Here is a 41,816-nt window from a genome sequence, read left to right as displayed (position 1 = left end):
GCCCACCAGTTGTTGCCGCCGTCCTTCGGTTGGCATGCCCACGTCAAAGCTTGTTGCGTGGTAATTGCCGGTGCTCCTGTGGCCGAGAAGAAAACAATGAATTGATGCAGCAGCTTCTCCGGCCGCCGCAACTTGTAGCCCAGCGAGCGGCGCAAGCTCAGATACTCAGCCAGCGCACCATGTAATTCGCTCATGACGCACCTCCTGGCCACGCGCGGGCGAGCAGGCGCAACCCCTCCCGGTCGACCTTGGCATAGATTGCCGTGGTCATCAGGCGACGATGGCGCAGCACCTGGGCGACCTCGGGAAGCGATACACCCGCACACACCATCTGGGTTGCAAGTGTGTGACGCAGTCGATGGGCACTCACGTCAGCGAGGCCCGCGCGTGACGCCGCGGCGCCCACCGCTTCTGTGACACCGGCGGATGAAAGCGCACGGTGAGGGGCTCGCGTACGCACGAACACGGTACGGCCCTGTGCGGTATCGGGTCGGCCACGTTGCAGATACGCTGCCAATGCCTGGCCGACATCCGCAGGCAACGGAAGGCGTTCGATGTAATGGCCTTTGCCTCTCACCATGAGTTCGCCCGCGCGCCAGTCGATGTCGTCAAGATTGAGCATACGCACCTCTCCGGCACGCAAGCCCAGACGCGCGAGCAACATCAGCATCGCGTAATCGCGACGGCCGCTACCGGTCCGCCGATCGCAGGCCGCCAGCAAGCTTTGCACATCGCCCGCCTCCAGTGCGCGCGGCAACCCCGCCTGGCGCCAGCCAGCAACGGAGGGGACTACCTTGTCCAGCGGCTGCGCGATGAGACCTTCGATATGCAAGTATGTCAACAACGAGCGCAGTGCCGTTACAGAGAGCTTCGCTGAACCGATAGACCGGCCGTGGCCGGCGGCAAGCACAAATTCAAACACGTGCTTCGGCCGCAAGTTCGTCCAATCGAGTTCGCCATCGACGACTCTCTTCGCGACAAACGGACGCACCATGTCGACATATCCACGAGCGCTAGTCGGCACAAGCCCGCGCACATCGAGCAGGTATTGGCGATAGCGCGAGAGCAGTACTTCGCTGGGACTCAGCGCCGCTTGAACGCTCGCCACCTCGATCCCAATGCTTCTGAGGTAGCTGACCAGCGGGGCCAATGCCTTGGTTGATAGCCACAACGTGTAGCCTTGCGCGCGTCGCGCATCCAGGAATTCGTCGAGGACCGAGGCGGTGAGAGTCGTTGCATCCAGTCGTCTGCAAGCAAGCCACCGGCTCAGATGTGCAAGAACCTGCAGCTGATTCGCCGCGGCATTGGGACGGTAGCCTTGCTTGCTTAACTCGGCGGCGAAGCCATCTGCAAATGAGGTGAGCGGTCCGGCAATACGGACCCGAGATGGATGTGACATGAGTTGCCTCCTTCTCCCAGTGGGGAGAAGAAAGCATCGCTCAACTGACCAGGATTATGCCGATGCCTACAGCGGGTTCGCGACCAGCAGCGCCGCATCGCAGGCGACTGTCGGAATAATCCGGAGATCGGCGTAATGGAACCAGCACCGCTGGTTGTGACGTGTTTAGCGCGACAGAGCCCGGCAAGACGCCCACGCTGGATGGGCTTTCCTAAAGATATCGAATGCTATTTGCCTGTGCAACATTGCACCAATGGCGTGCTGTGACGCGAAATGGTGCGCAGCCGGTGCATCCGCAGGTCGTTCACATTGCTCCTTTTGCTCTGCGTGAAATGTGAGTGATCCCACTTCGATTTGGGGGGTCCGCAAGGATCGAGGAACCCGCACGTATTGTCCGGCGCAAACTGGCATAGCCGTTGCTTAATAAGCCACGCTGGGTTCGCCGTACGCGACGAGCATCAAACAGCACTCCCGTTGTCCGAGACAAAGGCGTCTTGGATAACACCGGCCAAAAAGGTCCGACATCAGCGCGTCTGATGCCGGACCTTTTTCGTTTGCGATCCCATTATTGTCGGAGTTGGAAGCAATGAAAAGACGTACATTTTCCGCAGTCGGTTCGGGCTCTGCTATCAGTGTTGTGCCCCAGCTTGGGCGTGTTCTGCTCGCTACGCTCAGCGCGTTCGGGTTCGCTCACTCCGCTTCCGCGGCGCCGCTGCAACCCATCGAATTTTCAGAAGCCGTACATAACCTCGGTTACATCGACCTCTACGTTGCACAGCACGCGAAGCTGTTCGAGAAGCACGGGCTGACCATACACCTGAGCGCAGCCGGTGGGGACACGCAGGCTTTCGCCGCGGTGCTCGGCAAGACCGCGCAGTTTGCCGTCGGCGATCCGACCATGGTGGAGATGTCTCGCGAGCGCGGCGGACCGGGCATGGTCGTCGGGACGCTGGTGCAGCGTGCTCATTACTTTGGCGTATCGAAGACCGTGGCGCGTATCACCGATCCCAAAGCCTTCAAGGGGTTGACCTTAGTCACGTCGCCTGATCCGAATACCGAGTACAGCGTCACGAAGAAACTGCTGCAGGACAATGGCCTGAAAGTCGGCACGGACGCGAAGATCGTCGAAGTCACCCCAGGCACGGAAATCGGTGCCATGCTGGCGGGTCGTGCCGACATCGCGTTCGCGCAGCAGCCGATGGTGGCGGCTGCAATGGCGCAAGGGGCGAAAGTGGTATTCGACTTCTCAAGTTACATGGGTCCGTTCTGCAATACGGGGATCATGGTGCTGCCCGAGTATGCCAAGGCCCATCCCGAGGTCGTGCAGTCGCTCGTGGACGCGCTGGAAGAAGCCGCGCGTCTTACGTATGCCAAGCCCGACTATGCGAAGGAGGTTGCCCGTGCGGAGTTCCCGGACCTGCCGCCCGACGTGGTGAACAAGGCAATCGACATGGAGTTGCAGTACAAGATCCCGGCGCAGACGCTGCCGGTCGACCGGCAGCAGTGGGACAAGCTGATATCAATGCAGAAGTACCTGGGCAACGTACAAGGGACGCTGGCCTATAGCGACGTGATCGACAACACCTTTTCTAACAAGGCCGCCAAGACCGCTGCGGCGGGCGCGGGCGTAACGGTGGCGGTGTCCAAATGAATGTAGCGGGCGCAGGAGTGCCTGCGGCGCAGGCGGGGGGGACCGCCCCCCCGCACGCCCCGCTGGTTGCGCGCGGGGTCGGCAAATCGTATGGCGAAGATGAAGGCGAGTTGAATCAGGTCATCGGCGACATTTCCTTCAGCCTGCGCGCTGGAGAAATTGTCAGCCTGGTGGGCCCGTCCGGTTGCGGCAAGACCACGCTGCTGAACCTGATGAGCGGTCTTACGCAGCCGACGCGCGGCGCGGTGCTGTGGCACGGTCAGGCGCTGGGCGACGTCCCCAAGGGCATCGGCTACATGTTGCAGAAGGACATGCTGATGCCGTGGCGCAACGTGTTGGCCAACGTCACGCTTGGCCTCGAACTGACCGGGATGTCGCGCGCGCATCGCGAGAAAAAGGCGCATGCGATGCTCGGCAAGGTCGGACTTGCTCCGTACTACAACTACTACCCGTCGGCTTTATCGGGCGGCATGCGTGCGCGCGTTGCACTTGCGCGCACGCTGGTGACCGACCCCGAAGTGATGCTGCTCGACGAGCCGTTCGCCGCGCTCGATTTCCAGACGAAACTGGTGCTGGAAAGCGACATGGCCCGGCTAGTCAGGGGTCAGGGTCGCTCGGTTCTGCTGATCACACACGACGTCGAGGAGGCGGTCTCGTTGTCGGACCGTGTGATCGTCCTCACCCACCGTCCGTCCCGCATCAAGGCCATCCACGAGGTCCACCTGGATTGCGACCGCAACGACATGATGGCCGCCCGCGACGCTGCGGGCTTCACCGCCCACGTACGCGAGATCTGGTCTCAGCTCGACGTGCGTATGGGCGAACGTTGAAAAGGAACCCGCGTGCAAGAAACCCGCTCTCCGGCACCCCCGTATGCCCCGGCATCCCTCAAATGGCGCAGGCTGATTCGCCGCTGCCGCGGCAAGCTCGTCGTGGCTGCCTGCCAACTCGCGCTACTCGCCGCACTGCTCGCCCTGTGGCAAGTTGCGACGTCGAGTCAGGCGCTGGCCTTCCTGTTCGGTTCGCCCAGCCAGATCTGGAGTTACCTGGTAAAGATGCAGCAGGACGGCAGTCTCGTACACGACGCCGGCGTGACTGGCATGGAAACGCTGCTCGGATTTCTGCTCGGCAATGTCATCGGCACCGTGCTCGGATTGTCGCTATGGTATTCACGCTTCGTCTCGAAGGTCATGCAGCCGTTCATCGTTGCGCTGGGCTCGATTCCGATCGTCGCACTCGCGCCTATCGTGATCATCTGGTTCGGTACCGGGCTGGGGTCGAAACTCGCCATGTCGACGTTGTCCGTCGTGGTGGTGGCGCTGGTCACCGCGTACAAGGGGGCGACCAGCGTCGATGACGATCAGATCAATCAGATGCGCACGCTCGGCGCGACCAAGCCGCAGACTTTCCGCAAGCTGGTGATCCCCGCCTCGCTGCGCGACATCTTCGCGGGCTTCAGGCTCACGGTCGGCTTTGCGTTGATTGGTGCCATTGTGGGCGAATTCATGTCGTCAGACGATGGGCTCGGCCATGCGATCTTCAAGGCCGGTAGCCTCTACATCATTCCCAAGGTATTCGCCGGCGTGGTGGTGACCATCGCGCTCGCGCTCTTCCTGTCGTTTCTCGTCGGTCGGCTAGAGCGCTTCCTCATGCCCTGGCACAAGTTCGATTGATTTAAGCCATCCGCCGCGACGTTGCCGGCCGGAGGCATTTAGCAACCCCCGAAGGAGTAGGCAGCATCCTATGAGCACACTATCCACACCTCACCAGATCATCCGTAAGGATGACCTGAAGTACGCACTGACGGCTAGCGATGGTTTCATTGCCGAAGTCTCGCCGGGCGAGACCTTCGAGGTCGAAACCGAATTGAACATCGGCGGCCACCTGATTACGCAGCTCGACGAAAAGCTGGACGAGTCGAAAGTGAAGCTCCCGTTCGTCAATCCGGCCACCGGGCCTGTGCGCCTGCGCGGCGCGAAGCCTGGCGATATGGTCGTGATCGACGTCCTTGAAGTTGGCGTGCACGGCCTCGGTTATACCGCGCTGTGGCCGGGCATCGGGATTTTTCCGGATTGGGTCCGTAAGAAGGAATTCGGCATCCAGAATCGCAACGTCGTCGTCGAAAATGGCATCGTTCACTGGAGCGACTCGCTCAAGCTGGAAGCCAAGCCGATGATCGGCGTGATCGGCGTGGCCCCGGTGGCGGGCGGCACGCTCACCGTCGACAACGGTACCCACGGTGGCAACCTGGACATCCAGGAAGTCACGAACGGCAATCGCATTATGTTTCCGGTGTTCCATGAAGGCGCGTACCTGTATTTCGGCGACGTGCACGCATTGCAGGGCGACGCCGAGTGCAACGGCATGGGCGCGATCGAAATTCGTGGCCACCTGAAGCTCAAGGTCGATCTCGTCCGCGCGCCGAGCCGCATGACCTGGCCGCGCATCGAGACGCCGACGCACATCTGTACCGTCGGCTGCGCGCGGCCGCTCGACGACGCGCTGCGTATCGCGTTCGAGGAAATGGTCTATTGGCTGGAAGAAGGCTACGGCATTTCCGGTGCCGAAGCCTACATGCTGCTCGGCCAGATCGCGGAAGCGCGCTGTACCCAGATGGTGAATCCGAAATACACCTATATCTGCAAGGTCGACAAAAAGTACTTGCCCAAGCGTTGAGGGAACGGCATCGGGCCGCGGATTCTGTGCGAGGCTGACCGGCACCGTCACAAGGCATCGAGACCGGACTGCCCGGTCACGATGCTGGCACCGGTCGGTGCGGGCATGGTGAACATTCCGTGGCCGACGACGCGGTCGGTAATCGCGCAAATCATTTATTGATTTCGAAGAAAGAGGAAAGAAGGCCAATGCCGATTTATCCCTATCGTTGTGAAACCTGTGGCACGTTCTCCGTCATGCGTCCTGTCGCTGAACGCGACGCGACCTGTGCTTGCCCAACATGTAGCGCTATCGCACAGCGCATGCTGGCCATGCCTGCGCTGGCATTGATGTCGTCGTCCGGGAGTGCCGAACGCCGAGTCAACGAACGCGCGGTGTACACGCATCAGCATGGCTCGGGGTGCGGCTGCGGGTCGCGCGCACTGTCAAGCACCGAATCGTTGGTAAGCTGAATGGAGTCGCCGCGCGTGCCTTCGAGCGCCCGGCCCAAAACACGGCGCTGCCCACTGTCCGGAGCGGCGGGCAGCGGAGTGACGCGATGGACTTTAACCATTCATTTCCGACCGGATCCTCAACCCACAAAGACCAGGCGAACCTATTGAGCCATTTGAACCTCCAGTTGGCGCAGGCACTGCTCGCACGCGCCGTCGATAAAGTGCGCCAGCAATTTGGCAAGCCGGTGTGCATTTCCGTGTGTGATAGCCACGGCTTCCTCATTGCATTTTTCCGGATGGACGATGCTCCCGTGCGCAGCATTCAGTTAGCGCACCAGAAGGCTTACACGTCTACCCGTCTGGGTGTGACAACGGAGGCATTCCATGCGCGGCTGCGCCGCGAGGAAATTCCCATCAGCTATTTCTGCGATCCATTGTTGACTGCGTTGCCCGGCGGTGCGGTGCTAAGCGACGCGCAGGGCACCGTGATCGGGGCGATCGGTATCAGTGGCCTCACGCCGGCCGAAGATCAGGCTCTCGCCGACGAACTTGCCCGCTTCGGGACTCCATGCAGCTTGCAGGGCGACGCGCCATGAGGTATGCGCGGGTAATCTTTTTGCAGTGTTGTATCGTGCTTTAACAAGAGAACAATCAATGAAACGGTTTAACGTTTATGTGACACGCATGATCTCGCAAGAGACAATTGACGATCTGCGGCAGTTTCACGACGTCGAGGTCAATCCACATGATCGGGCACTCACGCGGGATGAACTGCTGAAAGCAGTACAGGGTCGGGACGCCGTGATCACCCTACTGACCGACACAATCGACGGCGAAGTGCTCGATGCCGCCGGCCCGCAATGCAAGATCTTCGCGAACTACGCGGTAGGCTTCAACAACTTCGACCTGCAGGCGGCGACCCAACGCGGCATGATCATGACCAATACGCCGGGTGTGCTTGACGACGCCACGGCAACCCATGCATGGGCGCTATTGCTTGCGACGGCACGGCGCATCTCTGAGTCCGAACGCTTCGTGCGTGCGGACAAGTGGCAGGGATGGGCGCCGATGGCATTTATCGGCCAGGACGTCGACAACAAGACTCTGGGTGTCGCAGGCATGGGTCGGATCGGATCGAAATTTCCGCGCAAGGCGGCCGCCTTCGACATGAAGGTGATCTACACCGACGCACAGCGCAATCCCGAAATCGAACGTCAGGTCGGCGCGACATTCGTCGACAAGGAAACGCTCCTGCGCGAGTCGGATTATCTGTCGTTGCACCTGCCGCTTCTGCCGGAAACGCAGCATTACATCGGCGCGGCTGAGCTTGCGAAGATGAAGCGCACAGCCATCCTGATCAATGCAGCCCGCGGTCCGCTGGTCGATGAAAAGGCACTGGTTGCCGCGCTGCGCGACCAGGTAATTTGGGGGGCCGGCCTCGACGTGTTCGAGCGCGAACCCGAACTCGAGCCAGGATTGAGCAGCCTGGATAACGTGCTTGTCGTACCGCACATCGCTTCCGCGACGATTGAGACGCGACTTGCGATGGGTAAGATCGCGACGGAAAACGTCATCAGCGTTCTGAAAGGCGAGAAGCCGCAGACCTGTATCAACCCCGAAGTATTGCGCTCCGCGGAGTAATAGCTTGTCGCCGCTGTCAACGATTCAAGAAGAACTCATTGAAGAGGAAGTTATGGCAAAAGTTGGATTCATCGGTCTGGGTGTCATGGGTGCGCCGATGGCCGCCAATCTGCAGCAAGGCGGCCATCAACTCTTTGTGCATGATCGGAACCCCGCGCCGTCGGGTTTGATCGAGAATGGCGCGACGCTCTGCGAGTCCGGCAACGCGGTGGCACAGCAAGCCGACATTGTTATCCTGATGGTGCCCGATACCCCACACGTGGAGTCAGTGCTCTTTGGGGAAAACGGCGTAGCAAGCGGACTCCGTGCGAACCAGATCGTGGTCGACATGAGTTCGATTTCGCCGATTGCGACGAAGGAGTTCGCCAGAAAGATCAACGAACTCGGATGCCAGTATCTCGATGCTCCGGTATCGGGTGGCGAAGTGGGTGCGAAGGCCGCGTCGCTGACGATCATGGTCGGCGGGTCGCAGGCGGTGTTCGACAAGGTCAAGCCTTTGTTTGAACTGATGGGCAAGAACATCACGCTCGTCGGCGGTAACGGCGATGGCCAGACCACCAAGGTGGCGAATCAGATCATCGTCGCCCTGAATATTCAGGCGGTGTCAGAAGCGTTGCTCTTTGCCTCGAAGGCTGGCGCGGATCCGGTGAAAGTGCGCCAGGCACTGATGGGCGGATTCGCAGCGTCGCGGATTCTTGAAGTGCACGGCGAGCGGATGATCAAGCGGACATTTGATCCGGGCTTCCGCATCGAGCTGCACCAGAAGGACCTCAACCTCGCCTTGCAGGGCGCCAAGGCGCTTGGCGTTTCCTTGCCTCATACTGCGTCCGCGCAGGAACTGATGAACGCTTGCGCCGCGAACGGCATGAGCAAGCTCGACCACTCGGCTCTGTGCAGGGCAATCGAATTGCTATCCAGCCACGAAATCGCCAGCAACTAATCGCTACCTATTGTTGTGAATGGACGCGACTGGGCTGGCCATACGCTGCCCAGCGTTTCCAGACAAAATAGGCTTTCTCATCCAGCTTTTCACCATTGCGATAGAACTCGCGACTACTGTATTGCGCGTGTTGATCGTATGTGCATCGTATTGATACATGGAGGTTCGTCTCATGAGTTCAGAAGTCGGCAAGATCGCATTGATCACTGGAGCAGGCAGCGGTATCGGACGCGCCACCGCTCGCAAGCTGTTTCAGCACGGCTACCGTGTGGTACTCGCTGGACGAAACAAAGCACCCCTCGAGGCGCTAGCCGACGAGGCGCAGCAACTCGGCCAAGAGGCACTTGCTGTTCCCACCGACGTCACCGACGCCGCTAGTGTCGCCGCCCTCTTCGACGCGATACGACAACGCTACAACCGCCTCGATCTTCTCTTCAACAATGCCGGCCGCGGCGCACCGGCCGTCGATATCGACGAACTCAGCCTGGACGACTGGCACGCCGTCGTGAACACGAATCTGACGGGTGCCTTCCTCTGCACGCGCGCTGCCGTCGCGCTGATGAAAACGCAACTGCCGCGCGGCGGACGTATCATCAACAACGGCTCGATCTCCGCGCACGCACCACGTCCGAACAGTATCGCCTATACGGCCACCAAGCACGCGATCACCGGCCTGACCAAATCGACATCACTTGACGGACGCAAGTACGACATCGCCTGCGGACAGATCGACATCGGCAACGCTCTCACCGACCTCGCGGCACGCATGGCAAAGGGAGTGCCACAGGCCAACGGCGAAATTGCCGTCGAACCGCTGATGGATGTCGAGCACGTCGCTGGCGCGGTCCTTTATATGGCCGATTTGCCACTCGATGCGAACGTGCAGTTCATGACCGTTATGGCTAGCAAGATGCCGTTTGTCGGGCGTGGATAGCAAAGAGACAACGGCCGCGGGCGCGTGGCGCGGGCCTGTGTCTGCGGCGTGAGCTTGCGCAGGGGAGACGATTCTTGTGGGCTAAAGAGTCAGCGTTTCGTGCGCCTTGACGATCTCGCTTGCTACCACCTCGATCTGCTCGCGCTTGAGCATCGCCTTTGAGCGTAGCAACTGATACGCGTGTTCTTCCGATACGCCGCGCCTTTCCATCACGAGTTGCGTGGCCTGCTGGATCACCCGAACGCTCGCTTGCTTCTTCTCGAGCCGTTCAATGTATCGATCGCGCATTCGCAAAGCCTGACATTGCGTCAACGCCACCGCAATCGCGGTCATCAATCCGAATGAGCGCACCGGCGACGGTATCACCGCCAGCGCGTTCAGGCGCAGCACCGCTTCGACGGTGATCGGATCTTCGGAGGTCACCACCGGAATCACAGGAGGCGACATGCTGGTTCCGAGCCACGGGAAATTGACCGAGCGGGTTTCGGCGCGCAGCGCCATCAGCACTAGCCCGGTTCCGAAGGGCAAGCTGTCGAGTGTCGGCCAGCAGACCTCCACGTCGCACCCAATGCGGTGGAGTTGCGCGAGAAGCTCGTCGCCATCCTGATCCTGTGGATGAATCACAACAACTTTCAGTGAGCGCAAATCGCGCAGGATCGCTAAGGTATCCGCGGTCCACTTCATCGTTCCGCCCTTGCATGTAAGCACGCGCGACCCGTGTCTGCGGGCCGCTCCGGCGCGCTGCACAATATGACGCCGGGATCGGTATTCAGCAGTACGCGTCGCAGAGTCAGTGAAGCAAGACTCGCAGCCTCGTCTGCGGGCCCGACCTCGACTGGGTTGAATGCATCGTCGGGGCCCGGAGGAAGCATGTGCAAATTCGCATTGTGTTCAGCGTTCAAGATCGCGCCCCTCTTCAGGAGAGAGTGAAACAGTCGTTGAACAAAGGTGGCGGTCAAACAGGTTCTGACTGTGCGGCCATTGCATACGTATTGAGGAGAAGCCGACCACCGTACGGCGATAAACGGTCCTGCCGGGCCACCGCACGATCGCGTACCCGTCGTATGAGTTGCTTTGGATAGGGATCCAGCTATGAAGAACATGTGACACGATGGTTCCTTGAAGGCGCCAACGAGGAAATCGGTCGGGCGGGCATCCAGAAGCGCCATGTCGGGGGGCCGAACCGCGAGCTTCCCGCTGATGTAACAGCGAGGGTGTAGCGATGAGAGAAGATTAGGCCGAGCCCGAGGGCGAATCTACTCTACGGTTGGATATCCCAATGCCGCATTAGGGTACCCCGCTTATACGGACGTATAAGCACCGCGAGGGGTGAACGCTGACGATTGATCGCCCGTCTCAGTAGATATCAGGACGGCGGCCCCGCAATACGTGATTGAACGCGTTCAATTATCGATGCCGAATGCGCGCCACCTATCGCCCGCAGATTCGCCATCGAGAGTGATACCGGCAGCGGGTCGCCGCGCCGGTTGAGCGGCCGGTAGTCAGAAGGGAATAAATTCTTTCATTATCGCCAAGGCCCCTTGTTTTTTTCGAATCGACCTGCGTGACGCAGCTTCTCGGCACTTAGAGCTGCACCCCGCGCGTGAGCGCGCCATCCACTACCAGATTCGCCCCACTCACGAAGCTCGCCGCCGGGCTCGCGACGAACGCGACCGCGTTCGCGATCTCCTGCGGGCGCGCCATGCGTCCGCTGGGATTCAACGCGAGTGCTTCCGCGAACAGCTTCGGATCGTTATGTTCGATGTGATCCCACACTCCACCTTCGAAATAGACGTTGCCCGGCGACACGGCGTTTGCCCGGATGCCCTTCGGCGCGAGGTGGTACGCGAGACCTTGCATGTAGTGGATCAGCGCCGCTTTGAAGGTCCCGTAAGGGCCGGCGGCAAAGTCGATTTCACGGCCGGACACACTCGATATCGCGATGATCGAGGCGGCCTTGCTCGCTTCGAGAAAAGGCATCGCGGCGTCGACCAGGTTGACCGTACCCATCAAGTCGGTTTCGAACTCCTTGCGCCACGATCCGAGATCGTTGCCGATCGACAGCGCGCTCACATTGGCGACGACGATGTCGATGCCGCCCAGTTGCGCGGCAGCGTCACGTGTCCAGGCCTGTAACGCCGGACCATCCGAAACGTCGACCGAGGCGCCGCACACCTTGACAGCGCCACCCGTGACCTGCACGATGCCGGCCACCGTCTGTTCCACGGTGGCACCATCACGGGCGCAAAGCGCGACGTCCGCGCCTTCGGCTGCCAGCGTTTGCGCAATGGCGCGGCCGATACCCTTGGTGCCACCGGTTACAAGTGCCTTCAGGCCTTTGAGTTTCAAATCCATGGCGGTGTCTCCCTAGTTAGCCGGTGCGAGATATTTCTTGCTGATCGCCGCGCCGACCGAATACTTCGGATCGACGAAATTGCCCAGCCGCACCTTGCCGCACTGGCTGAGCATCATGTAGGCATCCCAGCGGTCGAAGCCGTATTCCTTTTCCATCCACAGCACCAGTTCGTGGTACGCGATGCGCGTCGCGTCTTCAAGCGGGCGCGCGCTGCCGATCGCCATCAGCAACTCATCGGTTTCGAGGCGCGGCCATTCGATGTGCCAGCCCTTGATCAGATCGACGTGGATCGTGGTCGTGCTGGAGTATTCGACGGCGGTGCCGCACACTTCGCCGTCGCCCTGGCAGGCGTGCGCGTCACCGATAAAGAGCCGCGCACCGGCGGAGCGCACTGGCAGATAAGTGATGCTGCCCGGACCCATGTCGGGCACGTCCATATTGCCGCCGTGGTTGTCCGGTGTGAGCGAATTGATCGAGTCGATTTCCGGCGACAGGCTCAGTGTGCCGATATGCGGCTTGTACGGCAGCGTGACGCGCTTGCTCCAGTAGACGCCTTCTTCGTCCACGTCGATCTTGCGGGTGATCTCGGGCAGCGGCTCATTGAGCGTTGCGGTGTATTCCGTGCCGGTCAGCGCGCCGAAGCGCGGAATCAGGCAGCAGGTGCCGCGCGGATTGTCGCCGCGCGGCAACATCGATTCGATGTACACCGCCACCACGTCGCCCTTCTCCGCGCCTTCGATCATGACGGGTCCGCTTTGCGGATTCAGAAACGGCACCCGCAGCTTCTGACTCGGCAGATCCTGCTCCGTGAGAATCTTGCCGTCAAATGCATCGCGTGTCTGAACCACAACTCGGTCGCCCGGGGCAATGTTCATCACCGGTGTGGAGTACGGTCCGATGGTGTAGTGAAATACGCCCTGACGGGATTCGCTGAGTTCATGCGTTTCGCGGACTTGGCCGCGTGCGACGCCGCGCGTGTGCATGATCGATTGCTCAAGCCAGTTCATCCTGTGTTCCTGCTCAAATGTGGGTTATCGAAATGAATGGGCGCAATGCTGACGTCGCATCACACTGAAATTAGTGCTCTGACGTTATTGGCTTCCATCTGGTCCCCATGCCCCGCCGACACGACCTGGCCGCGTACCAACACGACATAGTCGTCGGCCACCGCCTGCGCGAAATCGAAAAATTGTTCTACCAGCAGGATCGACAGCGATCCTTTCAGCGAACGGATCACCGCCTCGATCTCCATCACGATCGACGGCTGGATGCCCTCGGTCGGTTCATCGAGAATCAGCAGCTTGGGATTGGTCAGAAGCGCCCGGCCAATCGCAAGCTGCTGCTGCTGTCCGCCGGACAGATTGCCTGCAATGCGCCGACGCATCGTCTTGAGCACTGGAAAGGTATGAAAGACATCGTCAAAGGAAAATTGCTTGCCCTTGGCGGTCTGATTGCGTTCGCCCGCGTAAGCGCCGATGCGCAGGTTTTCTTCGACGCTGAGTTGCGGAAAAATCTCGCGTCCTTGCGGTACGTAGCCGAGACCCGCGAGCACGCGTCGATGTGACGGCGTGCGCGTCAGCGGCTGGCCCGCCAGTTCGATTTCACCGCCTTTGACCGGCAGCAATCCGACGAGGCACTTCAGCAAGGTCGTCTTGCCGACGCCGTTTCGGCCGAGTACGACAGTGCAGGCGCCTTCGGCCACGTTCAGCGACACGTCGCGCAACGTGTGGCTGCTGCCGTAAAACTGATTGAGTGCGGAAATCTTCAGCATGTTCACCGTCCGAGATAAACCTGAATCACGCGTGGATCGTTGCGCACCCTCTCCATCGATCCCTCGCCGAGCAACTGCCCTTCATGCAACACGCTGACGAGGTCCGCGATCTCGCCGACAAAATCCATGTCGTGCTCGATCACCACCACCGCCCGCTCGGGCGACTTGAGCCGCGCGATCAATTCGGCGGTGCGTGCAGTTTCGTGATCGGTCATGCCGGCAACCGGTTCGTCGAGCAGAATCACTTGCGGATCGGCGACAAGCAGCATGCCGATTTCGAGCCACTGCTTCTGGCCGTGCGACAGCGTGCCGGCCATCCGCTGCCCTTCATGCGCGAGACCGATCGTCTCGAGCACTTCGTCGATGCGCCGGTTCTGTTGTGCGCCGAGGCGCGAGCGAACCATTTCCGCATAGCCGCGACCGTTGCGAATCGCCAGTTCGAGGTTTTCGCGAACCCGCAACGCTTCGAACACGCTCGGCTTCTGGAACTTGCGGCCGATGCCCAGGCGAGCGATGGACGTTTCGTCGAGCGTCGCGAGGTTCGTGACCTTGTTCAGAAAGACCTCGCCGCCGGACGGCCGGGTCTTTCCCGTGATGACGTCCATCAAGGTCGTCTTGCCCGCACCGTTCGGACCGATGATGGCGCGGATCTCGCCGTAACGGAACTCCATCGACAGATTGGTGATCGCCGCGAAGCCGGAAAACGTGACAGACAGGCCGCTGATGTAGATGGCCGTGGCCGGTTGTGGGTGGTTCATTGGCCGCCTCCCTTGCTTTCGCTGCCGGCGGCCTTGAGCGTGCCCCACACGCCGTTGCTGAAATAGACAACGATCACGAGCGTGACGGCGGCAAGAATGAACGGCCACACCGCCGGCAGTTGCGCGGTCAGCCAGAACTTGAGTCCGTTGACCACGATCGCGCCGACGATTGCGCCGATCAGGGTGCCGCGCCCACCGATGGCCACCCACACGGCAATCTCAACCGACAGTTGCGGTGAAACGATAGTCGGGTTGACGATGCCGACCTGCGGCACGTACAGCATTCCGGCAAACGCCGCGAGGACCGCCGACAGACACCATGCGAAGAGCTTCAGCGTATGCGTGCGGTAGCCGAGAAAGCGCATCCGCGCTTCGTCGTCGCGCACCGCGATTAGCGCCCGGCCAAAACTGGAGCGCGCGAGAAAGCGCACACCGACATAGGCCACCACCAGCAGCAGGCACGAACACACCGCGAGGCCGATCTGTGTGGACGTATCGGCAAGCTTGCGGCCCGCGAGGCTCGTGAAGCCGGTCATGCCGTTGTTGCCGCCGAGGCCCACGTCGTTGATGAACAACAGCAGCATCAGCGCATACGTGAGCGCCTGCGTGATGATCGACAGATACACGCCGTTGATGCGCGAGCGGAACGTGACGAAGCCGAACGCGCCGGCGACCAGCGCGGTGACGACGATCGTGGCGAGAATCGTCACATCGAGCCGCGAGAGCATCTTCCATACGGCGGGAAAGTCGCTTGCACCCATGTATTGCATGAAATCCGGCAATACGTGCGTTTCGGCGTAGGCGCCGTTCAACAGATAGATGGCCATCATATAGCCGCCTATGCCGAAGAAGATGCCGTGCCCGAGGCTCAGGATGCCCGCATAACCCCAGACCAGATCGAGCGCCAGCGCGAGCAGCGCGAAACACATGATCTGTCCGATCAGGTTGATGCCGAACAGCGACAGATGCAGCGCATTCGACTCCGGAATCACAAAATACGCAAAAGGCAGATAGAGCGCCACCAGGACCAGCACCGGGACAATGCCGACCTCCACGGTCTGGCCCACCCATTTGGTTGCGAATGCCGACAGGGTGAATCTCCTGCCGGTACGCGGATCGGGAAACGTGTTCATACGCGGGTCTTCAATGCAAAGAGTCCTTGCGGGCGCTTCTGGATGATCAGCACGATGAGCAGAAGCACGGCCACCTTGGCGGCAACTGCACCGTAGAACGGTTCGATAAACTGGTTGATTTCGCCGAGCGCGAGCGACGAGACGACTGTCCCGGCGAGACTGCCCGCACCGCCTAATACCACCACCATGAAAGAGTCGACCACGAAGCCCGTGCCCATCGACGGATTGACGCTGGCGATCTGCGTCAACACTACGCCGGCCAGTCCCGCGAGGCCCGCACCCAGACCGAACGCGATGCGATCGACACGCTCGGCGGGCACGCCGAGGCAGCGCGCCATGTCGCGCAGCTGCGTGGTGGCGCGCATCAGCAATCCGAGCTTCGTGAAGCGGACCACGGCAAAAGTCGCGGCGAAGATCAACACGGCGAGCACGATCGCAAACACGCGGTTGTAGGTCACGAAAAAGCCGGGCGCGACCTGCATGCCGCCGTTGAGAAAACCGGGCGTGATGAACTCGACGTTCTGCGAGCCGAACATCACCTGAATCAGCTTGATCAACGCGATGCTGACCGCCCACGTGGCAAGCAGGGTCTCCAGCGGCCGGCGATACAGAAACCGGATGACGAAGAATTCCAGCAACATGCCGCACGCTGAGCAGATCACGAACGCCACGGGAATCGCAACGAAAATGTAGGCGTCGAACCAGCCCGGCAGGTAGGCCTGCATGAAACGTTCGACGAGATACGTCGCGTACGCGCCGATCATGATGAATTCGCCATGCGCGAGATTGATCACGCCCATCAGGCCGAACACGATCGACAGGCCGAGCGCAGTCAGCAACAACACGCCGGCATAGCTCAAGCCGCTAAACAGAATCGACAAGCCTTTGCCGAGCGACAGCCACGTGTCCATGTGGCGAATCGCGTCTTGCACGGCAGCCAGCACGTCGGGATCCGAACGCACAGAATCCTGCGCCGCAAAGTTCGCCAGCGCGGTTCGCGCGGTTTCGCTCGGCACCTCGGCCACAGCCTTGATCGCCGCCAGGCGGTCAGCCTTCACATTGCTGCTCAGACCGCGCTTAGCCAGAGCCAGCGTGAGAATGGTCGCGATATCCGGGTCATGCTGCGCCTTGACCGCACGGGCGACGACAGCGGGATCGAGCAATGCATAGAACTTGTCGACTTGCCGCGCAGCCGTCGCGCGAGTGTCCCGCTGCGGCGAGAACAAGTCCATTTCCGCCGACGCCACCGCGAGCCTGCGCATCATCACGATGCTCGGCACATAGGGCGAATCCGCCGGCGCGTCGGCGCGCGGTTGGAGGGTTGTGGCGTCGAGCGCAGGATTTCCCTGCAGTGTCGCCTGACCGTCGGCGCGGCACATCAGCGCGCCGTTACGAATCGCATCGACGATCTGACGCGCCCACGCACGCTCACGCGTGTCGTCCGACACGCCGGTTTCGACAAGTTGCTCTAGTGCAGCGGCCTTATCGCCGTTCGTCGAGCAGAACGACGTGAGCATCGCAGCGCGGCCCGGCGCGGCGCTTGCGGTAGTGGCCCAGGCAAGCGCCAGACAAGCGATCGCGAAAAAGATCTGCCTGAAATTGATCATGGGTGTTTCCATTCGATCCCGCTACGGGACCGGCATCCTTGCGTATGCCGATCCCACAACTGCTGACTATGCGACAGGGACGGTCAAGCCTTGCCGATGAACGGGCTGAACGCTACCGGCTTCTCGATGTCTTTCGACTTCCACAAAATGTCGAAGCCCTGTGTCGCGTTGATCGATCCGATCATGTCGCCACGCCACAAGTACTGCGTGGAAGCATCCATCTTCACCGTGTAGCCTGCCGGATCGACCATCGACTGACCTGCGAGCGCCTTGCGCACCGCGTCCGTGCTGGTGGAGTGCGCTTTCGTGGCAGCCTGCGCCCACAGATTGATACCGAGGTAGGTCGACACCATCGGGTCGATCACCATGTCCGGCCGATGCTTCAGGTTATGCGCGCTGACGTAGTTCTTCCAGTCGCCCTTGAACTGGCGGTTCTGCGGTGTATCGACGTTCTGGAAGTAGCACCAGCAACTGAGGTGGCCGACCAGCGGCTTCGTATCGAGACCCTCCAGATCGCTGTCGACCACATCCAGGCCAAGAATTGGAATATCGGTTGCGCGCACGCCCTGATTGATCGCTTCCTTGAACATTGCCGGAATCGAATCGCCCACCACGGTCATCACGACGATAGCCTGGCCGCCCGGTTGCGCGGCGAAGTCCTTGATGTCGCGCACGATGGTCTGGAAGTTCGACTGTCCGAATGGAACGTAATGTTCGCGCCATGCCGAGTCCGGAACGTTCTTGGTCTTCAGATAGCCCTTGAGCATCTTGTTGATCGTGCGTGGCCAGACGTAGTCGCTGCCGATCATATAGAAGCGCTTGGCGCCGCCGCCCTGGTCACTCATCAGGTAATCGATCGCCGGGAGCACCGAGCTGCTCGGCGGCGAATTCAGATAGACAACGTTCTTCGACTGCTCTTCGCCTTCGAAGTGAAGCGGATAGAACAGCAAACTGTCCTGCGACTCGACCACGGGCAACACGGACTTGCGCGACACCGACGTCCAGCAGCCGAACAGCGCCGCGCATTGATCGCGCAGGATCAGTTGCTTCGAGAGCTGCGCATACATGGGCCAATCCGACGCCGGATCGACGACGACGCCCTGAAGCTTGCGCCCGAGCACGCCGCCCTTGGCGTTGATCTGATCGATCGTCATCAGTGCCGTATCTTTTAGCAGCGACTCGCCGTTGGCCATCGTGCCCGATTGCGAAAACAGCAAGCCGAGCTTGATCGGATCGCTGGGTCCCGCGGCAAACGCAGCTTTAGGTAGCGCAGTGCCCGCAGCGGTCACCAATCCGGAACCGACTGCCGACAGGAAGGTACGTCTTTTCATTTGCTTCACTCCGACATGGATTAGAAATCGCAAACGCAAAAAGCCCGAAACCAGACAAGCTGGTTTCGGGCTTTTTTGGCCGGTGCCGCTCAAGACGCCTTTGTCTCGAACAGCGAAAAGAATGCTGTGGGTCCCCGTTATGTACGGCGGGTCAGCATGCTTCTATAAGCAATGGCTATGCCAGATTCTTCAGCCGGCCGGGATACATGCCGCAAAAACCCTTTGGTGAAAGCGAATGCGAAATGATCAGTTGCGTTCCGGTCAAAGCCGCAGGCATCATAAATAAAAGCAGTCTGCGCGGTTCACTGGCTCAGCGCCGCACAAAGACAGTGCGCGTGCGCACCAGCCGCGTGCCACACGCACAAACAGCGTACTCCCCAAACGTAGCGACCATCGGTTTTGACGAATGACTCGTATTAATGCCGGCCGTATCTCGGACCCAATCAGAATTGGCGTCCTGTATTCACGCTCAGGCGTAACCTCGGCTGCGGAGCTCACTCAACTGCAAGCCACCATGCTTGCGACGGAGGAGATCAATCGCGCAGGCGGCGTGTCTGGCCGCGAGATCGAACTCGTCTGTCTAGATCCGCAATGCCAGCCGCGGCGTTATGCCGACCTCGCCGAACAACTGATTCTCGAACACCGGGTTCGGGTCATCGTCGGCTGTTATATGTCCAGCACGCGCAAGGCGGTCATTCCGATTGTCGAACGGCACAACGCGCTGCTCTTCTATGCGACGCCGTATGAAGGCTTCGAATACAGCCGCAATGTAATCTACACTGGCGCAGCGCCCAATCAGAACACCCTGCCGCTCGCCGGTTTCATGCTCACGCAGTTCGGCTCACGCGTGAGCATGATCGGTTCAGACTACGTGTGCCCATACGAGTCGAATCGCGTGATGAGCGATCTGATCCTCGAACGCGGCGGAGAAAAGGTGGACGAAACTTACCTGTCGCTCGATGCGCCGTGGGAAAGTTATCTGGATGCCGCAGAGCGGATCAAGCAACTCGCACCCGACTTCATTTTCTCCACGGTAGTGGGCGAAGGCATTCCCCATCTGTACCGTGCGTTTGCGCAGGTCGGGCTCGATCCGTACCGCACGCCTATCGCCAGCCACATGACCAGTGAAGCCGAAATCGCGGTAATGGGAAACGACCTCGCACAAGGACACATCACCTCAGCCGCGTACTTCCAGAGTGTGGATACAGCCGCAAACCTCGGCGCCGTCGCCCGCTATCAGGCTCGCTTCGGCGACGATCAGCCGACCAACATGTGCTGGGAAGCCTCCTATTTCCAGATGCATCTGCTCGCGGATGCGATCCGCCGCGTCGGCTCCGACGACCCGACGCTATTGCTGCGCGTGTTGCCCGGACTCGAATTCGACGCGCCGCAAGGCCGCGTGCGTATCGACGAGCACAATAACCACACATACCTGCATCCGTTGATCGGCCGGGTCGACGCGCATGGCCGTTTCGATATCATCGAGCGCGCGCCTGAACGCGTGAAGGCGGATCCCTACGTCGTCTCTCACAGCACGCCAGCGTGGACCGCGCACGCGCATCCTGAGCTCGCGCGCGCGGGAGCGGATCGATGAAGCGGACCGCGCAGACGCCGGCGATCCTGCGCGACCTGCGTTCGCTGAAAGTCGTCGTGATTCATCCGCTGGATCAGGATGGCGAAGAGTTGCTCGCGCAGCTTCAGCGCATCGGTTGCGACGTGGAGGTATGTTGGCCGCGCCTCGATAGCCTGCCTTGCGACACCGGCCTCGTCGTCATGGCGATGCGTCCTGAGACGCTGTCAGTCGATTATCCGTGGCTCGGAACCAGTACGTCACCGCCGGTAATTCCGGTTGTGACCTACGAAAATCCAATCACCATCGAAGCGGTGCTGCGGTTGAATGCGTTCGCTACGATCCCGTCGCCGGTCCGCTCGTTTGGGTTATTGACCGCCATCGCCGTCGCGCTCACGCAATTCAAGGCATCCCGCGCACGTGAGCGATACATCGAGCGGCTTGAGCAGAAGCAGGCGAAGGTTCGGGTGATCCAGCACGCCACGCGGATCGTAATGGACTCGCGCGGCATGTCTGAAGAAGATGCGTATCAGCTGCTGCGCTCACAGGCCATGCTCAAACGCGAACAGATCGAGACGGTGGCGGGCGACATCGTCAGGGCACACGAAACCCTGAGTTTCTAGCCTCGGCGCGCTGGCGTCGCGCAGGCGCAATTGAGTTTGGACGCGACGGATGGGTGATGCTTTGAGGGCTTCTATTTCGAAAATTCGTCCGTTAGGGAAACGAAATGACGGCGTTTCGGAAAGTGACGGCATGGGCGAGGTTGACATTCAACCGTGCCGCGCACGAGCCCATGACTCAGGCGTTGCTCCTACAGGCGTATGCCAGTCTGGACGGGTTTCGTCGAGGATATGGTTCACACGAGCAGCCGGAGAATCCCGGTCGACAATTGCTCGTCGCCGAGGAGCTCTGTCACCTCCGGAACCACGCTCACCTCTTGCCTGACATCGAGGCCGCATGCCCTGCTATGACACAAATCGGCAGCGGCGCATGGCTGATGAACGACATTTCGGATGCACAGCTCGGCATGCGCTTGGCATCTTCAATAATCAGCTAATTGCGGCATCACTCGGCGACATTGCGAAAGCTTACGCGCGCGGAGCAACCACGCTGATGCGGAAGGAGCAAGGCGCCGTATTCTTCATGGCAGCGGTGTGAGCACCCTTGACTAAGCGTTTCTACGGCTTTGTCAACTTGTCGTGACCCAGGCGGGGAGACGGCGGGAAAGAACATCCCTCAGAAAGCGCAGGATGGATTTGGGGTGACTTCTGTGATTTCGCACCACGCAACGAATCGCGCTGCGAGGTGTTTGCGATAGAGTGAAGCGCGCAGCAGATGCCGCTTGAGCGCGAAGTGTTGCCGGATCAGCCGAAGGACGAGAGGAATTTCTATGTGCGTTTCCGGGTCGCGAAAGCCGCGCATGCAACGCTCGCGTTCGCGTGTCAGTTGATGGCTGTTCTCTGCGCGGTTGTTGAGTCGGGCTGCAGCTTTGACGAACAGGTGCTTCAAGTTCGCAAGTTCCGGAATCTCGGCTTTTGCCGCCGGATAGCTGCGCAATTGATCGGTGACGATCTTGCACGGCACCGGGTCCGAGCGCAGCACGCGCTTGAAGAAGCGTTTGGCGGCGGCCTTATCGCGTCGCTTTTGCACCAGAATGTCAAGCTCGACGCCATGCCCGTCCACCGCACGCCACAGTAGGTAAGGTTCGCCACGCAGGGTGACGAACATCTCGTCGAGGTGCCATATGCTACCCGGCTTTCGTCGCGCTGCTTTCACTCGGTGCAAAGCCCTTGCCAAACTTATCGCACCCGCACCGGATCGTGTCATATGTCACGATTGCGCCGCGCTCGAAGAGCAGTTCCTCGATGTCGCGCAAGCTCAATTGAAAACGGAAATACCAGCGCACGGCGCAACTGATGACCGCTGCTGGAAAATGGTGACCGTGATAGAGCGATTTCGATTTCTTCATCGCGCCATCTTACGCGACCGATCCCGCAACTTGACAACGCCCTCAATACGGCAGCGGCAACGACTATCGGCAACGGTCCACGACAGATTGTCGAACAATGTGCCTTCGGCAACCCCAACCACGACGGATCGCTGTCGCCAAAGGTAGGCACCAGCCATAAGCATTCCTCAGGATAGCCCGTTCGAGCGTCCGCAACCAGACGGAACGACTCGGTCGATAGCACTATCGACCCGCAGACGACATTCGCCGCCGCGAATCTGCCGAATGGAAGGCGTCATCTGACGTTGAAGTGGCGCGTGGAGATTGGTTCACGCCGTGACGTTCGCCGCATACCCGCTTTACCTTTACCCTTTCGAAATCGACCTTGTACTCGCAGCGTAGGATGTGAGTCCTCGTCTTCGAGGTCTGTTGCTCGGGCAGCGGGCCTGGACTGCGCTCGGGCACCAGAAGGTGGTTGATCTCGTCTCGGATTGCTGATCAGGGGCCGAAACTGCTCTTCGGTGACCCGCCATATTTCGTCCGCAAACGTGGCGATATGCGCTCTCGACACTGCGTGCCAGCTTCGGGCCCGAAGCATCAGTCAAGCACTTGTGCCCCCATCGACCTTCAGACTGGTGCCCGTAATGAATGCCGCATCGGGGCTTGCCAGCCAGGCGACCAGCCCCGCAATATCGTCGCCTGATCCGTACCGGCCCAATGCAATGGAACCCCGGATCTGGTCGGCCATCGGACCGTTGGCCGGGTTCATCACCGTATCGATCCGTCCGGGCTGGACGTTATTGATCGTAATTTCCCGACTGCCAAGATCCCTTGCCAGCGCACGCGTCATGCTGGTTACCGCACCTTTCGTCGCGGCGTAGACGGACACGCCCGGAATCGGCATGTAGTCGCTGCTGATGCTGCCGATGTTGATGATCCTCCCACCTTTTTCCATGAAGCGGAGCGATTCCTGAATGGCGACAAGCAGGCTCCTGACGTTGATGGCCAGCATCCGGTCGATATCTTCCAGTGGGAAGTCGTCGATCAGGCCGCGGCGGAACATCGCGGCATTGTTCACGAGAATATCCAGTCCCCCGAAGCGTTTCGAGGTCGACCCGACCGCGGCTTTTACCGCTTCCGCGTCGGCACAATCCGCGCGAATTGCCACACCTCGTCCCCCGGCGCGTTCGATGTCCTCGATGACGCGATCCGCGTCGTCACTCGAGTTCGAATAGGTGATCGACACGGCCGCGCCATCGCTTGCGAGCCGCCTTGCGATGGCCGCGCCTATCCCGCGCGAGCCCCCGGTCACGAGCGCTACTTTGCCAGCCAGTTGCCCATTAGAAAAAGTCACGTTTGCTCCTTTCAATTGCATTCTCTGCTCGTTTCAGATCGGCGACGCTTGCCTCGTACATCAGCAAGCGGGAAGCATGGGCGAGCGGCGCAATGCCGAACCAGGCAACGCTGCGCTACTGCGCCATGACACGACATGTCATGTGAGAAATTTTAGGTAGTCTGCGCCGATCGTACGTGCCAAAATGAGCCAATGAATTAACACAGTGTGGCAACATTGGGCACATTTCCGCGTTTATTTGAGACGATGAGCCAATGAAATTAGACCGGATCGACGTTGATATCTTGCAGGGGCTGCAGCGTGACGCTCATGTCAAGGCCGCGGACCTCGCTGAATCGCTTGGCATTTCGCTTTCGCCGCTCTACCGGCGCATTCGTCTGCTCGAAGAGGCGGGCATCATTACAAAATATGTGTCACTTCTGGACCAGGAGAAGGTGGGATTCCCGGTCACCGCCTACGTATCGGTCGCAATTGAAAAATCTGCGGCCAAGCTGGCTGCCTTCGAGCGCGCCCTGCTGGGTTGCGAGGAGGTGATGGAGTGCTATCTGATGACCGGCGCGTTCGATTACATCGTGCGTGTGGTGGCCAGCGACATGGCGGGAATCGAGCGTTTCGTGATGACGCGGCTCGCGACCATCGAGGGTGTTCGCGACGTCAGCACGTCGATCACCTTGCGGCGCGTGCAGTACAAGACCGTGCTACCGGTTCGCGAGGGCGGAGAGTAAATATCTGATTGCGCCGGAAGTACCCGATCGGTCGAGCGGACTGCTCACGGTGCCAGGGCCGCTTTGCGTACCTTCAGGTCGCAGATCGCCCTTTCGTCAATTGACGAGCCACTCCAATTCGATTCGACAAGATGCCGCCGGGCGGAGCAATGCGCCGACGCCCAGCGTCCGCTTCGCCCGGGCGGAGCGGACCGTGGCCGCCGGACCGGCCGGGCTCGTTCAGCACGGCGTGGACAGCCCAGCAATCGCGAACTGCCGGTGGATCTGCGGGCGGCACCGGTGCGCGAACGCTATGCCGATTTTGGGCCGACGCTGGCGTGCGAGAAGCTACGCGAGTGTCACGGGCTGGTGCTCGCGAAGGAAACCGTGCGGCGCCGGATGCGTGAGGCCGGGCTGTGGATTCCCCGCAAACAGCGGCCACCGAAGCTGCATCAGCCAAGAAGCCGCCGCGCCTGTCTGGGTGAGCTGAATCGGACCCGCCATCGCGCACAAATCGTGGAGAGGCGGTCCAGTCTGACCAGCGCCGACCCGGCACGAAGAAGCAGCGCGAGTTCACAAAGGCCGACGTCGATGGCGAGATCGTGCAGCTGGCGCAATCATTCCGCGCTTCAGTTCAAGCCAATGTCGGCTCCCATCTTGCCCCGACATCCTTGTCGCGACAAAACCCGGTTCTCCGTGCACAGCGGCGTCGCATGGCTGCTTCCAATCAACCGGTCGGACGGAAGTTGGGCCGTCCACCACTGCGCACGCCGTCGGCTGTGTCATCCCCTCGTTCCACCAACGAAGCCACCGGCCGCATGACACCCGGCTCCGCGGCCGGCGCGTCGCCCGAACGATTTCAACTCGAGCAATACCTGCGCGGCGACGTTCCGTCCGAGCCGGCTGTCGACGAGATCGAGCATCAAATCAAGCGGTGCGGTACCGCCGGCGCACGTCAGGCGATCGCGGTCGATCACGAACAGTTCGTCTGCAAAATGCACGTGCGGAAATTCCTTGCGCAGCACGGACAGGTCTTCCCAATCCACGGTGCAGCGATAATCGTCGAGCAACCCCGCCGACATCAGCGCATACGCGCCGGTGCAGATGCCACCGAGTGGTACGCCCTGCTGTGCGACATCGACGAGCAACCCCTTGACGCGGCTATCCACCGCACTGCGGATCTGTGTGCCGCCGCAGACGATTAGCACATCCGGCTTGCCCGCTTCTTCAAGCGTGCACGCCGGCTTGAGCGTGATGCCGTTGCTGGCGCGCACTGGCACGCCATCGGGCGTAAGGATCGACCATCGATAGTGCTGCGCGCCGTCGACGTAATTCGCCATGCGCAGCACCTCGACTGCGCTCGTGAACGCGATCATCGAAAAGCCGGGCAGCGTGAGAAAGCCAAAATGCGCAAGGCTCGGCAACGGCAATTCTTTCGTGGCTGACGTCACTTCACTCTCCATGATGCTTACGGTGGGTCTGGCGGTTGCGAAAGTTGGTGGTTTTCGCGGCGGCGTGCTGCTCTGCGCCTGTTCAGCTTTGTGCGACCGGCCGCTCCCGTCGTACGCGCATCACGCTGCGCAGGCCTGCGAAGCGCGGCGCGCTGGCCGTGCCGGGTGAGCGGCCGAAGCTCTCCGTGATACGGTCCAGAATGATCGCGAGCAGCACCACCGACAAACCGCTTTCGAAGCCGAGGCCGATATCCAGACGCTGGATACTGGCCAGCACATCGTTGCCGAGACCGCCCGCGCCGACCATCGACGCGATGATCACCATCGATAGCGCCAGCATGATTGTCTGATTCACTCCCTGCATGATCGACGGCAACGCGTTGGGAAACTGCACCTTGTACAGCAGTTGCCACGGCGTGCAGCCGAACGCCTGCCCTGCTTCGACGATCTCGCGGTTCACATGGCGGATACCGAGGCTCGTCAGCCGCACCGCGGGCGGCATCGCGAAGATGACCGTCGACAGGATGCCGGGCACGCGGCCAAGGCCGAACAGCATCGCGGCCGGAATCAGGTAGACGAACGCCGGCATCGTCTGCATCAGGTCGAGAAGCGGCCGCACGATCGTCGAAACATGCCTGTTCTTCGCGGTCCAGACGCCGAGCGGAATGCCGAACACGAGGCTGAGCAACGTCGACGAAAGCGTCAGACCGAGCGTGACGACCGTTTGATCCCAAAAGCCGGTTGCATGGATAAGCAGCAGCGACAACATCGCGAAGAACGCGAAACGCCAGCCCACGCGCCACAGACCGATCCCGATGAAGAACGCCATCAGCGCCCACATCGGAATGGCCTGCAGGCCGTGCTCGATCAGCGCGGCGAAACTCTCGATCGCCTTGCCGATCGCATCGAACGTATTGGCATCGTGATCGAGCAGGTAGTGAACCGATTGATCGACCCAGCGGCCAAGTGGAATCATCTCAGACATGGGAACCCCGATTGCGCATAAGAACTTTTAGAACGACAGCCTGATCGACGGAACCGCAATAGCGGTCTTCGTCGTCGACCACCGGCAGCGCGGTCGCGCTCGCGCAGACGCGCGACACAACATGATCGAGTGTCGCGGCGCGCGACAGACATTCGACCTTGCGAATCGACGGCGACGCATTGCCGATCGCATCGCGAGTCACGAAGCCGCGAATACGCCGCTCTGCGTCCAGCACGAACGCATATTTGGCGCTGCCGTTTAGCGACGCCGCGACACTCGATGCGTCCAGGTTGCGCACAAGCGGCACGTTATCGGTCTGCATCAAGTCACCGGCGGTCATATAGCGGCTTGTGTCGACGCCTTCGAAGAACGCGCGCACGTAGTCGTCGGCCGGGTCGCTGATGATCTCCTGAGGCGTGCCGATCTGCACTACGCGGCCGCCTTTCATGATCGCGATCCGGTTGCCGATGCGCAGCGCCTCTTCGAGGTCGTGCGACACGAACATGATCGTGCGCTGCTGGTTCCTTTGTAGTTCGAGCAGCACGTTCTGCATTTCCTTGCGCTTGAGCGGATCGAGCGCGGAGAATGCCTCGTCCATGATCATCAGCGAAGGATTGACCGCCAGCGCGCGTGCGAGGCCGACACGCTGCTGCATGCCGCCGGACAATTCGGACGGCAGCTTTTGCGCGAACGTCGCAAGGCCCACCTGCTCGAGCACGTCGAGCGCGCGCTTTTCGCGCTCCTTGCGGCCCACGCCGGCCACCTCCAGCCCGAACGCGGCATTCGACAGCACCGTGCGTTGCGGCATCAGCGCGAACGACTGGAACACCATGCTCATGTCGGTACGGCGCAGCGACGTGAGTTCCGAACGTCGCACCGCGGCGATGTCGCGGCCGTCGATGATGACCTTGCCCGCCGTCGGCTCGACGAGCCGGTTGATCAAGCGGATCAGCGTGGACTTGCCTGAACCGGACAGGCCCATCAACACGAAGATCTCACCTTCCTGCACGTCGAAAGATATGTTGTGGACGCCGATCACCTGGCCGGTTCTGGCGAATATCTCGTCCTTGGTGACACCGCGCGCGAGCAAGTCCGCAGCCGCGTTGGGATTGTTTCCAAAAACCTTGCAGAGACCTTCGACCACGACTTTTGGGGAATCCATTGAATTCATGTCCTTGTGGTGCAGGCGCCGGCCTGCACATTGTTGCCTCCGTGGCTTTTCGTACTCGCCGTGCAAATCAGGGCGGTAGTCGCGCGCAGAGCGCGCTTTCAGCAAGGCTCGGCCGTTCGGCGGCTTTCGCGCAAACGGTGACTGCACAAGCGATTGATCAATAGGGATTCTTTGGACCAAATCACCATGATTTGAACGGAACGTACGTCTATCCCTATCAGCGCGAATGCGAGAAACACGCAAAGAAAGCAGGTGAATCTTTCCACCAGCATCACGTAGGAGCCACGAAACCAGCTAAAAGGTCATTGCGCCTCAGCCACCCAGCTATCCACGCGATCGGCGTGCGCCGCAATCCACGCACCGGCCGCAACCGTAGGTTTGCTGCCATTCTCAGTCGCCAGCATGACGCTATCGATCTCACCCGGTTTCCACTGGAATTTCTTAAGAAACGCAACCACAGGCGCGGCCTTCGTCTCTAGTTGCGGGTTGATCACGCTATCAACATGCTCGGCGCCGCCAAATACCTTCTTGGGATCGCTTAGAAATTTGAGCTTCCACTTGGCGAACATCCAGTGCGGCGCCCAGCCAGTCACTACAACCGGCTTGCCCCCATTCACCCGCCGAGCGAGTTCCGCCGTCATCGCGCTGCCCGAGCTCGGTATCAACGTCAGGCTGAGGTTGTAAGCCTTGATGGCGTCGTCGGCTTTCTTCATCACGCCCGCACCTGCATCGATCCCCACGATACGACCGTTGAAATCCGCTTTGTGCGCTTCGAGATCGGCAACGCTATTCTCGGGCACGCTCGCAGGCACGACCAAACCAATCTTCGCATCCCGGAAATTGATGCCAAGGTCGGTCACCTTCCCTTTGAACTGTTCCCAGTACGCGCCATGTGTCGTCGGCAGCCATGCTGACAGCGTCGCGTCAAGATCGCCCCGCGCGACGCCCTGCCACATGACACCTGCTGCCGCAGGCACGAGTTGAACCGGATAGCCCAGTCGCTTCTCTATAATGCGTGCGGCCACGTTCGACGTTGCGATGCTGTCATCCCAACCTTCGACATAGCCAATCTTGATTGGCGGTTTGGTGTCCGCTGTCGCGCTGACGGCTGTATTCACCGTCGCAACCATTGCGGTGCCCAACACACTGCACAACAACAGCTTTTTGAAATCCTTCTTCATCGAGTTCCTTTGCTTGTCGATCATAAGGAGAAAACCGCTGGCTTTGGCCGATCAGGCGGCAGCCAGCCCGATCCCGCTGCCTCTCATCTGCCCCCTGGCGATCATGCGGATGAGCTGTGCGGATCCAATGTCAATATCGATGCGAATAACGGAAAATTGCGATTCGCTAGAGGCTTGCGATGCCTCCACGCGTCAAGCCGCGCGAGCCGCATCACGACGACGCAACTCGAGGCGCGGTGACCACTTGGGAAACGCACGCTTGGAAACCGCTGGCTTACTCAGGAATGCGCTGTCATAGCGCCTTCCCGGAAGTCGGGTGAAACCTTGGATGCAAGAGCGCTGGCCTCGATAAACCGCGATTAGATGAGGCGCGGGTTGCGGCGTATCGAGCGCCAACAGCATCTCCGTTGCCGTGCGTCCGCTATCACGACGTCCGATTGTTTCGCAGCGGCGCGCGCTGCGATCGTCTCTCTCACCGGGCCGAATACGCGTGTCCGGTGATAGGGGACGCCCGAGCCGTCATGGATTGCGCACGTCTGTTTCAACGCGCACCGCATCGCGCGCTTCTGCGGCAGGCGCAAGGCTCCAGGGCGCGCGGCCTTCGGCGCACCTTCACAATGGACGACCGGAATCAGCAAACGTAACATGTCACTGCCCTTTGATATCGTTTGCACGCTTTCATTTCAACAAATGAAGCATCAAGGCGCCGAAAAAGATCTGGCCTGGCGCATAAAAATGCCGTCAATGGGGGGCTCGGAACCGGCAACGTTGAGCAGTCGGTCAGGAAATCCGTTGTGGGATCGCGTATCGCGCGTTTGTTCAGCATCCGTCGCCGCACGATCGCTAGATCGACCCGGCACGACCTCGTACGACAGCGGCACAGATGTGACGGTTGTCGAGTCCTTGCGCTGATTGAAATTCAGAAGACTCGAAAAATTCATGCGTGCTGTAATAAATATTTCGCAATTTTGACCTGGAGTTAGCCGCCTTCCCAGGAAAACGCCGACCTTTAAATACACTATTCAAATATGAACTCAATCAAATTTGGTCGAATGAATTGCACCATTATTTAAGCGGTCTATTCAAACCTGGCTGTAGTTCATATGGTTCATTGCCCCTGCCAGCCGGGCTCCCGCTGGCGTACTCATTTGCGTTATGAGCGGTACCGCGCAGCCACGTGTTACAAAGCTATTCAGCAGACAAAAAGACGAGATCAATAAAGGCATTCCACATATTGCATTCGAAAATTGAGCCGTTATGATGGCGTCTCCGTGATTCGATTTCTCGCATGATCGCTTTACGGAACCGGCAGGAATATTTTCCGGGTATACGCGCTGGAGAGGATAGCCAATACTTCCCCCACAGACAGACTAAATCGAGGAGACAATATGCTGAGTCCCCATGAATTCGCCACCTTAATGCTCATCAAGTCCGCGCCGGATCAGATTGATCTAGGCCGGGCCGAACTCGACACGCTGTTCGAGCGGCAACTCATCTCACGGGAAAACCTGACGTCAGGACGCTCACGTCCTCATGTCACAAGCGACGGCGATTCCATTCTCAAGGCCGTCGCCCGGATGCGCTAGACATCTGCGGAGCCCACCTCCCGGCGTCAAAGGGCGAGCGAAGCGATCCCGCGCCGGCTCCCATAGCGGAGGGCGCGAAGCGATAGGACTGACGTGGGCAGCGATGCCTCCCATGCGTTTTCCCTTGTATGAAGGATTCCTTATGGGCAAGGGGTTCCAGTTTTCAGCACATCCACTTCTTGATTGAAGGCCATATTGCTCAAGATGAGCATGACGCCAGCTTTTGCGAGGACGATTCGATGGCAAAGCAGAACGCGGTGGTGACGGGTGGAATGGGCGGCCTTGGCGAAGCGATCAGTATCAAGCTGCACGATGCCGGGTATGTGGTCGTGGTCACCTGTTCGCCGAGCAACACCGGTGCGAACGAGTGGCTCGCACGGATGGAAGCACAGGGTCGACGATTCCGTGCATACGCGGTCGACGTCGCCGACTACGACTCCTGCGAAAAATGCATGGCGCGAATCAGCGCTGAAGTCGGACCGGTCGACATCCTGATCAACAACGCCGGCATTACGCGCGACGCCAGCTTCAAAAAGCTCGACAAGGTCAATTGGGACGCGGTCATCCGGACCAACCTCGATTCGGTGTTCAACATGACGAAGCCGGTGTGCGACAGCATGGTAGAGCGTGGCTGGGGCCGCATCATCAACGTGTCGTCGATCATCGGCTCCAAGGGCGGGTTCGGTCAGACCAACTATGCCGCGGCGAAGGCCGGCGTGCATGGCTTCACGAAATCGCTGGCGCTTGAGGTGGCGAAGAAAGGCGTCACCGTCAACACGATCTCTCCGGGCTATATCGCGACGAAGATGGTGATGGCGGTGCCCGAGGAAATCCGCGAGGCGAAGATCATTCCGCAGATTCCGGTCGGCCGGCTTGGACAGCCCGACGAAGTCGCCGCACTCGTGCTGTACCTGTGCTCGCCCGAAGCGGGCTTCGTGACTGGAGCCAACATTGCGATCAACGGAGGCCAACACCTGCAATGAACCGCAGAGATCAGCCACGGAGACTATCGAGCAACTCCGCCAGAAATTGACCCAACGCGGTCTGATCCTCCTTGATCAGACCGAGTGGTTGCAGGGGTGCCCAACCCGATGGCAAGTAGGTCATTGGGTGGGGCTAACGGGCCTGTGCGACGAGTTGCAAGCGGAAGAGAAACGGCGCTCCCGGCAGTACGACAACGGAGTGTACACAGGCCCTACCGCATAACCCCAACAACACCCACCACACCACCGAGCATCACTAGCCAGATGGGGTTGACGCGGGTCCAACTGACAACGACAACGGTAACGAGCGTCGCCAATACGCGAATCATGTTCACATCCGTTTCGCGCGCGAACACATACGCCGCCGACGTCAACAGACCAACCGTCACGGGCGCCAACCCGCGCCGGATCGCTGTCACGATGCGCGAGTGATTGCGCTGCTCGACCCAGTCGCTGACGAAATACGCGACGAGCGCCGACGGCACGATCTTCGCCACGGTGGTCACGAGCGCGCCCGCGAGTCCCGCTGCCTGAAAGCCGATCAGCGCGACGGCCATGCCGTTCGGTCCGGGCGCGGCCTGCGTGATCGAGAAGAATGTGACGAACTGCTGGGCGGTCACCCAGTGACGCGTGTCGACCGCGTATCGTTGTATGTCCGCGAGCGTCGCGTTCATCCCGCCCACCGCAAGCAGCGACCACACGGCGTTATGCACCGCGAGGTCGGCGAGTGTCGCCCACAGTTCGTTCATTGGCCTGCTCCATCGTCCGCACGCGGCGCGCGACTCGCCGCGCGATACATCTGCCATGCGCCGACGGGACCGAGAACCGCCAGCACCAGCAGCAATGGCAGCTTGAACACGCCGATCGCGAGGAACGTCGCGAGTACCAGCGCGAGGTTGCGAACGTCGCGCGGCAGACTGACGATCAGCTTGAGCACCGTCGCGATCACGAGCCCCGTTGCGACCGGCATCAAGCCCGCGAACAGCCGTATCGTGATCGCCGCATTGCCCCAGCGGGCGTACGCATACCCGAGCGCGATCGTGACGATCGTCGGCGCCAGATAGAGACCGCCAACGGCAAGCGCCGCGCCCATTGCACCGTAGAACTGCCGCCCCAGAATCGTCGCGATGTTCGACACGTTGGGGCCGGGCAGCAACTGCGCGAGCGGCAACAGTTCCGTGAATTCGCGATCGCTCAGCCAGCCGCGCTTCTCGACGAGCATCCGTCTTGCCCACGGCAGTACGCCGCCGAAACCGGTGAGCCCGATAAGAAAGAACGCAGTGAAGAGCGCGCCGGACGTCGGCCGCATGCGCGCGGCAGGCCGCTCGATGACGGGACCGTTCATCTGGTCGACTGGTGGAGCACTCATAAATCGGTCCCGCCCGAAGCAAATCCGCTAAATGGTTGGCAAAAATCCATCACGCGGCATGCCAACGCAAGAAGCGACGGCGTGCGCCTGAACGCAACGCCGCCGCCCGCCATCTCATGCAACGCTATGGACTCGCGCTCAGATCTTCGCGGTCTCGTACGTCGCCGGATGGAAGATCTCCTCAACCGTCAACAGACGCTTCGACAGACCCTGCGAATGGTGATGCCGCAGGAAAGTCTCGAGCGTCGTGCGGTTCGGCGCAATGCCGTACGGCCAATGATCGTCGCCGAGCAGCTCACGCGCGGCCTTCAACTGTTCCTCGACGAACGGCAGCGTCACTTTCGTCGCCGACGTATCCGAAAGTTTGTCGAGCGCGATGCGCTTGGACTCCTCGAACGCCTTCAGCACGGCCACGGGCAGCCACGGATGCGCCTGCGCGAGCGTCTTGCGAATGCCGACCACGTGCATGATCGGATAGACGTTGGTGCGCCGGTAATAGTCCTTCGCGGCTTCGGTCGGATCGGGAAAGAGCCAGCCGACATGTGGATTCTTGCCCGCGCACGAAGGCGGCCGCGGCGCCATGAACGCATCGATGTCACCGCGATCCAGCATCGCGGAGATCGTGTCGCCTTCGGGCGCGGCTTCGAGGCGCACATCCGACGGCAACTGCAGCTTGATCTTCTCGGGCCGCCCCGGCTCGTCGATACCGCCGCGCACCCACGTCACGTCTTCCGGCCTCACGCCGAAATCGTCCTGCAGCACCGCGCGCGCCCAGACATTCGCCGTCAGCTGATACTCGGGAATGCCGATGCGCTTACCCTTCAGATCTTCCGGACGCTTGATGCGATCCGTGCGCACATATATCGACGTATGACGGAACGCGCGCGACAGGAACACCGGCACGGCGATATACGGACACGTGCCTTCCGCGTGCTTCACCGTATAGCTGGAGAAAGAGAGTTCGCTGATATCGAATTCCTCGTTACGGAACGCGCGAAAGAACATCTCTTCCGGCGACAGCGTCATGAAAACAGGATCGACACCGTCGATCTGCACCTGCCCTGAAATGAGAGGGCGTGTGCGGTCGTAGTCGCCGGTGGCGATCGAGAGATTGAGTTTTCCGTTCATATTCAGGTAACCTGGATGGCAGTAAAAAAATCAGCATGCAGCGAGGCTGCGTTGCACCTTGCGGCGCAGAAATTCGAAGTTCACGGAGAACTGTTCGGGGCGCGTGACCGTGTCGTGCAGGCGCTGGATATCTTCGTCGGAGAAACATTCGCCGACGCCGCCCGCGGCCTCGGTCATCAACTGGATCTTGCAGGCGTCTTCGAGCAGCAGCGCAAGCACGACCGCCTCGTCGATCGAGCGCCCCGTCACCGCCACGCCGTGATTGCGCATCAACACCGCCTTGCTGGATCCAAGCGCGCGCGCGACACCCGCGCCCATGTCCTGCGTGCGGATCAGGTTCATCGTGTCGGTGTAGTACGGCACCCCATCGGCGAAATGGCAGCTCGGCTGGCTGATCATTTTCAGCGGCTGTCCCGTCGCGGACAGCGCAACGGCGTGCGTCGGGTGCGAATGAATCACGCTCATCACATCGGGCCGCGCCTTGAAGATCTCCGAATGAATGAAGACTTCGCTATGGCGCCGGCCTGCGCCGCCCACCTTCTCGCCGTCGAGATTGCACACGACGATGTTCTCCGGCGTGATCTCGTCGAACCCATGACTATGGGGCTTCATGAAAAAGTGGTCCGGGTCGCCCGGCACGCGGACCGATACGTGTCCGCGCGTCAGGTCGCCCTGTCCTTCCGCTTCGAGAATGCGGCCGGCGTCGATCAGTTTCTGCTTGGCTTCGTCTGCGTTCATGGTGTGCTCTTGCGCCTTTCAGGAGTGACGGCGGCCACGCTCGTCGAGCGCGGCCGCCCGGTGGTCAGAAGCGGCCCCCCACGGCTGCCTTCGCCTTGGCGAGCAGCGCGGGCGGTGTTTTATAGAGTTCGTCGAGCAGCTGATCGATACGCTCGGGCGGCACGGGCCGCACTTCGAGTCCGAGCCGCTTCGCTTCGGCGAGAAACGCGGGGTCTTTCATCGTCTGCGCAAACGCGCTGCGCAATGCAGCCGCGCGCTCCGGCGGCAGTCCCGGAGGCGCCGCGAACGGGCGCGCGAACGCCTGACTCGCGACGATCACCTTGAGCACCTGACGCGTCTCGTCATCGGGTGCGAGATCGATCAGAAGCGGCACGTTCGGCAGATCAGGATGCTTTTCGAGCGCGACCTGCACGAGAATGTTGATCTTCTTGTCGCGGATCCAGTCGGGATGACGCACCTGGATCGTGCTCCACGACACGCCGCATTCGCCGTCGATCTCGCCGCGTTCCATCGCGAGCGCCGTTTCGTTGCTGCCTGGGTAGCCCGTGACGATCTTCAGCTTCGAATTGAACAGCGTCCTGATCGTCGAGGCCATTACGTCGGGATCGGAGCCCGCGCCCTGACCGCCCATGCGCGATTCCTTGTGGACGAGGTCCTGAAACGTCTTGATCTGCGACGTATTCCACGTAATGCACAGGCTCACGTCGCTCGTGATGCTGCCGAGCCACGTCAGCTTGCGGGCATCGAAATTCGCGTCGCCGAGAAGCGGCTCTTCCGGCATGGTGCGGCCGAACGTGCCGAATGTCGTACCGTCTTTCGGCGCGACGCTGTACAGATAGTTGATGGCCTTCAGGCTGCCCGCACCCGGCATGCTCTGCGGCGTGATCGTCGGCTTGCCGGGCAGATAGTTGCCGATGTATTTGCCGAGCAGGCGCGCATATGTGTCGTAGCCGCCGCCGACCGAATAGCCGATCGTCAGGTTGACGTTGCGGCCGCTGTAAAAGCTTCCGAGATTGTCCGCCGCGTAGCCGCTCGGGGGCAGATAGCATGCGGCAGCGACGAACGCGAATGCCGCCGCGCGTGCGCGGCGCAACAGTGCGGCGCGCGTGGTCTTCATGTCCGCAGCGGCCGGAGCGCGCGATGGCCGGGATCGGAGGTGCTGCCGCGAGAAGCGTTTCATCGGATTGTCTCCTTCAGTATCGGCCGGCTTCGGCGCACGCGCTTTGCAGGCACTGGTGTGTTTCTGTTGAACCGTATGCCGTCGACCCGCGAGGCCAACGAGACGTTCGCCACCTCGCGTGTCATACGAGCCCCCCCATCGCCCGCAGCTGCGGCACCAGATCGCCGAGCAGCGAGGGCGGCCACGGCGTCGAGAAGATCAGGTCGAACACGAGCCACAGTGCGACGGTCATCGAAACCGAAAGCACGATCGCAATGCGCCAGCGCTCGCCGAATTCGAAGCGTGCGAGCAGCAGCATCATCACCAGCAGCGCCGGCAGGAGACCGACCAGCGACGCCAGCGCGAGCGCGCCGCCAATCGCAAGGAAGAACCGGAAGCCGCGCGCGCGAACCGTCGCGACGGGTAACGCCGATTCGATTTCAGGCTCGCCTGCTGACGATGCGAAGCGCGCCTGCGCCGGGTCCGCCGCCGACGATCCCATCCGCGTCAATGCGGGCGCGTTCGCGGATGCAGACGGTGCAGTCGGCACGGCGTGCGCCTCGACGCCCATCGCGCCCACCGCCGCAGCCGGCACCACGTTCGGCACGAACTCCCGCCCGCCCCTCGACACATCGCGTGCGACCACCTGCTCGATCAGCACGAGGCACGAGAAGAACAGCGCGGCGCAGGCGGCCGTCATCGGCATCAGCTTCGCGCCGAAGGCCCAGTCGGACGCGGTCCAGATTGCCGCGATCACCGTGCAGATCAATACGATCGTGAACAGCGACTGATGATCGAGACGCCTGATGCGAAACCGCGCGCCCGACGCCAGCCGCCCCTGTTTTGCGGCATGGCGCAGACCCTTGATCGACGGTCCAAGCACGACCCACAGCGCGGCGAGCAACACCACGACGACGATCGGGCGCGTGAACAGATGGATGCCGTAGATCTCGTTCGAAATGAAGTAATAGCGCTCGAAGATGCTGCCGAGCACGAGGCCGAGAATCAGCGGCGGACGCGGCCAGTTCAGCCGCCGCATCACCCAGCCGATGAAACCGAACAGCACCATCGAGCACAGATCGCCCCAGCTCTGGCTGGCGTTGAACGCGCCGAGAAAGATAATGCCGAGCACGAGCGGGATCAGCACGCCGACGCGCACCGTCGCGAGCCGCGAGAACAGTCCGCTGCCCGACAGGCAGATGATTGCGCCCATCACGTGCGAGATCGTCAGCGTCCAGATGATCGCGTAGGTGACGTCGAGATGCCTGGTCAGCATTTCGGGGCCCGGCGTAAAGCCGTGCATGATGAAAGCGCTCAGCAGCAACGCCATCGATGCACCCGCCGGCATGCCGAACGCGATGGTCGGAATCAGATGGCCGCCTTCTTTCGCGTTGTTCGAACTCTCGGAAGCGATGACCCCGCGGATGTCGCCCTTGCCGAAATTTTCGGGGTTCTTCTCGGTGCGAATCGCGTGACCGTACGCCATCCAGTCGATCACCGCCGAGCCGATTCCGGGCACCGCGCCAAGCAGCGCGCCCAAACCGCTGCAACGCAGAATCAGCCACCAGTGGCGCGCCGCGTCGCGTACGCCGTCCCACTGCGTGCTCGGCTTGCCCGCGATTGCGCCGTCTGCGCGCGAAATACTCGAACGCTCGATCGCCATCTCGGCCAGTTCGGGCAACGCGAAAATACCGAGCGTGACCGGCACGAGCGGCAGGTGGTCCCACAGATACAGCGAGCCGAACGTCCAGCGCAGCGTGCCCGTCTGCGGATCGGAGCCGATCAGCGACAGCATCAGCCCGAACGACGCGACGGCCAGCCCCTTGATCGGCGCCTTGCCGCTCAGCACGGCCACCATCGACAGACCGAAGATGCACAACGCGAGCAGCTCGGCCGAGCCGATATAGAGCACGACGATACGCAGCACAGGAATCGCGACCGCCAGCAGCAACGCGCCGAAAATCCCACCCGCGAGCGACGACGCATAGCCCGCGCCGAACGCACGTTTCGCTTCGCCGCGCCTCGCGAGCGGATGACCGTCGAGCACGGTGGCCGCCGCGCCGACCGTACCCGGCACGCCGAACAGCACCGCGGGAATGAAGTCCGACACCGTCGTCACGGCGGCCATGCCGAGCAGCAGCGCGAACGCGGTATAGCCGTCGAGGTGATAGGTGAACGGAATCAGCAGCGCGAGTCCGACGATTCCGCCAAGCCCCGGCACGACACCGAGCGCCAGCCCGAGCACGACGCCGCCCAGCATGATCGCGAGCCGCAGCGGGTCGAGTACCAGCGATAGTGCATGAATCGCCGCGGCGCCCATCAGGAAGCCCTCCCGCAGAACCAACCTTGCGCCACTGAACCGCTCGTATCCATGGGGTGTCTCCGGTTCGTGTCCGGCTGTGCCGCCGGACTTCTGTTCAGGCCTGCCTGCTGCTCGTGACCGTACGCGATACGCGGCGGTCCATTGCCGCGTCACCCGCACACTGCGATGACGCGCGTTACTGCGTTGTCTCTTCCTCCGTGCGCTGCCCATCGAATAGCCGCACGACGTCCTGCGCGATCGGCGAATACTTCGCGTGCGTGCGCAGCATGAAGCTCGCGAAGCCGTCGCTGTTGTGATGTTTCTTGCGCTCGTTCGGCAGATCGATGCACACGTTGCGCGCGGGATCGCGAACGATGCCCATCGGGTCCTGGCCCTGCTCGACCTTCTTCATTTCGCGGCGCAGAACGCGCCGGTAGATCGCGATGCCCTGGTCGGTGGAGCCGAGGTTCTCGCGCGTGCGATCGGCGATCGCGCCCTGCGTGACCCACGCCATCATGTCCTGCCCGTCGACGTTATCGACGATGAATTCGCCGTGCTCGTCTTTGAACGGCACGTCATACACGTGCACCTTGTCGGTCAGATGCTTCGGCACGTCGGCGCCCAGCGGCGGCATGTACGCGTTGTACCAGAGGTGCAGCGTGTGCTCGTCGTCGACGGGCACGCGGATCTGGAACGAGTAGTAGCGCGATGCTTCGTCGCCATTGCCGACCGCCAGCATGTTCGGAAACACGATCGGATGACCGATGCGCCAATCGTCCGAATCTTCCGAATGCCCGGCGAGCAGCCGATGCTTGGTGATGCCGAACTCGAATTCGTTGAACGCGATCTTTTCGTGTTTCGCGCTGATCGCGACCTTCACGCCTTCCTGCTCTTTCAGGAACTCGTAGTGATGACCATGCAGCCACTCGGTATGAATCGGGTCGAGCGAGTTCTCCATGATCTGCAGCCAGTTCACCGGCAACAGCGCGCGGCCCATCATGCGGATCGCGCCTTGCGCGACGAAACCGTCGAAACGCGGCAACAGGGGGCGCGGCTCGGGGCCCATGTACGCGAACAGCAGGCCGCCGAGTTCCTCGACCGGATAAGCGTCCGTTGCGACCTTGTCGCGGAACGCACAGTTGTCGGGCTCGTTCGGCTGGCTCAGACACTTGCCTTGCACGTCGAACTCCCAGCCGTGATACGGGCAGCGGATGCCGTCTTCGGTCGGAATGCCGTGCGCAAACGACGCGCGGCGATGCGGACACTGCTCCGCGATCAGGCCCACCTTGCCCTGGCGATTCCTGAACAACACCAGATCCTCTCCAAGCAGACGCACGCGTCTGGTCCAGCGGTTGTCCAGCTCCGACGCGGCGCCGATCGGCTGCCAGTAGCGGCGCATCAGATTGCCCATCGGCGTTCCGGGACCTACTCGCGTGAGGCTTTCGTTCTGTTCTGCGGTCAGCATGGTCTTCACATTCCCTGGGTTGCAATGAAGCCGGTTGATCGATTCGACGCTGCACGGCGCTCCGACGTTGGCCGCGGCGCTCTTCGAAAGAAATATCATACTTAGGTACCTAAGCTTCAATAATGGAAAACACCGAGAGCTCTTCGCAGGCCCTTTCGGCACCCCATCAAGCCCTTATCCGGCGTGGCTTTTAGCGTGCGCAAAAAAATCGCGGCGAGGCGTCTGCTGACTTTGCACGCTTGACACGATAAACTTAGCCACCTAATTTATAAAACGCATGTGCACGCACATGCACCGACCCAGGTGATTGCATGAGCAAAAGTGAAAAGAATCCGCGCGAACCGATGCCGGGCACGCTGCGCCACTGGCGCGAAGCACTGCCCGAAGAACGGATGGCGCATCTCGTGAAAGACACCGCGCGCGGCTTCTCGCGTTCGTTGCAGGCGAGGCTGCGAGAACATGCGGTGCAGTACGGACATTGGACGTTCCTGCGCATCCTGTGGCAAACCGACGGTCTTACGCAGCGCCAGTTGAGTGAACAGGCGGGCGTGGCCGAACCCACGACTTTTTCCGCGCTAAAGACGATGGAATCGCTTGGATACCTGACGCGCCAGAAGCTGCCCGACAACCGCAAGCAGGTGCGCATTTTCCTGACCCCGAAAGGCGCGAGCCTGCGCGCGCTGCTCGTGCCCAAGGCCGTCGACGTGAACCGCATCGCGCTGGCCGGCATCTCCACGGAAGACATTGCCGCCACTCGCCGCACGCTGCTCGCGATGATCGAGAACCTCGCCGGCGACGACATCGCGGCAGGCCGCGGCGACGACGATACGTCCGCGAGCCGTACATCGAAAGGCAGCGCGAACTGGCCGGGCGAAGCGTTGAACGGCGACGCGTCATGAGCATCGCGGCACACGAGCGCGCCGTGCGCATCGGCATCGTCGGTTTCGGCACGGCCGGACGCGCGTTCGTGCCCGCCATTCACGCGCATCGCGGCTTCGCGCTGACGGCGATCGTCGATCCCGCCGAAACAGTGCGACGAGCCGCTGTCGACGAATTCGGTGTCGCCGCCTATGAACGTCTCGAAGCGCTGCTCGAGCATGCGGACGTCGATGCGATCTACGTCGCCTCGCCGACCGCGCTGCATCGCGCGCACGTGCTGCTCGCCTGCGGCGCGCGCAAGCATGTGCTCGTCGAAAAGCCGATGGCCGCGAATCTCGACGACGCGCGCGCGATGACCGCTGCCGCCTATGCCGCCGGCGTCGTGCTGCTCGTCGGTCATTCGCATAGCTACGATGCGCCGATCCATGCGATGCGCGAACTGATCGACCGTGGCGAGCTGGGCCGCGTGCGCATGGTCAATACGTGGTGCTTCACCGACTGGATCTACCGCCCGCGCCGCGCCGACGAACTCGACACGCAGCAAGGCGGCGGCGTGACGATGCGGCAGGGCTCGCATCAATTCGACATCATCCGGCTGTTGTGCGGCGGCCTCGCGCGCAGCGTGCGCGCCAGAACGTTCGACTGGGACCCGGAGCGCAGCGCGATTGGCGCGCATACGGTGTTCGTCGATTTCGCGGATGGCGCCGCTGCCACGGCGATCTACAACGGCTACGGCCACTTCTTCAGCACCGAGTTGTGCGAAGGCGTCGGCGAATGGGGCTTCATGAGCCCGGGACGTCCCGCCGCCGATGCGTCCACGCAAGCGGCCGGCGCGCGGCGCCCGCGCACGCCCGAAGAGGAATTGCTCGCCAAACAGGCGCGCGCGAAACATGCGATTCCCGGCGACGCGCCGCATCAGCCCCACTTCGGGCTCACGATCGTCAGTTGCGAGCGCGGCGAGCTTCGCCAGTCGCCGCAAGGCCTGATCGTCTATACGGATGCGGGCCGCACCGATCTGCCGCTGCCCGCGAGTCCCTCGCCGCGCGCGCGCGTGATGGCCGAATTTCATGACGCGATTTGCCAACGCGTGGCCGCAGTGCACGACGGTCACTGGGGTGTCGCGAATCTCGAAGTCTGCGAGGCGGCGATTGCTTCGTCGATCCGCGGACGCGATGTCGAATTGAAGCATCAGGTGGCGTTTGGGGGGGCGCG

37 protein-coding genes and 5 pseudogenes are annotated in these 41,816 nt (G+C 61.2%); 19 read left to right on the top strand and 23 right to left on the bottom strand.

The window, feature by feature from the left end:
• Positions 1–194, bottom strand: a pseudogene (locus PQR02_RS30605) (tyrosine-type recombinase/integrase); the annotation flags it as partial.
• Positions 191–1,150 carry a site-specific integrase gene (locus PQR02_RS30600; RefSeq protein WP_408240459.1) on the bottom strand — a complete coding sequence of 320 codons (960 nt, stop codon included), beginning with the start codon at positions 1,148–1,150 and terminating at the stop codon, positions 191–193. The gene PQR02_RS30600 and the pseudogene PQR02_RS30605, both read right to left, overlap by 4 nt.
• Positions 1,151–1,985: 835 nt before the next feature.
• Here PQR02_RS30600 and PQR02_RS30595 point away from each other — a divergent pair.
• The 9 genes from PQR02_RS30595 to PQR02_RS30555 all read left to right on the top strand — a co-directional run bounded on the left by PQR02_RS30595 (position 1,986) and on the right by PQR02_RS30555 (position 9,675).
• Positions 1,986–3,050 (top strand): ABC transporter substrate-binding protein, encoded by a 1,065-nt coding sequence (locus PQR02_RS30595; RefSeq protein ID WP_408240469.1) that lies wholly within the window; start codon positions 1,986–1,988, stop codon positions 3,048–3,050.
• Positions 3,047–3,880: an ABC transporter ATP-binding protein gene (locus PQR02_RS30590; protein ID WP_408240456.1), complete on the top strand. Its 834-nt coding sequence runs from the start codon at positions 3,047–3,049 to the stop codon at positions 3,878–3,880. Before PQR02_RS30595 ends, PQR02_RS30590 begins: the two co-directional genes overlap by 4 nt.
• A 12-nt stretch (positions 3,881–3,892) precedes the next feature.
• Positions 3,893–4,723, top strand: coding sequence for an ABC transporter permease (locus PQR02_RS30585; RefSeq protein ID WP_408240453.1), 831 nt, complete (start codon positions 3,893–3,895; stop codon positions 4,721–4,723).
• A 70-nt stretch (positions 4,724–4,793) separates the two neighbouring features.
• A complete protein-coding gene (locus PQR02_RS30580; protein WP_408240450.1) occupies positions 4,794–5,726 on the top strand; it encodes an acetamidase/formamidase family protein in 933 nt (310 codons plus the stop codon).
• 188 nt (positions 5,727–5,914) lie between these two features.
• Positions 5,915–6,178 (top strand): FmdB family zinc ribbon protein, encoded by a 264-nt coding sequence (locus tag PQR02_RS30575; protein ID WP_408240466.1) that lies wholly within the window; start codon positions 5,915–5,917, stop codon positions 6,176–6,178.
• A gap of 86 nt (positions 6,179–6,264) precedes the next feature.
• A complete protein-coding gene (locus PQR02_RS30570) occupies positions 6,265–6,756 on the top strand; it encodes a GlcG/HbpS family heme-binding protein (RefSeq protein ID WP_408240447.1) in 492 nt (163 codons plus the stop codon).
• Between the two features lie 25 nt (positions 6,757–6,781).
• Entirely contained in the window at positions 6,782–7,801 is a 1,020-nt protein-coding gene (locus PQR02_RS30565) for a 2-hydroxyacid dehydrogenase (RefSeq protein ID WP_408240444.1), read from the top strand.
• Between the two features lie 52 nt (positions 7,802–7,853).
• A complete protein-coding gene (gene glxR / locus PQR02_RS30560; protein WP_317015134.1) occupies positions 7,854–8,741 on the top strand; it encodes a 2-hydroxy-3-oxopropionate reductase in 888 nt (295 codons plus the stop codon).
• A 172-nt stretch (positions 8,742–8,913) separates the two neighbouring features.
• Positions 8,914–9,675: an SDR family oxidoreductase gene (locus PQR02_RS30555; protein ID WP_408240441.1), complete on the top strand. Its 762-nt coding sequence runs from the start codon at positions 8,914–8,916 to the stop codon at positions 9,673–9,675.
• A gap of 81 nt (positions 9,676–9,756) precedes the next feature.
• On the opposite strand, the gene PQR02_RS30550 is transcribed toward PQR02_RS30555, so the two are convergent.
• From PQR02_RS30550 to PQR02_RS30515, 8 genes are all read right to left on the bottom strand, one after another.
• Positions 9,757–10,359 carry an ANTAR domain-containing response regulator gene (locus PQR02_RS30550; protein ID WP_408240438.1) on the bottom strand — a complete coding sequence of 201 codons (603 nt, stop codon included), beginning with the start codon at positions 10,357–10,359 and terminating at the stop codon, positions 9,757–9,759.
• Positions 10,360–11,259: 900 nt separating this feature from the next.
• Positions 11,260–12,030: an SDR family NAD(P)-dependent oxidoreductase gene (locus PQR02_RS30545; protein WP_408240435.1), complete on the bottom strand. Its 771-nt coding sequence runs from the start codon at positions 12,028–12,030 to the stop codon at positions 11,260–11,262.
• 12 nt (positions 12,031–12,042) lie between these two features.
• On the bottom strand, positions 12,043–13,038 hold the full coding sequence (locus tag PQR02_RS30540; protein WP_408240432.1) for an acetamidase/formamidase family protein: 996 nt from the start codon (positions 13,036–13,038) through the stop codon (positions 12,043–12,045).
• Positions 13,039–13,097: 59 nt separating this feature from the next.
• Positions 13,098–13,802, bottom strand: coding sequence for an urea ABC transporter ATP-binding subunit UrtE (gene urtE, locus PQR02_RS30535; RefSeq protein ID WP_408240430.1), 705 nt, complete (start codon positions 13,800–13,802; stop codon positions 13,098–13,100).
• A 2-nt stretch (positions 13,803–13,804) separates the two neighbouring features.
• Entirely contained in the window at positions 13,805–14,560 is a 756-nt protein-coding gene (gene urtD / locus PQR02_RS30530) for an urea ABC transporter ATP-binding protein UrtD (RefSeq protein ID WP_408240428.1), read from the bottom strand.
• On the bottom strand, positions 14,557–15,693 hold the full coding sequence (gene urtC / locus PQR02_RS30525; protein WP_408240425.1) for an urea ABC transporter permease subunit UrtC: 1,137 nt from the start codon (positions 15,691–15,693) through the stop codon (positions 14,557–14,559). Before urtC ends, urtD begins: the two co-directional genes overlap by 4 nt.
• Positions 15,690–17,300 carry an urea ABC transporter permease subunit UrtB gene (urtB, locus tag PQR02_RS30520; RefSeq protein WP_408240422.1) on the bottom strand — a complete coding sequence of 537 codons (1,611 nt, stop codon included), beginning with the start codon at positions 17,298–17,300 and terminating at the stop codon, positions 15,690–15,692. The genes urtC and urtB overlap by 4 nt, the downstream gene beginning before the upstream one ends.
• 83 nt (positions 17,301–17,383) lie before the next feature.
• Positions 17,384–18,631, bottom strand: a complete 1,248-nt coding sequence (locus PQR02_RS30515; RefSeq protein WP_408240419.1) for an urea ABC transporter substrate-binding protein — start codon at positions 18,629–18,631, stop codon at positions 17,384–17,386.
• Between the two features lie 430 nt (positions 18,632–19,061).
• Between PQR02_RS30515 and PQR02_RS30510 the strand changes: the two genes are divergently transcribed.
• The 3 genes from PQR02_RS30510 to PQR02_RS30500 all read left to right on the top strand — a co-directional run bounded on the left by PQR02_RS30510 (position 19,062) and on the right by PQR02_RS30500 (position 21,359).
• Positions 19,062–20,225, top strand: a complete 1,164-nt coding sequence (locus PQR02_RS30510; protein ID WP_408240462.1) for a transporter substrate-binding domain-containing protein — start codon at positions 19,062–19,064, stop codon at positions 20,223–20,225.
• Positions 20,222–20,824 (top strand): ANTAR domain-containing response regulator, encoded by a 603-nt coding sequence (locus PQR02_RS30505; RefSeq protein WP_408240416.1) that lies wholly within the window; start codon positions 20,222–20,224, stop codon positions 20,822–20,824. Before PQR02_RS30510 ends, PQR02_RS30505 begins: the two co-directional genes overlap by 4 nt.
• 367 nt (positions 20,825–21,191) lie before the next feature.
• The gene (locus PQR02_RS30500; RefSeq protein WP_408240413.1) at positions 21,192–21,359 is read left to right on the top strand and encodes a hypothetical protein; all 168 of its coding nucleotides are present in this window, start codon (positions 21,192–21,194) and stop codon (positions 21,357–21,359) included.
• A gap of 78 nt (positions 21,360–21,437) precedes the next feature.
• Here PQR02_RS30500 and PQR02_RS30495 read toward each other — a convergent pair.
• Both PQR02_RS30495 and PQR02_RS30490 read right to left on the bottom strand, forming a co-directional pair.
• A pseudogene (locus tag PQR02_RS30495) lies at positions 21,438–22,170 on the bottom strand (IS6 family transposase).
• 580 nt (positions 22,171–22,750) lie between these two features.
• Positions 22,751–23,524 carry a 3-oxoacyl-ACP reductase family protein gene (locus PQR02_RS30490; RefSeq protein WP_408240410.1) on the bottom strand — a complete coding sequence of 258 codons (774 nt, stop codon included), beginning with the start codon at positions 23,522–23,524 and terminating at the stop codon, positions 22,751–22,753.
• A gap of 233 nt (positions 23,525–23,757) precedes the next feature.
• Here PQR02_RS30490 and PQR02_RS30485 point away from each other — a divergent pair, with 233 nt between their 5' ends.
• The gene (locus PQR02_RS30485; protein WP_408240407.1) at positions 23,758–24,228 is read left to right on the top strand and encodes an Lrp/AsnC family transcriptional regulator; all 471 of its coding nucleotides are present in this window, start codon (positions 23,758–23,760) and stop codon (positions 24,226–24,228) included.
• A 219-nt stretch (positions 24,229–24,447) separates the two neighbouring features.
• Positions 24,448–24,696: pseudogene (locus PQR02_RS30480) on the top strand (ISNCY family transposase); the annotation flags it as partial.
• Between the two features lie 383 nt (positions 24,697–25,079).
• On the opposite strand, the pseudogene PQR02_RS30475 reads toward PQR02_RS30480, so the two are convergent.
• The 4 genes and pseudogenes from PQR02_RS30475 to PQR02_RS30460 form a co-directional block, all read right to left on the bottom strand.
• Positions 25,080–25,670 (bottom strand): annotated as a pseudogene (locus PQR02_RS30475) (AraC family transcriptional regulator); the annotation flags it as partial.
• Positions 25,671–25,740: 70 nt separating this feature from the next.
• On the bottom strand, positions 25,741–26,643 hold the full coding sequence (choW, locus tag PQR02_RS30470) for a choline ABC transporter permease subunit (protein WP_408240404.1): 903 nt from the start codon (positions 26,641–26,643) through the stop codon (positions 25,741–25,743).
• Positions 26,636–27,808 (bottom strand): annotated as a pseudogene (locus PQR02_RS30465) (quaternary amine ABC transporter ATP-binding protein); the annotation flags it as partial. The pseudogene PQR02_RS30465 and the gene choW, both read right to left, overlap by 8 nt.
• A gap of 308 nt (positions 27,809–28,116) precedes the next feature.
• Positions 28,117–28,995, bottom strand: a complete 879-nt coding sequence (locus tag PQR02_RS30460) for a glycine betaine ABC transporter substrate-binding protein (protein WP_408240401.1) — start codon at positions 28,993–28,995, stop codon at positions 28,117–28,119.
• 645 nt (positions 28,996–29,640) lie between these two features.
• On the opposite strand from PQR02_RS30460, the gene PQR02_RS30455 reads away from it, so the two are divergent.
• The 3 genes from PQR02_RS30455 to phbB all read left to right on the top strand — a co-directional run bounded on the left by PQR02_RS30455 (position 29,641) and on the right by phbB (position 31,564).
• Positions 29,641–29,907, top strand: a complete 267-nt coding sequence (locus PQR02_RS30455) for a hypothetical protein (protein WP_408240398.1) — start codon at positions 29,641–29,643, stop codon at positions 29,905–29,907.
• A 476-nt stretch (positions 29,908–30,383) separates the two neighbouring features.
• Positions 30,384–30,581, top strand: a complete 198-nt coding sequence (locus tag PQR02_RS30450; RefSeq protein WP_408240395.1) for a hypothetical protein — start codon at positions 30,384–30,386, stop codon at positions 30,579–30,581.
• A 239-nt stretch (positions 30,582–30,820) separates the two neighbouring features.
• Positions 30,821–31,564: an acetoacetyl-CoA reductase gene (gene phbB / locus PQR02_RS30445; protein ID WP_408240392.1), complete on the top strand. Its 744-nt coding sequence runs from the start codon at positions 30,821–30,823 to the stop codon at positions 31,562–31,564.
• Positions 31,565–31,776: 212 nt separating this feature from the next.
• On the opposite strand, the gene PQR02_RS30440 is transcribed toward phbB, so the two are convergent.
• From PQR02_RS30440 to PQR02_RS30410, 7 genes are all read right to left on the bottom strand, one after another.
• Positions 31,777–32,313 carry a chromate transporter gene (locus tag PQR02_RS30440; protein WP_408240389.1) on the bottom strand — a complete coding sequence of 179 codons (537 nt, stop codon included), beginning with the start codon at positions 32,311–32,313 and terminating at the stop codon, positions 31,777–31,779.
• The gene (locus tag PQR02_RS30435; RefSeq protein ID WP_408240386.1) at positions 32,310–32,933 is read right to left on the bottom strand and encodes a chromate transporter; all 624 of its coding nucleotides are present in this window, start codon (positions 32,931–32,933) and stop codon (positions 32,310–32,312) included. The genes PQR02_RS30440 and PQR02_RS30435 overlap by 4 nt, the downstream gene beginning before the upstream one ends.
• Before the next feature lie 138 nt (positions 32,934–33,071).
• Complete coding sequence (locus PQR02_RS30430) at positions 33,072–34,061, bottom strand: ABC transporter substrate-binding protein (RefSeq protein ID WP_408240383.1); 990 nt, start codon at positions 34,059–34,061, stop codon at positions 33,072–33,074.
• A gap of 30 nt (positions 34,062–34,091) precedes the next feature.
• Entirely contained in the window at positions 34,092–34,799 is a 708-nt protein-coding gene (locus PQR02_RS30425) for a class II aldolase/adducin family protein (protein WP_408240380.1), read from the bottom strand.
• A 64-nt stretch (positions 34,800–34,863) separates the two neighbouring features.
• Positions 34,864–35,979 (bottom strand): Bug family tripartite tricarboxylate transporter substrate binding protein, encoded by a 1,116-nt coding sequence (locus PQR02_RS30420; RefSeq protein ID WP_408240377.1) that lies wholly within the window; start codon positions 35,977–35,979, stop codon positions 34,864–34,866.
• Between the two features lie 121 nt (positions 35,980–36,100).
• On the bottom strand, positions 36,101–38,302 hold the full coding sequence (locus PQR02_RS30415; RefSeq protein WP_408240374.1) for a tripartite tricarboxylate transporter permease: 2,202 nt from the start codon (positions 38,300–38,302) through the stop codon (positions 36,101–36,103).
• Positions 38,303–38,456: 154 nt separating this feature from the next.
• The gene (locus PQR02_RS30410; RefSeq protein WP_408240371.1) at positions 38,457–39,725 is read right to left on the bottom strand and encodes a Rieske 2Fe-2S domain-containing protein; all 1,269 of its coding nucleotides are present in this window, start codon (positions 39,723–39,725) and stop codon (positions 38,457–38,459) included.
• A gap of 311 nt (positions 39,726–40,036) precedes the next feature.
• Between PQR02_RS30410 and PQR02_RS30405 the strand changes: the two genes are divergently transcribed.
• Positions 40,037–40,624, top strand: coding sequence for a MarR family winged helix-turn-helix transcriptional regulator (locus tag PQR02_RS30405; RefSeq protein ID WP_408240368.1), 588 nt, complete (start codon positions 40,037–40,039; stop codon positions 40,622–40,624).
• Positions 40,621–41,816, top strand: a 1,196-nt coding sequence (locus tag PQR02_RS30400; RefSeq protein WP_408240365.1) for a Gfo/Idh/MocA family protein, incomplete at its 3' end; no start/stop codon positions are given. The genes PQR02_RS30405 and PQR02_RS30400, both read left to right, overlap by 4 nt.

It is taken from the genome of Paraburkholderia sediminicola (genome assembly GCF_046026895.1).
In the GTDB taxonomy this organism is placed as follows: domain Bacteria; phylum Pseudomonadota; class Gammaproteobacteria; order Burkholderiales; family Burkholderiaceae; genus Paraburkholderia; species Paraburkholderia sediminicola_C.
The sequence above is the reverse complement of the archived record's forward strand: the minus strand, read 5'-3'. Positions and strand labels throughout refer to the sequence as shown.

Bases quoted from the DNA above. Each gene is read 5' to 3' on its own strand.
- PQR02_RS30505 (WP_408240416.1), top strand. From the start codon at position 20,222: ATGAAGCGGACCGCGCAGACGCCGGCGATCCTGCGCGACCTGCGTTCG.
- PQR02_RS30545 (WP_408240435.1), bottom strand. From the start codon at position 12,030: ATGGATTTGAAACTCAAAGGCCTGAAGGCACTTGTAACCGGTGGCACC.
- PQR02_RS30540 (WP_408240432.1), bottom strand. From the start codon at position 13,038: ATGAACTGGCTTGAGCAATCGATCATGCACACGCGCGGCGTCGCACGC.
- PQR02_RS30595 (WP_408240469.1), top strand. From the start codon at position 1,986: ATGAAAAGACGTACATTTTCCGCAGTCGGTTCGGGCTCTGCTATCAGT.
- PQR02_RS30435 (WP_408240386.1), bottom strand. From the start codon at position 32,933: ATGAGTGCTCCACCAGTCGACCAGATGAACGGTCCCGTCATCGAGCGG.
- glxR (WP_317015134.1), top strand. From the start codon at position 7,854: ATGGCAAAAGTTGGATTCATCGGTCTGGGTGTCATGGGTGCGCCGATG.
- PQR02_RS30425 (WP_408240380.1), bottom strand. From the start codon at position 34,799: ATGAACGCAGACGAAGCCAAGCAGAAACTGATCGACGCCGGCCGCATT.
- PQR02_RS30450 (WP_408240395.1), top strand. From the start codon at position 30,384: ATGCTGAGTCCCCATGAATTCGCCACCTTAATGCTCATCAAGTCCGCG.
- PQR02_RS30485 (WP_408240407.1), top strand. From the start codon at position 23,758: ATGAAATTAGACCGGATCGACGTTGATATCTTGCAGGGGCTGCAGCGT.
- PQR02_RS30500 (WP_408240413.1), top strand. From the start codon at position 21,192: ATGGCTGATGAACGACATTTCGGATGCACAGCTCGGCATGCGCTTGGC.
- PQR02_RS30550 (WP_408240438.1), bottom strand. From the start codon at position 10,359: ATGAAGTGGACCGCGGATACCTTAGCGATCCTGCGCGATTTGCGCTCA.
- PQR02_RS30515 (WP_408240419.1), bottom strand. From the start codon at position 18,631: ATGAAAAGACGTACCTTCCTGTCGGCAGTCGGTTCCGGATTGGTGACC.
- PQR02_RS30455 (WP_408240398.1), top strand. From the start codon at position 29,641: ATGTCACTGCCCTTTGATATCGTTTGCACGCTTTCATTTCAACAAATG.
- PQR02_RS30490 (WP_408240410.1), bottom strand. From the start codon at position 23,524: ATGCAATTGAAAGGAGCAAACGTGACTTTTTCTAATGGGCAACTGGCT.
- PQR02_RS30570 (WP_408240447.1), top strand. From the start codon at position 6,265: ATGGACTTTAACCATTCATTTCCGACCGGATCCTCAACCCACAAAGAC.
- PQR02_RS30440 (WP_408240389.1), bottom strand. From the start codon at position 32,313: ATGAACGAACTGTGGGCGACACTCGCCGACCTCGCGGTGCATAACGCC.
- phbB (WP_408240392.1), top strand. From the start codon at position 30,821: ATGGCAAAGCAGAACGCGGTGGTGACGGGTGGAATGGGCGGCCTTGGC.
- urtD (WP_408240428.1), bottom strand. From the start codon at position 14,560: ATGAACCACCCACAACCGGCCACGGCCATCTACATCAGCGGCCTGTCT.
- PQR02_RS30430 (WP_408240383.1), bottom strand. From the start codon at position 34,061: ATGAACGGAAAACTCAATCTCTCGATCGCCACCGGCGACTACGACCGC.
- choW (WP_408240404.1), bottom strand. From the start codon at position 26,643: ATGTCTGAGATGATTCCACTTGGCCGCTGGGTCGATCAATCGGTTCAC.
- PQR02_RS30580 (WP_408240450.1), top strand. From the start codon at position 4,794: ATGAGCACACTATCCACACCTCACCAGATCATCCGTAAGGATGACCTG.
- PQR02_RS30575 (WP_408240466.1), top strand. From the start codon at position 5,915: ATGCCGATTTATCCCTATCGTTGTGAAACCTGTGGCACGTTCTCCGTC.
- urtB (WP_408240422.1), bottom strand. From the start codon at position 17,300: ATGATCAATTTCAGGCAGATCTTTTTCGCGATCGCTTGTCTGGCGCTT.
- PQR02_RS30410 (WP_408240371.1), bottom strand. From the start codon at position 39,725: ATGCTGACCGCAGAACAGAACGAAAGCCTCACGCGAGTAGGTCCCGGA.
- PQR02_RS30420 (WP_408240377.1), bottom strand. From the start codon at position 35,979: ATGAAACGCTTCTCGCGGCAGCACCTCCGATCCCGGCCATCGCGCGCT.
- PQR02_RS30405 (WP_408240368.1), top strand. From the start codon at position 40,037: ATGAGCAAAAGTGAAAAGAATCCGCGCGAACCGATGCCGGGCACGCTG.
- PQR02_RS30460 (WP_408240401.1), bottom strand. From the start codon at position 28,995: ATGAAGAAGGATTTCAAAAAGCTGTTGTTGTGCAGTGTGTTGGGCACC.
- PQR02_RS30590 (WP_408240456.1), top strand. From the start codon at position 3,047: ATGAATGTAGCGGGCGCAGGAGTGCCTGCGGCGCAGGCGGGGGGGACC.
- PQR02_RS30555 (WP_408240441.1), top strand. From the start codon at position 8,914: ATGAGTTCAGAAGTCGGCAAGATCGCATTGATCACTGGAGCAGGCAGC.
- urtE (WP_408240430.1), bottom strand. From the start codon at position 13,802: ATGCTGAAGATTTCCGCACTCAATCAGTTTTACGGCAGCAGCCACACG.
- urtC (WP_408240425.1), bottom strand. From the start codon at position 15,693: ATGAACACGTTTCCCGATCCGCGTACCGGCAGGAGATTCACCCTGTCG.